Source organism: Shewanella sp. SM74 (assembly GCF_025653725.1).
In the GTDB taxonomy this organism is placed as follows: domain Bacteria; phylum Pseudomonadota; class Gammaproteobacteria; order Enterobacterales; family Shewanellaceae; genus Shewanella; species Shewanella oncorhynchi.
Genome location: NZ_JAKKRZ010000001.1, coordinates 403,699 through 461,369, shown reverse-complemented (window position 1 = coordinate 461,369; position 57,671 = coordinate 403,699). Strand labels below are relative to the sequence as shown.

The following is a 57,671-nucleotide window of genomic DNA, read 5'->3' as shown; positions in this document are numbered from 1 at the left end:
GTGTCGCGGTCTGGCTGTTGTTAATATTCCTCTTTAAAGAGTCTTTACCCAAGACGCAACGGGAACATCAAGCCGTTTTCAAATCCTATAAGCATGTCCTACGCCATAGAGCGTTTCGCGCTTATTTATTTTCATTGATCGCCACCTTTGCCGGTATTGCGGCGTTTGAAGCCATTGCTGGTGTACTCTATGGCCAATATCTCGGACTGACACCTTTTATGGTCAGTTGCTATTTTGTTGCGCCAATTCCTGGCTACTTACTGGGGGCACTCATCGCGGGCCGACAGAATAAGCCACAAAGAGTTGTTTACCAAGGTGTTGCGTTACTCGGTGCTGGCGCATTATTTATGTTGATCCCAGGTCTTTTTAATTTAGTGGTTGGCTGGAGTTTACTTATTGGATCGATTTTATTCTTCAGTGGCGCAGGCATGCTGTTCCCTACCCTAACATCTGCTGCGTTAGAGCCATTTCCACGTCAGGCGGGGATTGCGGGCGCATTACTGGGGGGATTACAAAATTTTGGCGCCGGACTTGCCGCATTAACTATGTCTTTAGTGCCTATGGGCGGCCAGTTGAGCATAGGTTTATTAAGTGCTGTGATGGTGGTTTTAGTGATCCTGTCTCTGTATTACGCCAAAGATCAAAATGATACTCACCAGAATTTAATGCCACAGATTTAATGGATATGATTTGAAACTACAATTCTTGGTTTAAGCTAAATCTATTACCATCAGTCAATAAAAAGCCCACATTGTTGTGGGCTTTTTAAATCGATAAGACACTGTAATAAATCAAAAATATCGATTAATTTATTGCTTCTATAGCTTTAATCGTTACAGAATGCGACGCAGTAAAAAATCAGCTTTAAGGCGACGAATTCTAGTCATGATCTTCTTCACTGGCGCAGGATAGCTCTGTAAGGTGTCCACTTGGCTGTAGTGATATAACCGCTGTGTGTGTTCCAGAATATGTGCCTGCTCGGCTTCAAACTGGGCTTTCCAGCAGCCAATTTCATCTTGGATCAACAAACCATTCTCAAGATCCAGCGCCCAAGCTCTTGGATTCAGGTTAGAGCCGGTGATCAAATGCTTATTACCGTCGGCACTGATGCCCTTGAGGTGATAACTGTTGATACCGTGTTTCCACAGATGGATATTCAGCTGGCCATTATCAATCGCCCACTGTTGGCGTTTAGCGAACTTACGCAATGATTGCTCATACATATAGGGCAAGGCACCTATGGTTGAGAAATCCTGCTCTGGCGGAATAAAAAAATCGTTAGCCGTCTTGTCGCCCACAACGATATCAATACGTTTGCCATTGCGTAAATGCTTAGCTAAAGCGCGCACTAAAATGTACGGCGGATTGAAATAAGGTGTGCAAATAAACAGCGAGTCTTTTGACTCTTCCACCAAGGCGACAACCACTTTATTGAGCAAGTTTTTCTTACGTCCTAGCCCAAGTAACGGCGTGATGCGATTGCCATCACGGGTCTCCTTAAACTGATACTCAGCGTCAGACAGTCTCAGCTTAAAGCTACGCATGTCCGTCTTTGGTGGTAGCACTTCTTGCTCAGCATCTTGCGTTAATGAACACACAGCTGGATCAGAAATGATATTTTTCTGGATCATCGCGCGCATACTGCGCGCTAATTCGGCAGACTCAATCAAGTGATAACGATCGAAACGGTACTTATCGTGTTGTTGCAAATAGATATTATTGAGACTAGCACCGCTATAAATCACGGCATCATCGATAATAAATCCCTTAAGATGCAACACCCCCATAAATTCACGGGATTTGACGGGTACACCTAAGATATCGATGGGATGTTCGGCTTCAGCCATAACTTTGCGATACATCAAATAGTTACCGCTATCACCTTTATGGCCAATCAAGCCACGTCTTGCACGGTGAAAATCGACTAACACTTTGATATCAAGCGTTGGATTTGCTGCTTTGGCATCCATGAGGGCTTGTAATATCTCACGACCCGCTTCGTCATCTTCTAAATACAGCGCCGCAATATAAATACTGTGCTTGGCGCTCGCAATACGAGCGAGTAATTCTGCCTTGAAACGGCATGGCGTGAGCAACCACGTTAAAGCCTCGGGTTGAACGGCTATTCCACCAAGCTTATCTAGCAAGGCATCCTCCTTTAAACATGCTGACCACCCCGATAGGAAGCACTGGGGTTCAGTGATAAAAACATCACAGCAATATGTGTTAACTCTGGATAGGCCTCTGTCACTGCCAACCTGATCGTTTGTTCTACTTTAAGATGTATATCAGGGTCCTTAGGGAACCAGAGTAACTCAACTTGGACAAAGCGTTGATCAATTTTTCCATTTCGAAAACTGATGCTTGGGATCCAATCTAATGTGAAACTCTCTGCATTACCTTTACATATATCCGCCAATGACTGCAGTAATGTTTGGCTGAACGCTGCAACGACCGCTTGTGGTAAGCCGCGCATACTAATATGTGGCATGGTTTAGTTGTTACCTAAGAACCTAAAATCGTAAGGGGTAGAAATTACCGACTTCACCTCGTCTCGGCAAGACTTTTCTCCCAAAAGTCTTGTTAAACCTAACGGTTTTGCTGGTAATTTGACCTCACGCGATTTTATTCCACTTCAGTGCACCGATTTGCCTAAAAATCTTCTTCATTTACCCTTGCTTGAAATCGCATTTTACAGCGGGTATTTTCGGCATTATTTGCCCATCCACACAATGTTTTGCCCCTAAATAGGGTGATTCTTAACGCTACAAATCAGTCCAAATTTCACTGAACTGCACCCAAAATGTCTGCCAAATCACAAAATAATCTTCAAACCCATTTCATTCCCCCCGAATCCAGTGATTTAGCGTAAACTAAACCGCCTATTTGCGATTAGACCACACGATACAAGATTAAAACTATGAACAAAAAAATTCTGCTGACGTTAACACTGACATTGCTGTTTGCTTGGGGTATTTTCCATTTTAAAACCCAGTTAGGGTTACTCATCCTGCCGTTGTTTATTGGGCTGGTATTGTTTGTTACCCTACGTTTATATCGCTTGATGGAAAAGGATGACGGCAGCAGTGAGGATTAACCGCACACAATACCAACCTAATCTTAATGATGTTTTGATAAAAATGGTCAATAGCTAACATGGAAACGTTACTGAAAACCACTCTATATGCCGGCCTGCTCCTAGCCGCAAGTCATAATATGGCCTATGCAGAGCAACATGATTCTAGGCCGATAAGTGCCCAAACCACTTCGCTTAGCCAAGCAATCAGCAAGATCAGCCCTCGACATTCACAAATCGCCTTACTGGCAATGGATATGTCGAACAATCAAGTGATCTATAGCCAACAAGCTGAGACCTTGTTTATTCCAGCCAGTACCCAAAAGCTGCTCACGGCAGTCAGTGCTATGGCTCAGCTTGGATCTGATTTTCGTTATGTCACACAATTATGGACAGATGCACCAATACGCAAAGGCCATATCGCAGGCAGTGCTTATCTGCGTTTTAGTGGCGATCCCACGCTGACTCAAGCCGATCTCAAGGCCATTTTTGCCAATCTCGTAAAACAAGGCATTAATCGCATTGACGGGCATCTGTATTTGCTCGGCGATAAGCAGGAACAATTGCAAGCTCCCGGTTGGGTATGGGATGACTTAGGTATTTGTTTTGCTGCGCCTGTATCTAGCTATATTATCAATCAAAACTGTGTCTATGGTCAGTTTAGCCCCAGCTCTACCAGCAAACCTTCACAGGTAAGTCTGCGCGCGGGGAGTTATGGAGTCAAAATCAGCAGCGATGCGGTGTTTGACCAAAAGGCGAGCCGCGAATTTTGCCAACTTGATATGGTCAGATTAGGTCAAAATAACTACCATTTACGCGGCTGTTACCCTGGCGGTGAGGCGATACCACTGGCGATTGCGGTCAGCGATCCGTTCAAATTTGCCCAAGATAACCTCACCTCTCTACTTAAAGGCGAGATGTCTCTTGCGGGTAAAGTACAACTCGGCACTAGCTTACCCCAAAAGGCAAAACTAATTGCCAGCCATAGCTCGGCGCCCTTACCTGAGCTGCTCGAGACTATGCTGCTCAAGTCAGATAATTTGATTGCCGATAGTCTTTTTAAGCAACTTGGTAAAAGTTACTTTAAAACCCAAGGCAGCTTTACCAATGGTGCCGCTGCCATGCAGCGAATTTTAACGAATTTAGGCATAGATTTGAGTAACGCCAATATTGTGGATGGTTCAGGATTGTCACGCTATAACTTGCTCAATGCCAAGCAGTTAGCCGCGGTGTTGGCGCTAATCCACCAAGATAGCCGCTTTAGTCCGTTAATCACGAGTCTGCCACAGGCGGGGATCAGCGGCACCTTAAGATATCGTATGGGCTACAACAAACCGCCGCTTAAACAGCAAATTTTCGCTAAAACAGGCTCGATGCAAGGCGTGTCTAACTTAGCGGGCTTTATCCGTTTGCCCCAGCATAACGATACCCTGTTTGTAATCCTTGAGAATGGCATGAGTTCTGAATTGAAAAATCAGCATAACCCCTCATTCAATGCCGAGTTTCTTAAACAATTGATTTCAGTACTGCAACCGTCATCAACCACTGCGACTGTGAATACTGCGGCTCACTAGAGTCATTAATTAATCACTACAGAGTAAAAAACTTGCACAAAAAAGCACTGAGTCATCAGTGCTTTTTAAGTTTTTATCTAAACGAATATACCGAAGCCTTGTTAAAACAACTCCGCAGGCATCGCCATAGTCGTCGCATCACCAGCTCTGACTTGAGCGATATGGTAATCCGCTTTTGGCAATAACTTATCAAAATAGAACTTAGCCAAATAGACTTTCTGCTCGGCGAAAGCTTTATCTTCATGATCCGCGACCTTATCGACCATAGCCAACCAGTAGAAACCATACAGGGTGTAACCAAAGGCATCTAAAAAGTCGACCGCACACGCATTAATAAGTGCAGGCTGAGCCACTTTGTGATCATTAACTGACTCGGCAACGATGACCAAGGCATCTAAACGTGCGCATACTGCCGACACTTTCACCGCATCAACGTGAGTAAATGCGCGCATTTGTGCCTTCAAGTCAGCCACAAATTCATTTAATGCGGCTAAGTTATCGCCAGTGACTTTACGACCGAGGAAATCGATGGCTTGAATGCCATTGGTGCCTTCATAAATCTGAGCGATACGGGTATCACGAACTAATTGCTCAATACCTGTTTCACGAATATAACCATGTCCACCAAAGACTTGTTGCGCCATGATAGTCGCATCTAGACCCCGATCGGTTAAAAATGCTTTCGCCACTGGCGTTAATAAACCCACATAACGCGCCGCTTTGGCCTTAACCTCATCTTGGGCATATTTTGCTAAATCCAGCTGTTGTCCTGTAAACACAGACAAAGCACGGCCCGCTTCTGTCATCGCACGAATGGTCAACAGCATACGGCGCACATCGCCGTGGACAATTATGGGATCAGAATCACTGCCCGTCGGTGAGCCGCCAGCGGCGATGCCTTGATTACGCTCTTTAGCGTAATCGGCCGCCATCTGGTACGCCGCCTGCGCACTGCCAAGTCCTTGAATACCAATCGCTAAACGCTCATAGTTCATCATAGTGAACATGCACACTAGGCCGCGATTAGGCTCGCCAATCAAGAAACCTTGGGCATTATCAAAGTTCATCACACAGGTCGCAGAACCTTTAAGGCCCATCTTATGCTCGATAGACCCCACTGATACACCATTGGCATTGGCTAAGCTGCCATCGGCATTCACCGATATCTTAGGTACCAGGAAGAGTGAAATCCCTTTACTATCCGGCAGCTTAGCAAGCACTAAATGGATAACGTTTTCAGTTAAATCATGATCGCCACCCGTGATAAAAATCTTGCTGCCCGTGATGGCATAACTGCCATCATCCTGCAGTAAAGCTCGAGTGCGAATATTACGCAGATCAGAACCCGCTTGCGGCTCCGTCATATCCATAGCACCCGCCCATTCGCCGGAATATAACTTAGGCAAATAAGCTTGTTTCAATTCTTCGCTGCCGTGGGCATTGATACATAAAGCCGCCCCCGCGGTTAACGAGCCATAAAGCGTAAACGCATTACAAGCACTGTAAGCCATTTCGTCGACTAAGATCCCCAGCATCTTCGGCATCCCCATGCCACCAAATTCAGGATCGCCACACAAACCAATCCAACCGCCCTGGGAATACTGCTCATAAACGGCTTTATAGCCATCAGGGGTAATCACTTGATTGTCTTGATGCAACACGCCCTGCTCATCGCCCGTCCGGTTCAGCGGATGGATCAACTCACAGCTGATCTTGGCTGCTTCTTCCAAAATAGCATTGGCCGTGTCGATATCGACCATTTCAGCAATCTCAGGCAATTGTGCCCAAGTGTTTGGGGCATCAAATACCTGTTCCAGTAGGAAACGCATATCCGTCAACGGGGCTTGGTAAGGATTCATTGGTAGACTCTTAAACGTAGGATTAAAACAGTTGTTTTAATTTATACCAGTTCACTGTAGAAAACAATCTCATTACAAATACAGCTGTGAATAATATAAAAGTATGCGAGTGTGCGAGCTAAATATAAATTTAACCCATAAAAAAACCCTTAAGCTTGAACTTAAGGGTCTCTATTTTATAAGCTTTACAACAGGATTGTCTTAGCGTTAGGTCACAGGCTTGTGGCAATTACCACATTAAATCATCAGGAATTGCGTAATCTGCATAGGGATCATCTTCAACGACCACAGCTTTAGATTCATCCTGTTGCCACAGATAACCACACCACTGCGGCACCAGCAGTTTCACTCGCTCGGCTAACTTATGTGGTACTAAGTAACTCTTATCTTCGTAACGCACTATGCCTAACTGCCCTTTAAGCAATTCTGCCTGCAGTTTTTCATCTATGTATAAAGAATAAATTTTATTATCAAGAGTATAGTTAAATTTCACTTCAGCATAAGCTGGGATCTTAATCGCAGACTTAGTGAACTCTGTGATTAAACCGCGCACCTGTCCACGCTCAGATGCCTCAGCAAAACGTTGCTCATTTAGCACTTTATCTTTTTGCGCCTGCAACCGTTTTTGCTCGGCCACTTCTTGCTTAAAAGCACTTGAGCCATCATCAACTCGTGATTTTTTGTCACGGCGTTTTTGAGTCTTAACGTCGCGAACCTTTTGTTTACTGGCAAGCCCTGCTTTGAGTAGCTGCTCTTGTAATGCATTAGCCATGGATCATTACCTGCTTAATTTCTATAAAATCAAAGTTCTCGATTTTGAATATCAATAATCTAAAACCAAACTACATTTTTGCGACCAGTTCGCCAAGCTCTGTCATCGCTATACTGGCGCCGCCAAGTGACCAACCGCCATCAACCGGCAGCACAACTCCCGTAATATAGGAAGCTAATTCAGAGCCTAAGAATAGCGCGGCATTGGCGATATCCTGACCTGCGCCGTTGCGTTTTAGCGGAACGGATTGGGCAACCTTTTGCTGTAATGCGGCGCTGGGTGCAAGGCGATTAAAGCCTTCAGTGTTAGCTATGGGGCCTGGCATAATCGAATTAATTCTCAGCCCCTCACAGCCCCACTCTAACGCTAAAGTTCGCGTCAGCATATCCACACCCGCTTTAGCCGCACACACATGAACTTGCATTGGCATAGCGATCGAAGCCTGCGGCGCCGAAATCTGGATAATATTGCCATTGGGGCGACGCAGCAAAGGATAAGCCTGCTTTAGCACTTGAAAACTGCCGAGCAAATCAATGTCCATCACCGACTTAAAACCATTGGCCGAAAGCTTTGCGGCGCTGGCAGGGAAATTCCCCGCCGCGCCGCTTACCAGCACATCGATAAAACCAAACTCAGAAGCGATTTTATCAAAACCGACTTCAAGGGCGCTAAGATCGCGCACATCAAAACTCACACCCAAATGAATACCGTCAGGATTGGCCTGTTGCAACTGCAATACCGCGGTATCGATTTTATCTTGACTGCGGCTCGCAACGGCCACATTTGCGCCAGCCTGTGCGAACGCAATGGCAATCGCGAGATTTATCCCACTGGTACCACCAACAACGACAACATTCTTACCTTGATAGTTAAACATCGTAGCATTAAACATGGGCGTTCTCCGTGAACAGTGAGATATGCACTCAGGGTGTGATTCATTATTCTATGCTGTCATTCAAGATACTATTTCAATTTTTATCCATCATATCAAGGATACCAACAAGCGATTCCAAGCCTTTTTTATTTAAACGACGGTCAAACGGCTTTCAAACCGCGCTTTAGACGGCTAGTGTGGCGTCTATGCCAATGATTGGTGAATCGCTTGCAATGCCGCTAACGGATCGGCGGCTTTGGTGATTGGGCGGCCAATCACTAGGTAATCAGAACCCGCTGCTATCGCTTGAGGTGGCGTCATCACGCGATGTTGATCGCCAGCATCACTGCCAACTGGGCGGATCCCAGGCGTCACGAGCTTGAAATCCTGACCTAACAGTGATTTCAAGGCTGTCGCTTCTTGGGCGGAACACACCACGCCATCGAGTCCCGCTTGCTGCGTGAGCTTCGCCAAACGTTGCACATGCTCAAACGCAGGCACATTGATGCCGAGTAATTTAAGATCGTCATCACTCATCGAGGTTAATACCGTGACCGCGATCAGCATAGGCGCTTTGTCGCCGTATGGCAGCAAGGCCTTTTTGGCCGCTTCCATCATGGCGAAGCCACCGCTGGCATGTACGTTCGTCATCCATACGCCCAGCTCAGCAGCAGCGGCCACGGCTTTGGCGACAGTATTGGGAATATCGTGAAATTTCAAATCAAGGAATAAATCAAAACCACGATCATGGATATCTTTCACCAGTTGCGGGCCAAACAAGGTAAACATTTCTTTGCCAACTTTAAGGCGGCACATGTTGGGATCGAGTTTTTCTATCAGTTGTAAAGCATGGTTTTTATTATCGTAATCAAGCGCTACGAGGATAGGTTTAGTCGTCATCATCTCTCCAACGGGGTTACACAAACTGTGTATTCTTCTAATAGATTATTCGCCGTCTAGGCCTCGGATCCGTTTAATGCTGCCCCAGTTTTTACAGGAAGGACAATGCCAGTAAAGCGCATGGGAAGGAAAACCACACTCCTTACAACGGTAACTCGGACGGAATTTAATTTGTTGTTCAACGAGCTGCTCTAGCATAGTTAAACTTTGCTTAGCTTGCCCTTCTTCGGCTTGGCGCAAATGCATCTGCATCAAGTGCTGAAAACCTTTCATGGTCGGATGGCGATATAACGCATCGAGCACTATGGTCTCTGCCGCTTTAATCTCATCAAGACTTATCATGTGCTGCGCTAAGGCGACCACCACAGAAGCTCCAGCGCCATCGGCCATGGCGCCCGCGAGTAATTCTTGAAAACCTTCTTTATCTTGCGTGTCGCGATAAACTTGTTTGGCCGTTGGAATCGCATCGGCAAAAAGCTCGATATCGGCTTTTTTCAGTTGCAGCAGCATTTGCTTACACTGGGCATAATCTTGAATATCGAGGAATTTTTTCGCTAGGGTCAATAATGCACGACCGCATTGGGGATCTTGCTTCAGCGCTTGCTGTAGCAGTTTAATTTTCTGCGCATCATCACTGGCTTCATCGGCTAACTGGCAATAGAAATGCGCCGTTAACGGCTTTAAAACTTGCTGACGTTTACGACTCAAACGCTTAGTGATATCAATGGCTTTTTGCCACTCTTTAATCACTTGATAGATAGCAATCAGCTGTGTTTCAGATTCTTCACTGTGATCGTCTTGGCTGACCAAGTTAATAAAGATTTCTTCAGCTCTGTCGTAAAAACCTGCTGCTAGATAATCTTTACCCAGCTCCATCATAGCGATGTCACGCTGCTCATTGGTTAATGTAGGCCGCGCGATTAAATTTTGATGGATACGAATAGAGCGGTCGACCTCGCCTCGCTTACGGAACAGCGAACCGAGTGACAGATGGGTATCTATGGTTTCATCGTCAACATCTAGCATACTGATAAACAAATCGACGGCTTTATCCGATTCGTTCGACAGTAAGAAATTGAGGCCAGTAAAATAATCCCGGCTCAATTGTTTACGTTGATTACTTTGATTCTGCCTTATGCTCCGTCGCCCCATATACCAACCATAGGCGGCAGCAATGGGAAGCAACAGAAAGAGGATCTCAAGCATATTAGGCGTCTACATCCTGAGGGATTTTAGCGATCACTTGATTTAGTTTCTTTTTAGTTGCCGCTAAACTTAATTTCAAGCGAACAATATAGTAGCTAGCAAATAACCAACTCAAAATAAAACCAGCAAAAAAGACAATCGCTAAGACAACAGGTAAACGATATTCACCCTGTGCGACAAAATAGCTGATGGTCACCACTTGTTCGTTACGCGCGCCAAAAATCAACGCCAGAATAAATAACAGTGCCACAAGCACAGTTGCTACAAATGATTTCACGCTGCACTCCCTAAACGCGTTTCAATTTAATGATTATCCAAGAAATTTACTAAGCTGACCAGCATTGCCTTGCAATAGATACAAAAAAGCCTCCTAACGGAGGCTTTTTACTATGCGGTCAATCACACATTAACGGCGTCAACACGCTCGCGCAGTTCTTTGCCTGGCTTAAAGTGCGGGACGTATTTACCTTCCAAATCGACTGATGAACCAGTCTTTGGATTACGGCCAGTCCGCGGTGCACGATAGTGAAGCGAGAAACTACCAAAGCCACGGATCTCAATACGATCACCGCTTTCTAATGTTGTTGCCATTTGCTCCAACATTTCTTTGATTGCGCCTTCAACCTCTTTCGCCGACAGCTGCGACTGCCTGGTGGCGAGTTTTTCGATAAGTTCAGATTTCGTCATCCTAGCTATCCCCTATTATCAAGCCAAACACAGTCGCCTAATGGGGAGAGATGTCTCCCCAAACAACAGGCGATTATTTACGAGCTGCTTTAAACGCTTCAGCCATTGCATTGCTAATAACAGCGTCATCTTGTTTGTTCAGAGTCGCCATTACTTCTTTCTCTTCAGCTTCGTCTTTCGCTTTGATTGACAGGCTGATAGAGCGGTTCTTACGGTCAACACCCATGAACTTAGCTTCGATTGCATCACCTACATTATAGACAGTAGATGCATCTTCGATACGCTCACGTGAAATGTCAGCTACACGGATGTAACCTTCAACAGTGTCAGCCAGTTCAACAGTCACACCTTTAGCATCAACAGCAGAAACAGTACCGTTTACGATAGTACCTTTCTTCTTGTCAGCCAAGTATGCGTTGAATGGATCATCTTCAGTTTGCTTAACACCTAAGCTGATGCGCTCACGCTCTGGATCTACAGACAGAACCACTGCATGGATTTCATCGCCTTTCTTGTATTCAGAAACTGCGTCTTCGCCAGTACCGTTCCAAGAAATGTCAGACAGGTGAACTAGACCATCGATACCGCCGTCAAGACCGATAAAGATACCGAAGTCAGTGATTGACTTGATCTTACCAGAAACCTTGTCGCCTTTGTTGTAACGAGTTGCGAAGTCATCCCATGGATTGGTCTTACATTGTTTCAGACCTAGAGAAATACGACGACGCTCTTCATCGATGTCCAGAACCAGAACTTCAACTTCATCACCTAAGTTAACCACTTTAGATGGGTGAATGTTCTTGTTAGTCCAATCCATTTCAGAAACGTGAACCAGACCTTCAACGCCTTCTTCGATTTCTACGAAGCAACCGTAGTCAGTTAGGTTAGTAACGCGACCAGTTAAACGTGTGTTTTCTGGGTAGCGTTTGCTGATTTCTAACCATGGATCTTCGCCAAGTTGTTTCAGACCTAGAGACACACGAGTGCGCTCACGATCGTACTTCAGTACTTTAACGTTGATTTCATCGCCAACATTGACGATTTCTGATGGATGTTTAACACGTTTCCACGCCATATCTGTGATATGTAGCAGACCGTCAACACCACCTAAATCTACGAATGCACCGTAGTCAGTCAGGTTCTTAACGATACCCTTAACTGCTTGACCTTCTTGCAGGTTTTCTAACAGTGCATCACGCTCAGCGCTGCTTTCTGATTCGATAACTGCACGACGAGAAACAACAACGTTGTTACGCTTCTGGTCTAGCTTGATAACTTTGAATTCTAATTCTTTGTACTCTAAGTGAGCGGTGTCGCGAACTGGGCGCACGTCAACTAGAGAACCTGGTAAGAAGGCACGGATACCGTTTAATTCAACAGTGAAACCGCCTTTAACTTTACCATTGATGATACCGATTACAGTTTCAGCATCTTCATAAGCTTTTTCCAGAACGATCCAAGCTTCATGACGTTTCGCTTTTTCGCGAGACAGTTGAGTCTCACCGAAGCCGTCTTCAACAGAGTCAAGAGCTACGTCAACTTCATCGCCAACTTGAATTTCTAAAACGCCTTGAGCATTTTTGAATTGTTCAGCTGGGATTGGGCTTTCAGACTTCAGACCCGCGTCAACCAGTACCATACCGTTTTTGATTGATACAACAGTACCACGAACGATAGAGCCTGGACGGAATTCCAGAGTTTGAAGGGATTGTTCAAATAGATCAGCAAAAGATTCAGTCATGTTTAGGTTACTTTCTTTATTAAACCACTGTCCGTCCTAGACGTGGAGTCAGTCAAATTATCCGTATCATCCTTAATACGAATACCTATCCGGTGGACTAACTTAGTTAGTGCCGGATAATTTTTGGTTGATAAAGTTAAGCGCAAGCGCTAGCACTTCATCAATACCCTTACCGCTAGTATCGATAATGAGCGCGTCATCGGCGGGGACTAAAGGAGCCACCGGACGATTCATATCGCGGTCATCACGTTCGATAATTTCACTTAAAAGGCGCTCGATATTAACATCGAAGCCCTTGTCCTGCAACTGATTATAGCGTCTTTGGGCACGCTCTTCAGCTGAGGCGGTTAAATATAATTTTGCCGGCGCACTTGGGAAAACCACTGTTCCCATGTCACGACCATCGGCAATTAATCCTGGCGCCGTTTTAAAGGCCCGTTGGCGACGTAATAAGGCTTCTCTCACCCGTGGAAAGGCAGCGACTTTTGAAGCGGCATTCGAGCACTCTTGGGTGCGAATGTCGTTGGTGACGTCTTCACCTTCCAATATCACTTGAACCGGATCTTTATCATTGCCTGTTAGAAACTTCACATCCAGATGTGCCGCTAACAACGTGATAGACTCTTCATTTTCCAGTTCAACGTTATGATGAATTGCTGCAAGCGCAAGAACTCGGTAAATGGCACCACTATCAAGTAGTTGCCAACCTAGATGCTGAGCCAATAATTGACTAATTGTACCTTTGCCAGCACCACTTGGGCCGTCGATTGTGACTACAGGAGCCCGTTCAGACATACATTCCTCCGCAAAAAATAACCATCATCCGTGAGTTCATCAAGTGAGCCCCCGAAAATGAGCGCGCCGCATTGTACAACAAAAGACAAACAAAATCCGTGGATTTTTTATGAAGAATAGAAGCCGCACAAATACGGCTTACAATTCTTGACATCGATGGTTGTAACAATGACGAAACAAACAGACTTAGCCTTGCAGGCTCGCAAACTGCTTAAAGTAGTCAGGGAATGTTTTAGAAGTACAATCTGGATCATTGATGGTGATACCGCAATCGGCAAATGCCAGCATAGAAAAGCACATGGCCATGCGGTGATCATTGTAGGTATCAATTTCAGCGGTGTTAATCACGGCTGGCGGGGTGATTTTAATGTAGTCATTGCCCTCTTCAACCTCGGCGCCCACTTTTCGCAGTTCAGTTGCCATAGCCGCTAACCGGTCGGTTTCTTTAATACGCCAGTTATAGATATTGCGAATAACCGTCGTGCCTTTAGCAAATAATGCGGCCGTTGCAATGGTCATGGCCGCATCGGGAATATGGTTCATATCTAAGTCGACGGCCGTTAATTGGGAGCCGCGGGCAATAATATAGTCATCGCCCCACTCGATATCTGCGCCCATTTTTTCGAGCACATCGGCAAATTTTACATCGCCTTGGATACTCAAACGACCCACACCCGTGACTTTGACTTCGCCGCCCTTAATCGCCCCAGCCGCGAGGAAATATGATGCCGATGACGCATCGCCTTCTACCAGTACTTTACCTGGTGATATATAACGCTGGCCTGCAACAATCTCAAAACGCGCGTAGTCATGGTTAATGACGTTAACGCCGAACTGCGCCATCAAAGCGATAGTAATATCGATATAAGGCTTAGAGACTAACTCACCTTTGACATGGATATTGACGCTGCCCTTAGCAAGCGGCGCCACCATCAACAAAGCCGTTAAAAACTGGCTCGATAAATCGCCTGCAATTTCAACATCACCGCCATTAAGGCCAGTGGCATTAATCGTCAGTGGCGGGAAACCGTCATTTTTAAGATAAACAATATTGGCACCGAGTTGCCTTAAGGCATCGACTAAATCGCCAATCGGACGCTCTTCCATACGTGGTTCGCCCGTGAGGGTAAATTCACCTTGGCCTAAGGTTAAGGCGGCGCATAAGGGGCGCATTGCGGTACCCGCATTGCCTAAAAACAATTCCTGCGCGGATGCTGAGGAAATCACACCACCTAAACCATCGAGTTCACACACAGTATTGTTTTGCGATAAACGGTAGTTAACCCCTAACTGCTTGAGGGAGGCCAGCATGTGGCGGATATCATCTGAATCGAGCAGATTGGTGAGCGTGGTCGTACCTTGGGCTAAGGTGGCCAATAATAAGGCTCGATTTGAAATACTTTTTGAGCCCGGAATATTGATTTCACCGTGGACTTGCACAACAGGTTCAAGACGTAATTGCTTCATGAATAAATCTTCTTTCTCTATAGGGCGTCATCATCACGATCACGCGGACTGAATACGCAAAATGGCAACTTCACGCTACAGCGCGTCAAGTTAAGATTACAAATAAAAGGAGATTGGGGCCTTGTTGGTGCTTCGTCATTATAAAATTACCGATTGTCGCTAAGGATTCAACCGTTTTTTCGAGAAAAATGGCATTTTGGTCAGATTATTTGCTGAGATCAGTGTAAAAATAACAAAAACGCAAAATTTAAGCGGTTAATTTATGATTTAACCGTATTTTTGGCAGGCTTTTTTGCCAAGATAACTGGCGTGTAATCACAGTTTTCACTTTAATTACTTTACCTTTCCGCGCTATTCTACCCTTTAAACGATAAATAACGCATATCTGATACGAACAATCACGTTTGCACTATAACCAGAAAGGTAGATGGAGCTATGTTTAACTCACTCATCGCAATGCCAGCGGACCCCATCCTTGGCTTGTTAACTCAGTACCGCGAAGACTCTCACCCACAAAAAGTGGATTTAGGTGTGGGCGTTTATAAAGATCCTACCGGCGTTACCCCTATTCTAAGCTGCGTGAAAAAAGCGGAAAAATTCCGTCTCGATACCGAAACCACCAAAGTGTATATCGGCCCAACAGGCTCACCACAATTCAACACCTTGATGACGGAATTAGCCTTTGGTGTTGGCCACAGTGCCATTATCGCTAACCGTATCCGCACAGTTTCAACACCCGGTGGTACAGGCGCGCTGCGCGTGGCGGGTGACTTTATCAAACGCTGCAACCCGAATGCCGTGTTATGGGTAAGCGATCCAACTTGGGCAAACCATATCGGTTTATTCGAAGCGGCTGGCATTACTGTTAAAACCTATCCTTACTATGACTACGATAGAAAATCATTGAAATTTGATGAGATGCTTGCTGCATTATCGCAAGTAAGTACTGATGATGTGGTGTTATTCCACGCCTGTTGCCATAACCCAAGCGGAATGGATTTAACCACAGAGCAATGGGATAAAGTGGTTGCCCTTACAAAAGAGCAAGGCTTTACGCCACTGATTGACATGGCCTACCAAGGCTTTGGTGATGGCGTTGATATTGATGCCTACGGCGTGCGTCATATGGCGGCAGCGGTCGATAATATGATCCTGTGCAGCTCATGCTCGAAAAACTTCGGTTTGTACCGTGAGCGTATTGGTTCCTGCTCTGTGATTGCCAAAGATGCCAATACCGCCAATATCGCGCAATCGGTACTGCTTTATGTGGTTCGCTGCCTTTACTCTATGCCACCTGCCCATGGCGCAGCGATTGTTGAGACGATTTTAGGATCAAAAGAATTAACCCAAGAATGGCTTGATGAGCTGAAAGTGATGCGCGATCGCATCAACGGCAACCGCGCCATTTTAGTGGATAAACTTAAAGCCAACGGCGTAAACCGTGACTTTAGCTTTATCGCCCGCCAAAAAGGTATGTTCTCTTTCCTTGGGGTGGCTCCAGAGCAAGTGGCGCGCCTACAAAAAGAATTCAGCATCTATATGGTAGGTTCAAGCCGCATCAGTATTGCTGGGATCAGTGAAGATAACGTTGATTACTTAGCCCAATCGATTGCTAAAGTGCTTTAAGCCGCTGAGTTTATCTGCACCGCTCACTCTGCTGTATTCACTCAATAAAGGAATACAGCAGAGTTCACTTACCGCCTCAAGTGTTAAATTTTTTAATCATCCCACCCGATAAGTTTTGACAGTTTATTATCCTCTGTTGCATATCCCCGAATATGACAAGCAAGGTCACGTCTCACTGTTCAAGCATTTATTTTCAATCGTAAAACCACATTCTAGTGATTTTGGCATCGCGGCGTTATCGCAATAAGCCACAAATTGTGACCTCGGTCGGCGGATTTCCATTTCATTAATCAGGACTGCGGCTATTTTCACTTTTTAAAGCCAACGCCACTGAGTAGATTAGTGGTTATCATAGAACTTGTGGATGTTCAGCCATGTTATTACAAGATAAATTAGTGCAAATCGTTACTAGCCCTCAGCTTTCACCCAAGCAAAAATCCAACTATTTAGCATTAGAAGCGGAAGCCAGTTTGCCCTATATGTCGATATCGCCCGAGGTAAAAGCGGCGATAAATGACGGTACTCTCTGCGACATGTTTGAAGGCCACGCGCCTTTTAAACCACGCTATGTGTTGCCAGATTATGCCCGCTACCTTCAACAAGGCTCTGAATACTTAGAGTTATCTGCGGCAAAAAACTTTGACGAAGCCATCAATGCCTTAACGATTCTGTATCATCACGTGCCATCGGTGACCAATATCCCCGTGTATTTAGGTCAGCTGGATGACATTTTGATGCCTTTCGTTGAAGGAATGGATTCAGAAGTCCTTTATCGTAAATTAAAACTGTTCTGGATCATGCTCGACAGAACCCTGCCCGATGCCTTTATGCATGTGAATATTGGCCCTACAGATAACATCGTTTGCCGCACCCTACTGCGCATTGATGCCGAGTTAAAACAAGTTGCACCCAATTTGACTTTTATGTACGACCCCGTCGTCACGCCGGATGAATTGTTGTTGCTTGCGACCACCAATATTTGTCAGTGCAGTAAGCCGCATATCGCGAATTACCCACTGCATGCCAGTGCGTTTGATGAGCGCGGTTTTGGTATTGTCAGTTGCTACAACGCGTTGCCGCTAGCGGGCGGCGCCAATACCTTAGTTCGACTGAATCTTAAAGAAGTTGCGTTAAAGGCCAATTCTATAAACGATTTTTTTGATACTGTATTGCCAAATTACTGCTCACTCACCTTCGAGCTCATTGACGCGCGCTCGGCATTTTTGCATCAAGAATCACACTTCTTTGACAGCTTTTTAGTTAAAGAGCAATTGATTGATGAATCGCGCTTTGCACCCATGTTTGGTATTTACGGCATGGCAGAAGCCGTGAATATTCTGCAGGCATTAACGGCCAGTGGAAAAGTTAAGTCAGCTAAACACGCTAGATATGGTCATGAAACGGATGCAAATCAGCTGGGCTATCGTATTTCTGCTGCGCTCGATGCCATAGTGAAATCCACACCCGTCACACATGGTTACCATGGGCGGGCACTACTGCATTCACAGGGCGGTATTAGTATCGACAATGATGTGACTCCTGGCGTTCGCATCCCCTATGGCACTGAACCGAATCCCATCGCCCATATTCAAGCCCTAGCACAACATCATCAGTATTATACGGCGGGGATTAGCGATATTTTGACCATAGATGAAACCGTGAAATCCAATCCTCAAGCTATGTTCCAACTGTGTAAAGCCGCGCTTGAGTTAGGTTTTAGGGAGTTTACCGCCAATGTCGCCTCTAACGATTTAATGCGCGTGACTGGCTATATGGTAAAACGCTCAGATATTGAAGCGTTTAAACAGTGCGGCTCGCGTCTCAATACCACAGGCTTAGCCGCAGAAGCTGCGGTTAATACGGGAATATTGCAACGACAAGCACGCGTTATCGCCCATGAGCACTCCCCCCTGTGTTGTTAAATGAACCGGCCATAAATAAACAGGCAATAGTCAGTCAGCTATTGCCCTTTTCATGCGTCGACGGGCCTGGCAGCAGGCTCGTATTATTCCTGCAGGGCTGCAACTATCAATGCAAAAACTGCCATAACCCACATACCATAGGCTTATGTGATGCTTGTGGCGATTGTGTCGCCACCTGCCCTGAAAATGCGCTGACATTGATAAATCTCAATAATAAGCTTCACATTCACTGGGATAATGAGCGTTGTAGCCAATGCGATACTTGTCTTGCCGTATGCCCGAAACAAGCGAGCCCTAAGATCACTCGTTACACCGTTGAGGAGATACTGACGATTCTCCATAGTCAGCGTCACTTTATTAATGGTATTACGGTTAGCGGCGGCGAAGCGAGTCTGCAACTGCCGTTTATTATTGCCTTGTTTCAAGCGATTAAGGCGACAGAGTCGTTATCACACCTGACTTGTATGCTCGACACCAATGGCAGTTTAAGTCTAACGGGATGGCATAAACTGCTGCCCTTTTTAGATGGCGCTATGGTGGATCTCAAAGCGTGGCAGCAAGATACCCATAGGTACATTACTGGTCGTGATAACCATGCCGTGTTCAAATCAATCCAGTTATTGGCTAAACAGCAAAAACTGTATGAGGTGAGATTGCTGCACATTCCGAGCATCACGGATTACGAGGACGAAATAGACGCACTAGCGACCTATTTACTTCTGCTAGGCCCAGATACACGAGTTAAGTTAAATGCCTTTCACCATCATGGTGTTGTCGATGAAGCACTCAATTGGCCAAGCTGTAAACAAGCCGATATTGAACGCTTAGCCGCAACGCTTGCAAAGCGAGGCGTAACCAATCTCGTGTTACCTTCCATATACCTTTAACGACTGCAAAGCAAAATTTGCTCATAAAGCCAGCGTAGTGCGGGATCTTTCATGCTTTGACTATGCCAAACTAGGCTGTAAGCCACTTTGCCATATTCTATGGGTAAAGATTTAATCGTTAAGCCTTGAGCTTGGCTGGCGATGGATGCCCAGCGGCGCGAGCAGGTAAAAAGCAACTCACTGTGATGGCACATTAACGCCGCACTGCCAAAGTCTGGGACCGAAATGGGGACGGCACGTTTTTTAGATTGCTGGGCGAGCAAAATATCAAAAAAAGGCGTGCTCAGATCTGTGTCTGTAATGCCAATATGGCTAAAACTAAGGTAATCATCGAAGCCGATATGCGGCTGTTTAGCCAAGGGATGGGATGAATTCATCAGGCAGATCATTTCATCGCTAAACAAGGTTTCCCACACCAGATCGTCTTGAAGAGGATTAGGTTGACTCAGATCATGGGGTAACAGCACAAAGTCTAATGTACCTTTAAGCAATCCATCAAAACCAATATTGTCTTTGCTGTAAATATCGAGGCGGATATTAGGAGCCAAGCTCAGAATATGGGCGCTGAGCTTAGCGGCCAGCAGTTCAAAGGTACTTTCGCGCATCGCAAGCGAAAAACGCCCCTCAAAATGAGCAGGGTTAAACGCATCCTGACTCATGATCTGATTCATATCATTGATCATTTGCTGCACGCTTGGGCCTAATCGTCTTGCCAATGGGGTTGCGACCAGTGAGTTACCATTACGATAGAACAGTTCATCGTTCAAACTGTCCCTGAGCTGGCTTAAGGTTTTACTGACGGATGAGGGGCTTAAACATAAACGTTCGGCGCTGGCGGTTACGCTCAAGGTATCGAGCATCACATGCAAAGTGATCAAATGCTTCATACTAATCCGCGAAAGCTTGGCCAAATCCATCGGTGACATCCTATTGATTTATCGTGTACACGCATTTAAAGATACGTTCTTTTAATCATGATAAACAATAGCATACAACTAACCCAGCATCTTACTCAGTAATGCGCGTCAGCTCACAGGCTTTCTCACAGCGAGTGTTCTTGAAGGCATCTGGTCTCAACGTCATCTTGCTTAACGCCATTGTCGATAAATTAAAGCTAACAAAAAAGCGAATGCATTTGAGCATTCGCTTTTGGGATGGCTAACTGATGATCAACATTCAATAAGCATAACGTTGATATTCAGGCAGAAAAGCCTAGACGCTAAGCGTCGCAAGCTAATGAGTGACTCAATACAGCTAAGCCTAGCTATGCTTGTTTGCAAACTCATTCATAAACTTGACCAAAGCAACTACACCATCGAGTGGCATTGCATTATAGAGGCTAGCACGCATACCCCCTACGATACGATGGCCCTTTAAGGCAACGAGTCCAGCTATTTGGGCTTGCTTTAGGAACTCACTATCGAGCGCTTCGTTGACTAATTGGAAAGTCACGTTCATTTGTGAGCGGTTCGCTGCAACAACCCCATTACGGTAGAAAGCATTACCATCAATGCATTGATATAACATCTGCGCTTTTTGTTGATTAATTTTTGCAATACTCGCAATGCCGCCAATGGACTTAAGCCAAGCAAAGACTTCAGCGGCGAGATACCAAGCAAAGGTTGGCGGTGTGTTGAACATAGAGTCATGCTCAACGGCTAAACGATAGTCCATGATGGACGACTGCGGTAAACTCGGCAGTTTTAACATGTCATCGCGCACTATCACTATCGACAGACCCGATGGACCTATGTTCTTTTGTGCGCCAGCGTAAATCAAACCGTAGCGGCTGACGTCGATTTCACGTGACATAATGGTTGACGATAAATCGGCAACAATTGGCCAAGGTGAGTCTAATTCATCAAAAATTTCGATACCATCTACTGTCTCATTAGGGCAGTAGTGAACATAGCGATAATCGGCATCGATTTTATGTAAATCAGGCAAGACAACCGCATTGAGTCCATTGTGTTTTTCAACAATATTCAAGCTATCAATCTGCGCTTCACCCACGAGCTTTTGTGCTTCGGCTAATGCGGCAGATGACCATTGACCACTGACTAAATACAGGGCTCGGCCATGATTACCTAAAAAATTATTCACAACAGCGGAGAACTGTCCACGACCACCGCCGTGCATAAATAGCACATGGTAATTTGTGGGGATCTGCATCAGTTCACGTAAATCGGACTCGGCTTGTTGTGTAAGCGCGATGAACTCTTTACTTCGGTGGCTGATTTCCATCACGGAAACGCCTTGGCCATTCCAATCAAGTAATTCCTGTTGTGCTTTTTTCATTACCGCTGCGGGTAACATTGCAGGTCCAGCACAGAAATTATAAATCGCGCTCACTGACACTCTCCTTAATCCCAACCATGATGTAGGTATTGATAAATACGAAACCATTCTATAACGAACAATGCTATCAACATCAATGCCATTAAAAAAACGAGCGTCCAATTGGACGCTCGTTAATATGACACTTAATTACTCTTCGTCTTGCTCATCATCGGCAAGCTCATCTTCATCTTCGTCCAACTCTTCCTCGTCATCCAGCGCTTCTTCAAGAACCTCGTCGGCTAATTCGCCTTCGATAATGACAGGAATAATGGGCAAACCATTTTCATCCAGCTCGACTTCATCTTCTTCAGTTTGGATTTCGTCGATACGTTGTAGGCCGACCACTTTCTCGTCGCCCGCAGTACGGATAATCGTTACACCTTGAGTGTTACGGCCAATGATAGACACGCCGCTCGCAGGTGTACGCACTAAGGTACCTTTATCACTGATGAGCATCAGTTCGTCGTTAAGACCGACTTGAACAGCCCCAACAACAGCGCCGTTACGTTCGCTCACCTTGATTGAAACTACACCTTTAGTCGCACGGCTCTTCGCAGGATATTCAGACAGTTGCGTCCGTTTACCGTAACCGTTTTCAGTCACAGTCAGAATCGCGCCATCGCCTTTGGGTACGATAAGCGACACGACTTTCTGACCTTCTTCTAAACGAATACCACGAACGCCTGTTGCAGTACGGCCCATAGGACGTAAGGACAAGACTTCTTCGCCGGTTTCAGGATCGGTTTTCACTTCGCCTGTTTCAGAATCACGTACTTTCTCACCAAAGCGAACCACTTTACCTTCGTTCGAGAACAACATGATTTCGTTATCACCGTTAGTGATATCGACACCGATCAGTTGATCACCGTCTTTGAGGTTAACGGCGATAATGCCGTTTGCACGTGGGTTGCTATAAGCAGTCAGTGCGGTTTTCTTCACTGTACCGTGTGAGGTCGCCATGATGATGTACTTGTCAGCCGCGTATTCACGTACTGGCAGAATCGCAGTAATGCGCTCGCCATCGGATAACGGCAGCAAGTTAACAATTGGACGACCGCGTGCCGTACGGCTCGCTAATGGCAATTGATACACTTTGAGCCAGTACATCTTACCAAAATCAGAGAAGCACAAAATGGTGTCATGGGTATTGGCAACTAACAGCTTCTCAACGAAATCTTCATCTTTCACTTTCGTCGCGGCTTTACCTTTACCACCACGGCGCTGGGCTTGGTAATCGGTCAAGGGTTGATACTTGGCATAACCTAAGTGCGACAGTGTTACTACAACGTCTTCTTCGTTGATCAAGTCTTCAAGACTCATATCAACTTCGTTGGCATTGATCACTGTACGGCGCGCATCACCATATTCTTCAAGGATTTGAACTAATTCTTCCTTGATCACTTCCATCAAACGCTCAGGACTGCGCAAAATAAACAGCAGACCCGCGATAAATTCGAGCAGTTCTTCGTATTCGGCGATGATCTTATCGTGCTCAAGACCGGTCAAACGGTGTAAACGCAGTTCCAGAATGGCCTGAGCTTGTTGCTCAGTCAGGAAGTATTGACCGTCACGAATACCGTATTGTGGCTCTAACCACTCTGGACGCGCGGCGTCATCGCCCGCTTTTTCCAGCATGCCTTGAACGTGGCCTAATTCCCAACCTTGCTCAACCAATTTCACTTTGGCATCCGCAGGCGTGGGTGAGGCTTTGATCAGTGCAATAATCGGGTCAATGTTAGCCAGTGCAACCGCCAGCGCTTCCAAAATATGGGCACGCTCACGGGCTTTACGCAGTTCAAATACGGTACGACGCGTCACCACTTCACGACGATGCAGAATAAAGCATTCGAGCATTTCTTTAAGGTTAAACAGTTTAGGCTGACCATTGGTCAAGGCAACCATGTTAATCCCGAAAGAACACTGCATTTGCGTTTGAGCATAAAGGTTATTGAGTACAACCTCGCCCACTTCACCGCGCTTAATTTCGATAACGATACGCATACCGTCTTTATCAGACTCGTCGCGTAGACCGCTGATCCCTTCAAGCTTTTTATCTTTAACCAGCTCGGCAATCTTCTCGATTAAACGGGCTTTGTTCACTTGATACGGGATTTCAGTGACGATAATGCGCTCACGGCCATTATCTTCGGTTTCCACATCTGCCAGAGCACGCATGATCGCGCGGCCACGGCCAGTTTTATAGGCATCAATAATGCCTTTACGGCCATTGATAATCGCTGCAGTGGGGAAATCCGGACCTGGAATGTATTCCATCAACTGTTCAATCGACAGTGAAGGCTCTTCAATCAATGCCAAACAGCCTTTCACTACTTCCGTTAGGTTGTGTGGTGGGATGTTGGTTGCCATACCCACGGCAATACCCGATGAACCGTTAATTAACAGGTTAGGTACGCGTGTAGGTAATACAGCTGGGATCTGTTCTGTGCCGTCGTAGTTAGGGACGAAATCCACTGTCTCTTTTTCAAGATCGGCCAGTAATTGGTGCGCTAACTTATCCATACGGATTTCGGTATAACGCATTGCCGCCGCTGAGTCACCGTCGACCGAACCGAAGTTACCTTGGCCGTCTACTAAGGTGTAACGCAGTGAGAATGGCTGGGCCATACGGACGATAGTGTCATAAACAGCAGAATCACCATGGGGGTGATATTTACCGATGACGTCACCAACCACACGGGCAGATTTTTTGTAAGGCTTGTTCCAATCGTTCTTCAATTCACTCATGGCAAACAGAACGCGGCGATGAACCGGCTTTAAGCCGTCGCGCACGTCTGGTAATGCACGTCCCACGATAACGCTCATGGCGTAATCAAGGTACGAATTCTTTAGTTCGTCTTCGATATTAATTGGCGAAATAGATGATGCCAGATCAGTCATAAACTGCTCGTTCCCCTGAAAAATAGCCGACAACGTATAATCCGTATCATTGCCTAGCCCAAAAACGTGATTTGGCATTCTAACACAGTTATTTAATGTCGCCAGACCTATCATTATCGAATTGAGAGTCTGGTGGCTTAATAGATGAAAACACTGTCAATTTGGTCGTTTGTGCGATAAACAAGCGTTGAAATTCACGGCTTACGATGAGGAAAAATCGTCAAAGGGATAAAGTAAAAGGTCGATACGGAGCACAACAATTAACATAAAAGCAGATAACTGCTGAAAATTCACTCAACCACAAGGGCTTAGCTCAGTCGAGCACTTTGTTTATCAAACATAGTCGTTATAATAGCCGCACAATACAGCTTCTTCAGGTAATAGCATGCATCAGAATACCAATGTAGACCCACAGGAAATCGCAAAGTTTGAACGTATGGCCGAAACTTGGTGGGATCTCAACGGCGAATTTAAGCCGCTGCATCTATTAAACCCGCTGCGCTTAAACTATATCGATCAAACCGCTGGCGGTATTTTCGGCAAGAAAGTGCTCGATGTCGGCTGTGGTGGCGGCATTTTGTCTGAAAGCATGGCCCGCATCGGCGCCGAGGTTGATGGCTTAGATATGGGTGATGAGCCCTTAGAAGTCGCGCGCCTACATGCCCTCGAAACGGGCGTGAGCATTAATTATGTAAAAAATACTGCCGAGGCCCACAGCCAAGATCATCAAGCCTATTACGATGTGGTGACCTGCATGGAAATGCTCGAACATGTACCCGATCCACAATCTGTGATTAAAGCATGCTGTGACATGGTCAAACCCGGTGGTCATGTGTTTTTCTCCACCATCAACCGCAACATTAAATCCTACGTGCACACCATTTTAGGTGCGGAATATTTGCTAAAAATGCTGCCAGTTGGCACCCACGAGCATAAAAAATTCATTAAGCCTTCGGAGCTGATTGAGCTAGTAGATAATACCGATCTTATCTGTACCGATGCCTTAGGGATAAGCTACAACCCATTGACGGGCATTTTTAAGTACACGCCTAAAGTTGATGTGAATTACATGATAGCGACGCGTAAGGTTGATTAATATGAGTCTGGCACAGATCAAAGGCGTACTGTTCGATCTCGATGGCACCTTAGCCGATACCGCGCCGGATCTGGTGCAGGCCCTCAATTTAAGTCTTCAAGACGTCGGCATCGCCGCGCAGCCGTTAGCGGCCATGCGCTACGCCGCATCCCACGGCAGTTTTGCCTTAGTCGATGCCGCGATCCCTGATGCGGCAGAAGATCTTCGATCTCAAGTACAGCAAGGACTGCTCGCCCACTATCAGCGTATAAATGGCGATCACTGTGCGCTATTCACAGGCATAGCATCATTACTCGATTGGCTCGAGTTAACTCAGCTGCCGTTTGGGGTGATCACCAACAAGCCTGCCCGCTTTACCCGTCCCTTATTGCGAAAACTGAATTTACACTTGCGTATGCCCGTTATCATCAGCGGCGATTCTACAAAACACCCAAAACCCCACACTGCACCAATGCTGTTAGGCGCACAACAGCTGAACTGTGCTCCAGAGCACATTTTGTATCTTGGGGATGCCGAGCGAGATCTGCTCGCGGCCGAGGCTGCTGGCATGTTAGGCGGCGTGGCCCTATGGGGTTATCTGGGCGTGAACGACAAGCCGTTGCAATGGCCTGCGCACGCGCATTTTGCGAGCCCAACTGAGCTACATCAAGCACTAATCGAAGCATTGGCTTAACAACATCAACCAAAAACAGCGCCTACAATGCTCACGAATAAGGCATCCAATACGTAACTTCACTGACGGACATCAGTGTGTCAGCATACTATTTATGACCCACGGAAAAAGTCAGGCGGATAAAAGATCGGCACTCGTGAGCGATCGCGATCTAAAGAAAAGGATCGCCTAAAAATCCCCCATGAGTGTGACACGCTAACCTGAAATTGAGCTTCAAGGTTAGTCGTTACTAACGCAAAAGTTTATCCTCACGTTATCCACAAGATGTCCCCTGAATTCAGACTTGCAAATAGGGGCAAACCTCACTATCTTGTATCCCATATAATTTAAAACACCATATCTTGTGTATAGGTAACAATCAGACACACTAGAAGCTCGCCGCTTAATTGACTCGTTTTTAACCAGTCAGCTGTATTTAAGGGACGATTATTGATTGTTTTACAAGGATACGTACGGTGATTTTGCTCACCTAAATACATATAAGAACCAAGGCCTATCTCCAAATGAATAGCACTATGACAGTCACAAAACGCTGTGGCGATCGTGAGAATATCGATCTCGAAAAAATACACCGCGTAATTACTTGGGCAGCCAAGGGATTAAAAAACGTTTCTGTTTCGGAAGTTGAACTTCGCTCGCACCTACAGTTTTTCGATGGCATCCCAACCGAAGCTATCCATGAAACCATTATCAAGGCTGCGGCAGATTTAATTTCTCCAGAATCACCGGACTATCAGTTCCTCGCTGCCCGTTTAGCGGTGTTTCATTTGCGTAAGAAGGCCTTCGGTCAGTTTGAGCCGCCCGCATTGTATGCTCACGTGACTAAATTGGTTGAGCTGGGTAAATACGACCAACACATTTTAAGAGATTACACCCGCGAAGAGCTGGATGTGATGGATACCTATATCGACCATTGGCGCGATATGGACTTCTCTTACGCAGCGGTAAAACAGCTTGAAGGCAAATATTTAGTTCAAAACCGTGTGACCCACGAAATCTATGAGAGCGCGCAGTTCCTTTACATTTTGGTCGCGGCTTGCTTGTTTGCCCGTTATCCAAAAGAGACGCGCCTGAAATACGTTAAAGATTTCTATGACGCGGTATCAACTTTTAAACTGTCGCTGCCAACGCCAATTATGGCCGGTGTGCGCACCCCAACGCGTCAGTTTAGCTCTTGCGTACTGATCGAATGTGGTGACAGCTTAGATTCTATCAACGCGACCGCTTCGTCTATCGTGAAATACGTCAGCCAACGTGCGGGTATCGGTATTAACGCCGGTCGTATTCGCGCCTTAGGTAGCCCAATCCGTGGTGGTGAAGCCTTCCACACAGGTTGTTTACCTTTCTATAAGTATTTCCAAACCGCAGTGAAGTCGTGCTCTCAAGGCGGCGTGCGTGGCGGTGCTGCGACCCTGTTCTACCCTATTTGGCACTTAGAAGTCGAATCTCTGCTGGTATTGAAAAATAACCGCGGCGTCGAAGACAACCGTATCCGTCATTTAGACTACGGTGTGCAGTTGAACAAAGTCATGTATCAACGTCTGATCAAAGGCGAGAACATCAGTTTATTTAGCCCATCTGACGTACCTGGCTTGTACGATGCTTTCTTTGAAGATCAAAACGAATTCGAACGTTTATATGTGCAATATGAGCAAGACAGCAACATTCGTAAGAAAACGATAAAAGCCGTTGAGCTGTTTTCACTGATGATGCAAGAGCGTGCTTCAACGGGCCGTATCTACATTCAGAACGTGGATCACTGCAACACTCACAGCCCGTTCGATTCAAAAGTCGCGCCGATCAGACAGTCTAACCTGTGTCTTGAAATCGCCCTGCCGACTAAACCATTGAACAACATCGATGATCCTGAAGGTGAAATCGCGCTTTGTACGCTGTCAGCACTTAACTTAGGTTCTATCAAAGAGTTATCTGATATTGAGCCATTAGCCGACCTCGCCGTACGCGCACTGGATAATCTATTGGATTATCAAGATTACCCTATCAAGGCCGCGCAAATCGCCTCGATGAATCGCCGTACTTTAGGTATAGGCGTGATCAACTTCGCTAACTATTTAGCGAAAAATGGCATGAAGTATTCTGATGGTAGCGCGAACGCTTTAACCCACAGAACCTTCGAAGCGATTCAGTACTATTTACTGAAAGCCTCAATGAACTTGGCCAAAGAGCAAGGTGCGTGTCCGTTATTCCACGAGACCACTTACTCTCAAGGTATTTTGCCAATCGATACCTACAAACGTGACCTAGATAAAATTTGTGCTGAACCATTGCACTTAGACTGGGAATCACTGCGTAGCGATATCAAGCAATATGGCCTGCGTAACTCAACGCTGTCGGCATTAATGCCATCAGAAACCTCGTCGCAAATCTCCAATGCGACCAATGGTATTGAGCCACCACGTGGACTTATCAGCGTGAAATCGAGCAAAGACGGTCAGCTAAAACAAGTGGTACCTGATTTCGATACACTGAAAGATAGCTATGAATTGCTGTGGAAAATGCCAAGCAACGACGGTTACTTACAGCTGGTGGGTATTATGCAGAAATTCGTTGACCAAGCGATTTCGGCTAACACTAACTACGATCCTTCACGTTTTGAAGGCCGTAAAGTACCCATGCAAACCCTGCTGAAAGATTTGCTCAATGCTTACAAGTTAGGTGTTAAAACGCTTTACTACCATAACACTCGCGATGGTGCGTCGGATTCACACGATGACATCACCAATTTAGAGAAAGAAGATGACGGTTGCGCCGGCGGCGCATGTAAAATCTAGTCTTTAACTTTAACGTTAACGGTTTTATAGGGGTCCCTATTTAGTGGATCCCTATCCATTGGAAAAATAGCACCATGGCCTACTCTACCTTCTGTCAAACACCCAACGATGCCACCCGTGAACCTATGTTTTTAGGTCAATCGGTCAACGTGGCTCGTTACGATCAACAAAAATATGAAGTGTTCGAAAAACTGATAGAAAAGCAGTTATCTTTCTTTTGGCGCCCAGAAGAAGTAGACGTCAGTCGCGATAAGATTGACTACGGTGCATTGCCTGATCATGAAAAACACATCTTTATTTCGAATCTGAAATACCAAACCCTACTCGACTCGATTCAAGGTCGCTCGCCCAATGTGGCCTTTTTGCCGCTGGTGTCACTGCCTGAATTAGAAACTTGGATTGAGACTTGGTCTTTCTCTGAGACGATTCACTCGCGCTCATACACCCACATCATTCGTAATATCGTTAACGATCCTTCAGTGATCTTCGACGATATCGTCGTGAACAAAGAAATCTTAAGCCGTGCGACCGATATCGCCGCTTATTACGATCATTTGATCCAACTGACTCAGATATTCCATTTACTCGGTGCAGGAACCCATGTCATCGATGGCAAAGAAGTCATAGTCAATACCCGTACCCTGAAAAAAGCCTTGTACCTGTGCATGATGTCAGTCAACGCCCTAGAAGCCATTCGTTTCTATGTTAGCTTTGCCTGCTCATTTGCCTTTGCTGAACGTAAGCTCATGGAAGGTAACGCGAAAATTATTCGCTTAATCGCCCGTGATGAAGCCTTACACTTAAACAGCACTCAGCATATTTTAAGCATCATGCAAGGCGGTAAAGACGATCCAGAAATGGGTGAAATTGCTGCAGAATGCCAACAGGAAGCTTTCGATTTATTCTTCAAAGCCGCAGAGCAAGAAAAAGAATGGGCCAAATACCTGTTCAAAGACGGCTCTATGATAGGTTTGAATGAACAGATCCTGTGCCAATACGTTGAGTTTATTACTAATCAACGCATGAAGTCGGTGAATCTACCGCAACCATACCCAGAAATAACCAATCCATTACCTTGGATGAAAAACTGGTTAGAAAGCGATGCAGTGCAAGTTGCACCACAGGAAGTTGAAGTCTCTTCATACCTTGTCGGCCAAATCGACTCCGCGGTTGATGGTGATGAGTTCCTCGACTTCGATCTATAAGACACTTAAAAGTGACGTTACAAAATGGCATTAAAACAGTGACATCAAAAAAACGGCCACAAAACCTGTTTGCGAAAGCGCCAATCGTGCGCCTTCAAGGCCAGCCTGTGTTGCTCTTTACCGAGCAACAAGGCACCTTGCTGCAAGCGCTCGAAGCTAAAAAAGTTAAAATCTTCTCAGAATGTCGCAACGGTTTCTGCGGCGCCTGCAAAACACGCGTCATCAGCGGAAAAGTCAGCTACTTAAACGAACCCTTAGCCGAACTTAAACATGATGAATGTTTGCCCTGTTGCTGTGTGCCAACCGAAGATTTAGAGCTGGACTTGTCACCTGAAGGTGCAGCTGTGGTCAGCTATGCGTGTCAATCTCATCAGAATAAAGCCAGTTTGGCTAAGCCAAAGCAAACACAAAATGTAGCAAGTGACACACGCACGCAGAAACAGGCAGTGTTTGAAGACTCATAACGGTGAGACTCGATTGTTCAATAAGCTGCTTTAAACAAGATGTGGCGTTAAAACCCAAAATCGCTTTAAAACAAAAATGAGCTTTTAAACAAAGAGTAGCTTTAAGACAAACAGCCCCTTTCAATACTGCCTTATTCAATCCGCGCCATTAGATACCAAACGTTTTAAAACCCACTATTTTCCCTTCTCTCTATTTTCAATGCATTCACACAAATAAACTAAAACAAAAAAGCCTGAACACAAGTTCAGGCTTTCAGGATCTAACATTGAATACTTAACGCTTAAAACGTAAGGCTTATCGACTTTCTATAAACGCATTGCCAGTTCAGCGCCTTGGCGGATTGCACGCTTAGCATCAAGCTCTGCCGCGACATCTACGCCACCAATCAGATGCACAGGCAGGCCCGTTGCTTTCATCTCATCTACTAACGTGCGATTCGATTCTTGCCCAGCACACAAAACGACATTATCAACGGCCAGCACTTCAGCGGTTTCACCCACGCGAATATGCAGTCCTGCATCATCAAACTTGTCGTAACTCACGCCCGTTTTCATCTTCACATCATGTTGCTTAAGCACAAGACGGTGGATCCAGCCTGTTGTTTTGCCTAAGCCTTTGCCCATCTTCGACGTTTTACGTTGCAGTAAAAACACCTTACGATGATCAGTATTGTCGGAATGAGGTTCAGTTAGGCCGCCCGCATGCTGGTAAGTTTTATCTATGCCCCACTGTTGTAGCCATTTATCGGGGTTCAAGGTGCTCGACTGGCGCTCACACAAAAAGTGCGCCATATCGAACCCTATACCGCCGGCGCCAATCAAGGCCACCGTATTACCGACAGTCACTTCACCCGAGAGCACTTTTTGATAATCGACCACCCGTGGGTCGTCAAAACCGGGTAAGACTAAACCACGCGGCACAACGCCTGAGGCGATTACCACTTCATCAAACTTTTCGGTCGCCAGCACACTGGCATCGAGGCGAGTATTTAATCTCAGCTCCACCTTATGCAACTTAATTTGGTTAATGAAATAACGAATAGTCTCGTTAAACTCTTCTTTCCCTGGGATTTTACGGGCGAGATTAAACTGACCACCCACCTCAGATTTCGCTTCAAACAAGACAACGTCATGGCCACGCATGGCGGCATAAACAGAAAACGCCATGCCCGCAGGACCTGCACCCATCACCGCAATACGCTTTTTATTGGCTGTGAGTAAGAAGTTGATTTCAGTCTCATAACAGGCGCGAGGATTCACTAAGCAGGTTGCGCGCTTGAGGGAAAAAGTATGATCAAGACAAGCTTGGTTACAGCCAATGCAGGTGTTGATAAGCTCCGGCGTGTTCGCCGCAGCTTTATTCACAAACTCAGGATCAGCAAGGAAAGGCCGCGCCATCGACACCATGTCAGCTTGACCAGAGGCGATAATCTGCTCACCAATCTCAGGGGTGTTAATGCGGTTAGTCGCAATTAAGGGAACGGAAACAGATTGTTTGAGCTTTTCCGTCACCCACGCAAAGGCGCCACGGGGCACGCTTGTCGCAATGGTCGGTACTCGCGCTTCATGCCAACCAATGCCCGTATTTAGAATGGACACGCCAGCTTGCTCTAACCACTGCGCCAGTTGCACCACTTCATCCCAAGTCGAACCGTTATCCACCAGATCGAGCATAGATAAACGGAAGATAATAATGAAGTCTTTACCGACTTTTGCCCGTATCGCGTTAACAATCTCAATCGGGAATTGCGCCCGTTTTTCAAACGCACCGCCCCATTCATCGGTGCGAGTGTTGGTGCGCGCACTGACAAACTGATTAATCAAATATCCTTCAGAGCCCATCACCTCTACACCATCGTAACCCGCTTTCTTGGCAAGGGCGGCCGAACTGGCGTAATCCTTAATGGTCGAGCGCACTTGGCGACTAGACATAGCAGACGGCGTAAAGGGTGTAATGGGTGACTTAATCTTACTTGGTGCTTGGGAAAAAGGATGATAGCCATAACGTCCTGCATGCAAAATTTGCATACAGATCTTACCGCCAGCCTCATGCACCGCCTGCGTTACCACGCGATGCTTACCCACTTGCCAAGGAAAACTCAGCTGACAGGCATGGGGCGTAAGGCGACCACGAAGATTGGGGGAAATACCACCCGTCACAATCAAACCTACACCACCCAGAGCGCGTTCTTTATAAAACGCTGCCAGTTTCTCAAATCCGCCCTTTTCTTCTTCCAAACCTGTATGCATTGAGCCCATAAGCACACGGTTTTTGAGCTGGGTAAATCCCAGATCTAAGGGTTCTAATAAATGGGGAAACGACATTCAAACATCCTTTTAAAACAAGTGATTTAAATCAGCATACCTTGTGTCAAATCTAAGCTCAACCGTTGGATCGAGGCCATCAGTCAAAATCCTTTACAATTGTGTTTAGCCTGTAGCGCCATTTTCAGTTAGCATTGGCAGATTGGACTTATAAAGGAGTGGCAGATGTCCGCTAACCCATCGTTTTTCAAGAGAATATGTTTGTTTATTTGGCACACCCTGAACGGGACGCGTAAACTCATCCTCAATCTAATCTTTTTTGGACTCTTAGCCGCGATCATTATCTCCATTGGCAGTAGCGAAGATATCCAAGTTGAAGATAATTCGGCACTGGTGCTTAATTTAGCCGGCTCTATTGTCGATCAGAAACAACAAGTCGATCCCTTAGAAGCCGCATTCAAACAAGGCCAAAATGCCAACGCCGATGGTGAAATCCTACTCGCCGATGTGCTTTATGTCATTGACAATGCAGCGCAAGATCAACGTATTAGCGTACTAGTGCTCGATCTGGTCGATCTTAAACGTGCTGGGATCAGCAAACTACAATCTATCGGAAATGCACTCAATCGCTTTAAAGAGAGCGGTAAAAAAGTCATCGCCATCGGCAACTACTACGAGCAAAATCAATATTTCCTCGCCAGTTTTGCCGACACCATTTACCTCAATCCCCAAGGCGGTGTCTCGCTTGATGGCCTGAGTATGTACAACCAATATTTCAAATCGGCCTTAGAAAAACTCAAAGTCAAAGCGCATATTTTCCGCGTGGGGACCTTTAAATCTGCGGTTGAACCCTACATACGTGACAATATGTCAGATGCTGCGCGGGAAGCCAGTAGTGCACTGTTAGCCGATGTATGGCAAAGCTACACACAAACGGTTGCTGGCAATCGCAATATCGAACCGAATTCTCTGGTGCCCGACGCAACCACTTATTTGGCAGAGCTTGATAAAGCCAATGGCGATTCAGCCACAATGGCAATCAACATGAAATGGGTTGATAACCTAGCGACCACAGAAGATTTTCGTAAAACCATGCTAGAAACCGTAGGAAAAGCCAGCAGTGGTGACAGTTTCAAACAAGTCAGTTTTTATGATTACTTAACCTTAGTGACGCCATTACCCAGCTTTGTAGAGCAAGACAGTGTTGGTATTATTGTGGCAAGTGGCACAATTTTGAACGGCACTCAACCTGCGGGCCAAATTGGCGGTGAAAGCACCGCCGAGCTGCTACGTAAGGCACGTTTTGATAAACACATTAAAGCCTTAGTATTACGCGTTGATAGCCCTGGCGGTAGCGCCTTTGCCTCTGAGCAAATTCGTCAAGAACTACTGGCACTTAAAGCAGCGGGTAAACCCGTGGTTGTGAGTATGGGCAGTTTAGCAGCATCCGGTGGTTACTGGATTTCAGCCAGTGCCGACTATATCTTCGCAACGCCAACGACGCTCACGGGTTCGATTGGGATCTTTGGTATGATTACTACCTTTGAAGATTCATTGGCCAGTATAGGCGTGCATACCGATGGCGTATCGACCTCAGAATGGGCAGGATTATCAGTTACCCGCACACTTTCCCCCCAGATTGAAGCGATTATCCAACGTCATATTGAACGCGGCTATTCGGACTTTATCTCCCTGGTCGCTAAAGAACGTAAGATGACCATAGAACAAGTCGATAAGATTGCTCAAGGCCGCGTTTGGAGCGGTAAAAAGGCTCTTGAACTTGGCTTAGTCGATGAACTGGGTGATGTAGATGAAGCCATAGCTAAAGCCGCTAAACTCGCGGATATGACGCTATTTGATACCCGCGTCATCGAACAAGAGCTGACACCCGAACAAAAATTCATGCAGCAGATGTTTGCCTCAGTATCGAGTTACCTGCCCGCCTCACTAAGTCAGTCATCGATGTTAGAGCAAATGCTACAACAGTGGACTAGCAGTTTGAAAACGTTAACCTCTTTTGATGATCCAAATAACGTCTACATCTACTGTGATAGTTGCAATATGATGAACTAAATCTGCTAGCGTCTAGGTTGCTGCTCGCAACGTCAAGATGATGACAAAGACAAAGCCCGGATCTCCGGGCTTTTTTATTGGGTTTATGTCAGTAAAATCGTATAATTCGGCCACTTGAAGCTAAAGAAAACGACAAGAATGACTAAACGCTCCATTTATGTTGCCTATACTGGCGGCACCATCGGTATGCAAAAGACCGATAACGGCTTTGTCCCCGTCGCGGGATTCCTGACTCAGTGCGTGCAATCTATGCCTGAGTTTTACCATGAAGAAATGCCGACATTTGTGATCCACGAATACTGCCCGCTTATCGACTCTTCCAATATGGCACCAACCGATTGGCAGATGATCGCCGACGATATACAAGCCAATTACGATAAGTACGATGGCTTTGTAATCCTTCACGGCACAGATACCATGGCGTACACGGCTTCGGCACTGTCGTTTATGCTGCAAGGCTTATCAAAACCTGTGATAGTGACGGGCTCGCAAATTCCCCTCGCACAGTTGCGCTCAGACGGCCAAACTAATTTATTGAACTCACTCTATATTGCGGCGAATTATCCAGTCGCTGAAGTGTGTTTATTCTTCAATAACAAACTCTTTAGAGGTAATCGCTCGACTAAGGCCCACGCCGACGGCTTCGATGCTTTCGCCTCACCCAACTTCCCGCTACTGCTTGAGGCTGGGATCAAAATCAATCTGCGCGCAGGCAAGATCACCGTCGCCAACGATACCCCATTGGAAGTGGCGCATATCAGTCCGCAGCCTGTGGGTGTGGTGACCTTGTATCCAGGGATCTCAACACAGATTTTTGAGAACATTCTGCAGCAGCCAGTTAAAGCCCTCATACTACTGACATTTGGTGTGGGTAACGCGCCGCAGGATGCCGCCTTACTCAAAACCTTAAGGCAAGCAGATGAACGTGGCATAGTGCTGGTGAATCTAACCCAATGTTTCCAAGGTAAGGTGAATATGGGCGGCTACGCCACAGGCAATGCATTAGCCAAAGCAGGCGTGATCAGTGGCGCCGATATGACTATAGAAGCAGCCTTAGCAAAACTGCATTATTTGCTATCTAAAAATTTGCAACCAGCTGAGATAAAAGCGGCCATGTTACAAAATCTAGTCGGTGAACTGAGCATAGATTAAAGATAGTGTCTTTTAATCTGTTTGTTGCCCTCAAACGCTAGCAACAAAAAAAGCCCATATTTGATGGGCTTTTTTGATTTAAACTCAGACTAGATTTCAGCTCAGACTAAACAGCACTAAATGAATATTTATTTTAAGACTTTTGCGGACCAAGATTTGCATTGAAGTTATTTGATATCAAATCAATGTTAGTCTTGATATCACTAACAAAAGATAAAATGCCAATCCCCTTGCCAACCTCAGACTTACGCCTAATACCTATAATAAAACACCCCTTACATGCCAATCAGTGCGGCCAGTCAGAAATTATAAATCCTGCGCTTTAAAGCCGGCAATTGGCTCACCACGGAATTGCTTTTTCAGCTCGGCCTTAGACAGCTCATTAATTTTACCGTCAGATGCAATAGTGAAATGCTCTGTTTGCTCAAGCTTACGTGCTTGATACAACATCACCACCTGCAGAGTCGATTCACGCTGAGTCTCACTCAACACAGTACCATCCTCCCACTTACCCAGCTCTGCAGCACTGCGAAGCCTTTCATAGACTTCAACGGGCATTTGGTCGATCACTTGATTGATATCCGTCATACACTTTTCCGCTTATGTAACACGATTCTGACTCGTGTTACGAGATAACCTACAAAACCAAACACAAAGCATATTCCGGCGATATTCGCACGCATACCTTCAGCGGGTTCCCCACCCCAAAACCAAATCACCACACCAGCAATGAACAAGGTCATAGCAACGAAACTCTGATTCATTAAGCTGCTGGACTTTTGAATATGGCTAATGCGCGATAAGGACTCATTGTCGCCATCGGTTTTTGCTTGGCAATGGGGGCATGAAGGCGCTTTGCTCGACATACGTTTACGACACACCGGACATTCAATTAATGCCATATCAGCCTCGCCCTAACGTAACTTATCAACAACGGCGAGCATGGCAATCAGCGATGCTTCACCTAAATAAATACTGCGTTCTGGTGACCAACCCACAAAAGGATCGGCCAGATTGTTATTGTCTTTAAATGGCATCTCAAGGGTATTTGATAAACACTTGAAGGTCTGGGCAACCCAATTAGACGCTACGGTCAAATTCGCTTGGCCGGGCTCATCTTTATCATACCCATACTGAGTTTGAAAATCGGCACTGGCTAAGGTCAATGCTTGACTAAAGTCCGCTTGCAGCTGCGCCAGTTTATCATTGTAAGCGGGGACGCCTTCACAACCCGCTAGAAACACATAAGGTAAGCCTTCATCACCATGCACATCATAAAACAGGTCAACACCCGTTTGCTGCATCTTGTTGACGACGTGATATACCTCAGGGCTTTTTTCTAAACTCGGTGTTTGCCACTCGCGGTTTAGATTAATCCCAATCGCGTTAGTGCGCAGATGACCTCTGACACTGCCATCGGGATTCATGTTGGGCACTATATAAAAATTGGCCTTATCAAGCAGTGCTTTTGCCGTGGGACAGTCATTATCGAGTAAACGATTCACTAGACCTTCAACTAACCATTCAGCCATCGTTTCACCCGGATGTTGTCTGGCGGTGATCCAAATATTGCGTTTAGAAGGATCGCCATTCCCTACTTTCATCAGAGTAATATCGCGGCCATCTAAGGTCAGACCTAAATGCTCTAAATTGACATCTGGGTGTAACTGGGCGCCGCTGAGTAAATCTAAATGACGCTCATAGCTGTAGGGTGCAAAGTAAGCGATTTGAATGGCATCGCAATCTAACTCTATGCTAATGCTCAGTTTACCGTCTTGATATTGAGTCGGAATACGGAACCAATGCTGGCGATCATAACTGGCCACCGCCTGATAATCTTCCCATCCCTTGGTATAAGAAGCGGTTCCCGCATTGATAATATTCAAGGTGTAATGGTTACCCACTTCACCTTCAAATCGAAAATTGAACCATTGATAAAACTCACCACCCGCATCAGGGCGGATAGCAAGTTGAATATCGTCTTTATTATCAAGATTGACGACTTGGATATTTCCGCCATCAAAGTTGGCACTGATCCGCATAATGATTCCTAATAGGTTGTTAAAACTAAGGGCAATTTAATGGCGTGCGATAGATATCACACGGCACATTTTATTATATGGCCGATAGAATAAACCAAAACATCCCAAGGGGAAAACGAAAGCCATTAAATTCAGTCAAGACACTTGCAATCGACCTTTAATTAACCAGTTAACACGCCTAAAATCCACAAGAAATGAGCCTTTCGCTATAAATTCATGAAGATATTAGACCATAAAACTATAACCTTGGCCTCGTACTGTATTTATCAAATTACGCGGCAAGCTGATATTGGCTAGCTTACGGCGAGTGTTACTAATGTGCATGTCCAGATTACGGTCAAATCGGCCCAAATCTTTCTGTAGCACTGAGCGCTGCAACTCTTGCTTAGTGATGACTTGGCCTTTTCTTTCAAAAAGATATTTAAATAATTTAAACTCGGTTTGGGTCAAATCGACATAGCGGGTGCCAATAGTGATCCTATAACTCATTTCATCGAAGTTAATCACTTTAGCCGCCACAGTCGCCATTTGCGGCGAGTGAGAGTGACCGGCACAGAGACGCCGCTCTAAAGCTCGTAAGCGGACAAAAATCTCTTTTATGCTAAACGGCTTACTCAGAAAATCATCTGCTCCCAATTCATAACCAGTGATGCGATCATCTTCATTATCACGTGCTGAGATCATCAGTACCGGCGTTGAACATTCACGCGCTTTTAGCAACTCAAATCCATTCATCTGTGGCATCACTAAATCAAGCACTATGATGTCTGGAGCAAAACTTTCAATGCATGCCAGACCCTCGATGCCATTAACCGCACACTTAACCTCATGCCCTTGCGTACATAGGGCATCAGCTAACCAAACGCTAAACAATGGATCATCATCGACCAAGAGTATTTTACTCATCCTTAAAGCCCAAACGAGAATCTATATCATTTATATTACCATGCGAATCGGGACGACTCTAGCGCTATTACATTAGTTAAGAAGTGTGATGTTGAAAACTGTGAACAAAATACGATATTAACAACCAATCAACGGATGATTAGCGACTCTAAATTCATCTCGTAAACTCCCAATAAAAAAGCGCCCTAAGGCGCTTTTTAGAAACTAAGAGTCTGAACTTAGCTTAGAATTTAACAGTTACACCACCGTAAATCACGCGGCCGACTGTGTCATATACTTGTGGAACTGTACCACCATCGCTACCGTTAGAAACAGTAACTGGTTTTTCATCAGTGAAATTCTTAACGCCTAAACTGACAGTCGTCATATCATTAATATGATAAGTACCAGAAATGTTATGGTACAAAATTGAGTCTACATCAGTACCTTGAGCTAGATCTGTCATTCCGCCGATATAACGATTGAAGTACATAACACTCCAATCATCTTGACCTGCTGACAAGCTAAAGTTGTTACGAACTCGAGCATAAGCACCAAAGTTACCATCAATAGTACCAGTATAGCTTTCACCATCCTGCTCGAAGTTAACTAAGTAAGTTGTGTCATTGTTTAGTTTCCAATCTAAACCAATAAGCTCAAAGCTGTAGGCTAAGTTGAAATCTACACCACTCGTGTCTTGTGTACCCACGTTAGTTAAAGCATTCGTTAAATTATCTAAATCGCCATTAGCGCCGATATTGAAAATTTCACAAGATGCTGCACCTGTTGCATCGCCATCTACTTGGAATCTATGACATGCATCTAGACCTGCTTGAGTGTCCATACGCGCAATCGCGTTATCAACTTTGAAACTCCAGTAATCCAAAGTCACAGACATACCATCAAGATAGCTTGGCGAATACACTAAACCAGCCGTATAAGACTCTGATTCTTCAGGCTTTAAATCTGGATCTGATGTACGATTTACTAAAATTTGTGGATCTTGAGCATTGCCCCATGGATCATCTAAATAATCAAACGAACCTGAGTTACCACCATACAATTCAGCAACACTTGGAGCACGGAAACCAGTAGCCGCTACACCACGAACCATTAACTCATCCGTTGCTGCATAAGTTAAGCCAATCTTCCAAGTGGTTGCTTTACCAAAAGTAGAGTAATCATCTAAACGTAGCGCAAATTCACCCGTTAATTTCTCAGTGAAAGGCACACTTACTTCTTGGAAAATAGAAATAACGTTATAATTACCATCTGTAGGGTCTTGTTGAGCAGCAGTACTTTCACCAGCAACAACTACAGGATCAGGATTATAAAAACCACTTTCACGACGGTATTCTGCACCAATCGCAAAACCAACGGCACCTGCTTTTAAATCAAACAATTCGCCATTTAAACCAGCAGAAAGTGTTTGTTGCTCATTACCACCATTTGCTTGCTCTGAATAACCGATTTCGTTAATCATTTGCTGTGTTAATGGGGTGCCACTAAACCATGCATTAGGATTTGCATAGATCGAATCAAGCATATCTGATGCATTAATAGAATTATCTACTGCAGTTTTAGCTTGGTTTTTACCATAGGTGTAGGTTACATCCCAGTTCATACCAGTATGAACATCTAAGGTGCCCGCTAAACCACCTGATAAACGCCAAGTATCAGTATCCTGAGTATAAATACGAGGACCTACATCGTTAGTCCGGCGACGATAGTTAACTAAACCCTTATCATCGGCTTTAATACCTGCTGCGATCATGCCGCTATCAAGCGTTACACATGGAGCTCCGGCTGGAACGCCCGCCGCGCCACAAACATTTAGCATAATGTCAGCAGGTTGAGCAGCCATTTGCTGGTTAGATCGACGGTTGGTATAAATAGCATCTGCTGTTAATACAACATCGTTACCTAGCTCTTGAGTCATGTTTGCAAATAAACTACGACGTTCACTTGGTGTTTGATAGTAACTATCTTGGGTAAAATCATAACCGTATGAACGGTCTACCCAGTTGCCATTGGCATCTTTAATCTTGCCGCCTAAAGTACCTTCAGGGATAAATGAACTTGCACCAGGTTCAGTCCAATCACGGTCACCTTGGATCACGCCACGACGGTCAGAAAAAGCAGCACCAAAGGTGTAATTACCACCATCGGTATTGAAACCGTATAGTGCACTTACGTCGCCATTTTTACCGTCACCCTTGTCAGTGCCACTACCGTTAAAATCGAGCTGGAAACCTTCAAAGTCTTTCTTAGTGATAATATTCACTACACCAGCAATCGCATCAGAACCGTAAACAGCTGAAGCGCCGTCTTTCAGAATTTCAACACGTGCAATCATAGCGACTGGAATAGAGTTCAAATCCACAGAGCTGTTAGCACCGGAACCAGAGTTCACCATGCGGCGACCGTTTAATAACACAAGCGTACGTTGTGAACCCATGCCACGTAAATCAACTTGTGCAACACCGTCAGCACCGTTGTTTGTTGTTGAACCAATTGCCGCACCCGCCATCGAAGTCTGTACTTGCAGCATTTGGTCAACAGAAGTAAAACCTTCCGCTTTAATCGCAGCAGCATCAATAACGGTCACAGGAGATGCTGTTTCCATATCTTGGCGTTGAATGCGTGAACCTGTCACTTCAATACGTTCAACTTTTGCTTTTTCTTCAGCAGCAAATGCGCTTGACGTAACAAATGCACCAGTAGTGATAGATGCAACGATAGCTAAGTTAATAGCTGACGCTACTTTAGTTCTTTTGATCATGTATGAATGCTCCCTAGATCTTACTATTATTTTTATGCTTACAGCTTGTACAGCTATTGCTGTACTAGTGTTGCACCTGATACTGAGGATTCACTTTAACTCCGTCAATGCTCAAAATTTTAACTAATAAAAACATATTGTTAATTATTTTGATTTATCTAGTTAATTAATTTGGCCATTATTTTTCAATACCCTTATAAATCACACCAATTCAGAGTTAATCACCAACTGTCTGATATTAAGCAGACTTTAAGACTGTTAATAAGAAACATAAATGCAACATTCCGCAAATTGAAAAATGTGACCAAGATCACACTTTTAGGTATTTACCAAAGCAACCTAAAAGAACATCGTATTGATTAACTATTGTTAAATCTGCATATCTAGCAATATCCACCGATAGCTAAAGCGCTAAAATACCGATAAACATAGATAAATTGCATTAAAACAGAGATACACTATGTATCAATTGTGCTAATTATGCATTTTAACAACACCTAAAATTATGGTTTAACAATTAAGGTACAAATGATTCTGCACGCCTTTGAAATGACTATTTGTTACTGATCTTGCTTATTAATTTTGAATATAAGTATTAGCTTCCAATCCCTCTCCCCCCCCCCTATTTCTTATTCTTAAATAAATGGCTTACACCTCATACGACCACATTCAAGGGCAAATTTTCTCCATAAAAAAAGCGACCACTTAGGTCGCCTCTTAGAGTCTGTATCATCAAAATGATGATTACTCGGGTTTGATCAACTCAAAATGTTGATATGCCCGTGCGGTTGCAATACGGCCGCGGGGCGTGCGTTGGATAAAGCCTTGCTGGATCAAAAAGGGCTCTAGCACATCTTCAATAGTTTCGCGCTCTTCGCCTATGGCTGCGGCTAAGTTATCGAGTCCAACTGGGCCACCCATAAACTTATCGATAATGGCGAGTAGTAACTTGCGGTCCATATAATCGAAACCTTCATTATCAACATCCAGCAAGTCAAGTGCATGGTCGGCAACAAACTTAGTGACAGCGCCATCATGCTTCACCTGCGCGTAATCCCGCACGCGGCGAAGCAGTCGGTTAGCTATCCGCGGTGTACCACGTGAACGGCGTGCGATTTCAAATGCACCTTCAGCATCAATATCCAGTTCCATCACCTGCGCCGAACGCGTGACTATGGTGCTTAAATCTTTGATGTTATAGAATTCAAGCCGTAGCGGGATCCCAAAACGCGCCCGAAGTGGTGAAGTCAAAGCTCCTGCCCGTGTTGTCGCACCCACTAGAGTAAACGGCGGTAAATCAAGCTTGATAGAGCGCGCTGCCGGCCCTTCACCTATCATGATATCCAGCTGATAATCTTCCATCGCTGGATACAAAATCTCCTCCACCACAGGGCTTAATCGGTGGATTTCATCGATGAATAACACATCACCGGATTCGAGATTGGTCAAAAGTGCGGCGAGATCGCCCGCTTTTTCCAGCACAGGCCCCGAGGTGGATTTAATGTTCACCCCCATCTCGTTCGCAACAATCATGGCTAAGGTGGTTTTACCCAATCCCGGCGGACCGTAAATCAACATATGATCTAAGGCTTCATTACGATTCTTTGCCGCTTGAATAAACACCTTAAGCTGTGCCCGAGTGTCATCTTGACCCGTGTATTCATCGAGCATTTTAGGGCGCATTGCCCTGTCGATGGATTCATCTTGAGCTTGGATCTGCGGCTGGATGAGCCTGTCTGCCTCAATCATTGTTATTCCTTATCGCAGCTTTCATCTTAATTATCATCATTGTTCAATTAAAGCATCGATTTAAGGGCGGCTTTGATCAGGGTTTCTGAATCCATGCCCTCTTTGTAGGCTGCAGAAACCGATTTGCTCGCCTGCGGTGGTTTATAACCCAGCGAAATTAAAGCTGAAATAGCATCTTCTTCGGCGCTATTGACTGTCGGTGCGGGTGAGTAATTGGATTGCAGCACGAACTCACGCTCTGAGCCTGCTGAGGCTTCCATCAAGCTCTTGAGCTTATCGCGCATTTCTACCAGTAACCGCTCGGCGGTCTTCTTGCCAACACCGGGTAATTTCACTAAGGTCACTATATCATCGCGCTCAACGCAACCCACAAATTCTGCGGCTGTCATGCCTGATAAAATGGTCAAAGCAAGCTTGGGACCGACACCATTGGTCTTGATCAGTAAGCGAAATAACGCCCTTTCCTGCTTAGTGATAAAACCATAGAGAAGCTGTGCATCTTCACGCACCACAAAGTGGGTGTAGACCATAGTTTCATGATTAACTTCAGGCAGCTCATAAAAGCTAGTAAGCGGCATCTGCAACTCGTAACCAACACCGTTAACATCGATCAAAATTTCTGGTGCTTGTTTCTCAACGAGCACGCCCCGTAAACGACCTATCATCTGTACCGTCCGTATGTTCTTGCCGTTGCCCGGCCACTCAATGCAATTAAACTCTGGCTGGTGTGATAATGACACACAGCAACTCCGAGTGCATCTGCGGCGTCAGCTTGTGGGGCTGCGGGTAATTTAAGTAGTTGTTGGATCATGTGTTGTACTTGGGCTTTCTGTGCTCGCCCCGTACCCACGACTGCGCTCTTAATTTGAGTCGCACTGTATTCGGCCACAGGTAAATTGGCGACTGTGGCAGCAACAATGGCCGCGCCGCGTGCTTGGCCTAACTTGAGCGCAGAATCGGCATTTTTTGCCATAAATACGCGCTCAATCGCAAATTCGTCCGGTTGATACTGACGAATAATCTCAGTGATCCCATCAAAAATTTGCTTTAGCCTACCAGGAAGCTCTTCAGACGAAGTGCGAATACAGCCACTGCCGAGGTAAATCTGATGCCGTCCCTGACATTGGATCACGCCGTAGCCTGTGATCCGTGAACCTGGGTCAACACCTAAAATAATTGCCATTCAATACCTTATTTGGGATCTACATTTGCGTCCCTGTTCCTACGTTAGCGTTTGCGAGCTGAAATGGGCATCAATTGACGCCCCAATTCAGCTCACAGTCAATCTAGCCTAGGCTTGCCATCACATCATCGGAGATTTCCGCATTATGATACACCTCTTGCACATCATCGTGATCTTCAAGGGTGTCGATAAGGCGCATAAATTTTTCGGCGGTTTCTAGATCAAGCTCAGCTTTCGTCGAGGCTATCATCGCGATTTCGGCATTATCCGCCACAAAATGGGCGTTATCGAGCGCCTCTTTCACCGTATAGAAATCAACGGGATCAGTAAACACATCCACAGCACCATCATCATAGCTGACAATATCTTCCGCGCCCGCTTCAAGCGCCACTTCCATCAATGCATCTTCATCGGTTCCCGGCGCATAGGATAACACCCCACGCTTAGTGAACAGATAAGAAACCGACCCATCCGTGCCTAAGTTACCGCCCGATTTACTAAACGCATTACGTACACCACTCACAGTACGATTACGATTGTCCGTCATGGTTTCAACCATCACAGCGGTGCCGCCTGGGCCATAACCTTCATAGAGAATGGTTTCGAGTTGCTGGCCTTCTAATTCACCGGCGCCGCGTTTAATCGCACGCTCAACCGTGTCTCGGGTCATATTACCACCGAGGGCTTTATCGATGGCGACACGTAATCGTGGATTGGAGTCGGGATCTGAGCCACCTTCACGGGCTGCAACGGTTAACTCGCGAATGAATTTAGTAAAGAGTTTACCGCGTTTAGCATCTTGAGCCGCTTTACGGTGCTTAATGTTGGCCCATTTACTGTGACCTGCCATGGGAAGTCTCCTCTACTTAGGTATCATCTAGGTGCCATCGCAAAGCTTATCAAGAGCCGAAGGTGGAATGAGACTAAATAACGGCTATTTACTTAAAGGATTGAACTAACAGATATTGATAAGCGGTGGAATGACGGTTCACTAAAACAAACCGAGGCTCATGCCTCGGTTTTCGGTACGACTAAAAATAACTGATAAGGGTTAACCCAAATCGACTTACACAAAAACGAGTTACATAATGTCGATTTGAATAAGGTCGATTGACAACAGTCGCCTTACAAAGCTCTCTTACAAAAGATCAGTCTTCCGTTTTAACGGCTTTCTCAACCACGGCAATACCCAGTTCAGCTAACTGCTGCGGATTGGCAAAACCAGGCGCGTTAGTCAGCGGACAAGCGGCAGTGGTGGTTTTCGGGAACGCCATCACGTCGCGGATTGAGCTTGCGCCCGTCATCAGCATAATGATGCGGTCTAAACCAAACGCTAAACCAGCATGTGGCGGAGTACCGTAACGCAGCGCTTCTAACAGGAAGCCGAATTTCTCTTTAGCTTCATCGTCAGTAATACCCAGAATACGGAATACCGCAGACTGCATTTCTTGGTTGTGGATACGCACCGAACCACCGCCTAATTCGCAGCCGTTTAATACCATATCGTAAGCATCAGAAACGCGATTTGCTGGGTTAGCTTCAAGTTCAGCTGCCGTTACACCACGCGGTGCGGTGAACGGATGGTGAACCGCGTGGAAGTTGCCGTTGATTTTCTCAAACATTGGGAAGTCAACTACCCACAGTGGACGCCATTCACCTTGTAATAAGCTGAAATCTTCACCCGCTTTAAGACGCAGTGCGCCCATAGATTCGGCAACCACAGTCGCCTGATCTGCACCAAACAGGATAATGTCACCAGTTTGCGCGCCAGTGCGGCTCACGATTTCATTCACTATGCTTTCGTTTAAGAATTTCAGCACCGGTGATTGAATGCCTTCTAAGCCAAGGCTTAGGTCATTAATCTTCATCCACGCTAAGCCTTTAGCACCATAGATGCCAACAAATTTAGTGTAATCATCGATTTGCTTACGAGACAGTGCAGCGCCGCCCGGAATACGCAGTGCAGCAACACGGCCTTCTTCATCGTTCGCAGGACCAGAGAATACCGCAAATTCGACTTCTTTGAGTAAATCGGCAATGTCCACCAGCTCTAATGGGTTACGTAAATCTGGCTTATCTGAACCAAAACGACGCATCGCTTCGTTGTAAGTCATGCGCGGGAACTCGCCGAGATCGACGTTCAGCATTTCAAGGAACAGACCACGCATCATCTCTTCGGTTTTCGCCATCACTTGCTCTGAGCTCATGAAAGACGTTTCGATATCGATTTGGGTAAATTCTGGCTGACGATCGGCACGTAAATCTTCATCACGGAAGCATTTTACGATTTGATAGTAGCGATCAAAGCCTGACATCATCAGTAACTGCTTAAACAGCTGTGGCGATTGCGGCAAGGCAAAGAATTGACCTTTATAAGTGCGGCTTGGCACTAAATAGTCACGGGCACCCTCTGGGGTTGCCTTGGTCAGGATCGGTGTTTCTATGTCTAAGAAACCGTTTGAGTCGAGGAAACGACGCACAGAACTGGTCACTTTAGCGCGGAAAATTAATCGCTGCGCCATTTCTGGGCGACGTAAATCTAAGTAACGATACTTAAGACGTTGCTCTTCGCTGTTGTTCTGGTAGTTATCCATGCTCAATGGCAGTGGATCGGCAGCATTGATAATCGTCAAGGCTTGACCTAAGACTTCAATCTCACCCGTCTTCATTTGACCATTGACTTGGCTATCAGGACGGGCACGAACTAAGCCTTTGACCTGAACGCAAAATTCAGCGCGCAGCGTGCTAGCGACATTGAACACCTCAGGTAAGTCTGGATCATAGACCACTTGGATGAGACCTTCTCTGTCTCTTAAATCTAAAAAGACAACGCCACCCAAATCACGGCTACGATTAACCCAACCTACCAAGGTAACTTCTTGTCCAACGTGAGACTTATTGACGTCTCCACAATAATGACTGCGCATCTAACTCTATCCTTTATCCGGAAACCGGTGCTTTGGAAATAATCAAAACGAGATAAAAGCGGCATTATAGTAAAATAATGCCGATTACCAAAGTACTTCACACTTAGGCGGTGAAGTATCAAACAGTTTTACGCCCTTGACTAGAGGCGAACGCACTATCTGAGCATGAGCGTTCAAAAAAACATCAAGCTGAGCGATAACAACGCCCGCCGCTACTTTTTGCTTGATACATCAGCTGATCGGCTTTTTTTAATAAACCTATCGCGGTGTCACCATCGCGGGGGTAAATCACCACGCCAATACTAACCGCTATGCTGACACTGACGCCTTGAATAAGCAAAGGGCTCGACAGTGCCTGTAGAATATTATCAGCAACTTGGGTAACGGCATCGAGATCTTGCACACGATTTAGCAGGATAACAAACTCATCGCCGCCAAATCGCGCAACGGTATCTGACCCACGGATAACCTTGGTTAACTTTTGGGCGACCAGTACCAGTAATTCATCGCCAATGGGATGACCGTGTTGGTCATTGATTTGTTTAAAACCATCGAGATCGATGAATAACAAAGCGAAATGTGCCTGTTCTCTGCGATGAGATAGCAAAGCTTGGGTTAGTCTGTCATCAAGTAAGGCACGATTGGGCAACTGAGTTAAAGCATCATGATTAGCCACATGCAGCAAACGTTTTTCTGCCACCAATCGCTGGGTGATCTCACGATTTAAACGACGATTCACTAACAGCACAGCCACCATCACTAAACACAAGATTATCACGCCAAACACGATATAACGCAGCCATTGCAGATATTTAGCACTCTCTGTCGCCACAGAAAATGACACCCAGCGCGTATATATTTTTTGCTGATGTTGAGCATCAACCAAAGCCAAAGCTTTGTTAATCAACGGCACCAGCGGCGCAAATTGAGGATAAACACCAATATGACTGTGTTGATCGGCGAGATCACTGAGCAGCGACATTTTCAGTGTCGGATAGTGGCTGGTTTTAAGCTCAGAAGCTAAAGTCACCACTTTATCGATAAACACATCCGCATTGCCATTCGTCACGGCCGCTAATCCGGCCTGCGTATTTGGCACCATGACTAACTTGAGCGAAGGCTCCAGACTCATCAATTGCGCCACCAAATGATATCCCTCAACCACAGCCACCCTTTGACCTGCGAGCTGAGCAATATTAAAAACCGAGACTTGTTCCAGTTGCGACACTAAGGCCCACGGCGATGGCCAATAGGCTTCACTAAACGCTAAACGCTGCTGGCGCTCCGCCGTTTGCGCGACACTGCCGGCTAAACTCACCTCGCCCTTTTGCAACGCCTCGATTAACGAATGCCAATCATCAAAGGCAACGGGCGTGAGCTTAAGTTTGAGTTGTTCCTTGAGCAATTTGACGATATCGCTATTGATCCCCGCAAACTCACCCTGTTCATCCATAAACTCCATCGGTGGCCATTGTTTTAGATAACCGACTTTGAGCTCGCCTACGCTTTCCACATAGGCCTGCTCAGCGGGGCTTAAGCTGACATGACGCTCAGCTTGGGTAAAAACATGATCTTTAGGATTGAGCATCCATTTATGTTCAATCTCGGCAAATTCTTGATTGCTAATACTGTTAAACCCATTGGCTATCCTCTGTGTAAGGCCAGCATCATCGCTACGGGTCAGCACATAAATGTTGGTGCTAAATTCGAGATCAGGATACTGGCTAAAGTCAGACCAGCCTTTATTGAGCAATAAATAATGGGATGTCCATGCACCCGCGGCGATAAAACCGACAACTTCTCCAGACCTCGCCCCCGCCACCATGGCATCCATACTGTCGTAATAACGCAGTGACACTTGGGGTAATGCTTTACGCAAATCCACCAAATAAGGCGCTGTCGGCACCACACCAATACGCTTACCTTTTAAGCAGTCTAAATCGGTTAACTGTTGCTGATAGAGAAAGAGTCGACTCTTCACTGTATATAAATGCCAAGCCTGAGTAAGGCCCGTTTTAACATCATCACTTTCAGGATAACCTATATGGGCATCGGCGAGACCACGACGAACATCGTCCACGCTGGAGTTCATATCACCAGAAATAAAATCAACGGCAATACCCGTTTTCTCAGACCACAGTTGCCACATGTCCACATACAAACCATGGGGTAAACCATCGACCCCTAAGTCCACAAAAGGCTCGGCGCCCAGTTGCATCGAAATAACAATCCCAGCTTGTTGACGTTGATAGCCAAGCCAACGTCGCTCCGTTTGCTGAATAAAGTGCACATCGAGCGCAGTGAAACCTTTATTGATCTTATCGACTAATGCAAGATTGCCCTTTTGAACTGCGGGTACAAACTGCATCGCCTTAATTTGAAGGCGGGCAGTATTGGGAAAGTTTGCGGCAATCTCTTGGGATGAGTCGGGATCTTTCAAATAGCCTTCTAACCCCGCAAAGACTACGATCTCGCCCGCGGCGACCCCTGCCAATAATTTCTCACGACTTTCGTAGCGTTTAAACACAAGCTGCGGTTCGATACGGTGTAATTCCGCTTCATGGGATGAAGCCGCTACCACACCAATTTGAAAGGGGATCAGTTCTTTGATGGATTTTTTGCCCTGCAGGGATTTATGCAAATACAAAAAAGTGCCCACATCCGCAATGGGCACTGCAAAATCAAATTCTTGCTCTCGCTCTGGGGTTTTCCCCATGCCGATATGCACTTGCGCCTTACCTTGCCGCAGTTGATCAAGGGACTCGTGCCAGTGACGCGCCACAAAAACCACTTGGGTATGGCTGTGTTTAGCCCACTCTTTCCATAAATCAACCAGTAATCCAGTCGGCTCGCCATCGTTGTCGACATATTGATAGGGAAAGCTATCCTCACCCATAACGATGATTAATGGCTCAGAGGACAACGGACTTGCCTGCCCCGTTATACTCAAAAAACAGCTGCACAAGATCACAATTAAGTGGATCACAAACTTCAAGTTGAGCCCTTAGTACTTGATGTACATGTAACGATTTTGTTATCTATTAAGTATTAGACAAAAATTTATCGCAAATTACTAGCATGAGACTTGCTGCTAATCGCTCTGATTCGTTAAAATGCACAGTTGAATTCCCATGAAAAATCTCAGATGAACGTTTCTCAAGACACTATCTACGCTCAAGCGAGCGAGCATATTAGCGATTTCCAGTTTGATAACCGTGTAGCAGGCGTATTCAGTGACATGATCCGCCGCTCAGTGCCTGGATATGCGCAAATTATCAATACCATAGGCGATTTTGCAGATCGTTTCGTCATGCCAAATACTCAAATTTACGATTTGGGTTGCTCACTCGGTGCCGCGACCTTAAGTATTCGTCGCCAAATCCAAGGCCGCCAATGTCGCATTATTGCTGTAGATAACAGTGAATCTATGGTCGCACGCTGCCAAGAGAACCTGAATGCCTATGTCAGCGATACGGATGTCGATCTGGTTTGCGGTGATATTCGCGATATCGATATTCAAAATGCGTCATTGGTGGTACTCAACTTTACCTTGCAATTTTTACCGCCAGAAGACAGAGAAACCCTGATAGCGAAGATTTATCAAGGTCTGAATCCCGGCGGGATGTTAGTACTATCAGAAAAAATTCGCTTCGAAGATGCCCCGATCCAAACCCTATTGGAAGAGCAACATTTAGACTTTAAACGCGCTAATGGTTACAGTGAACTTGAGATCAGCCAAAAACGCAGTGCGCTGGAAAATGTCATGAAGCCCGACACCTTAACCACGCATCAACAACGACTCACCAGCCAAGGCTTTAGTCACTTTAGTCTCTGGTTCCAATGCTTTAACTTTGCTTCTATGGTGGCCATCAAGTGATCAGCTTTAGCTCGTTTTACCAACAAATCGCCGATTCGAATCTACAGCACTGGCTCGAAACCCTGCCGAGCATTTTAGGCAAGTGGCAACGAGATCATAAACACGGCAACCTGCCAAAGTGGGAAAAAGTGCTCAACAAGCTGCACTATCCAGCACCCGACCAAGTGGATTTTGTTGATAGCGTGACCGTCGGTAGCGGCGAGCAACTTAGCCCAGGCGAAAAAGAGAAGCTTGAAAACCTGCTGCGTTTGTTTATGCCATGGCGTAAAGGCCCCTTCCACATTCATGGCATCCACATCGATACCGAATGGCGCAGTGACTGGAAATGGGACCGCGTTAAGCAACATATTTCGCCGCTGAAAAACCGCACTGTGCTCGATGTCGGTTGCGGCAGTGGTTATCACATGTGGCGCATGTTGGGCTCAGGTGCCAAACGTGTCGTCGGTATCGACCCTTCACCGTTGTTTTTATGTCAGTTTGAAGCCGTCAAACGTTTAGCGGGCACACATCACCCTGTACACCTGTTACCATTGGGTATTGAAGAGCTGCCACCGCTCGATGCATTTGACACGGTTTTCTCCATGGGTGTTTTGTATCACAGACGTTCGCCTATCGATCACTTGTTACAGCTGCGTGATCAATTGCGCACCGGTGGTGAGCTCGTGCTAGAAACCTTGGTGATAGATGGCGACGAAAATGCCGTACTCGTGCCTCAAGATAGATATGGCAAAATGAATAATGTATGGTTCATTCCGTCCGTTGCCGCGCTCATGCTATGGTTAAAAAAGTGTGATTTCACTGATATCCGTTGTGTCGATACCGATGTCACAGCCCTTGCCGAGCAACGCCGTACCGACTGGATGCCCAACGAATCACTGGTTGAATACCTAGATCCTAACGACATCACCAAAACGGTTGAAGGTTATCCTGCGCCCAAACGCGCCACGATTATCGCGGTGAAAAATCAGCCTAATCAGGATTTAAACTAACCTTTTCAGTCTGAAGTAAGCGAATATCAGTCATTGCGTCCTCAAGGTTTGAGTTGGTAATGGCTGATATCAAAAGCCGAAAGATCACCATTCATCTAGTTAATCTGGAATATGTAAGTGTTCAGCAGCTTAGTGTAACTCCTTCCTTGAATAGCAATACATTTGCGACTCCCCCCCTTATCGTTGACATCCAGAACAGAACAGGGTTTCATGCATAACAATGACTTGAAGCTAACTCAATTGGATACTAAGTCAAAGTTAACTCATTCCATCACAGATGCAGAACACATAACCCATGTTAAAACCCACTTTACTGGTTAGCCTGTTTGGCTTGAGCCTTTATGTTACGAATGCCGCCTATGCGGCGCCAAGCCCTGTTCCCCTTTTAGTTGAACAATGCCTGCGTTTGCCAAGTATTGATCTTGCGACTGTGTTCGCCAATGCGCGTTTAACTGCGTCTGAATTAGCCTTGGCCCAGCGCGCGCTTATTTTTGAGCAACAGATGTTAGGGCTTAATAATATCAACGACAGACTCAACTATTACCGTGGGTTTAACTTACCAAGTGAGGAACGCGAGGGTCTACTGCAATGCCAGCTACACCTCGCCGACACCCTGTCGCAACTTCTCAGCCAAACTGAATTGAGCCAACTAGCCTACGCCTTAGCCCAAGGCAATGCAGAACAAATACTACTGAGCCAACAGCTTAAACAATTGCTACAACAACATTGGAGCGCCGAGGAGAAAGCGAAATTACATACTGCACAAGCCAGCATAGGCCAAGGGTTAGGCAGTCAACAATTTAGTCTTGCCTTCAATGGCAGCCAATGCCAACCTGAAGTGACTCAGCAGCAACATCTGCATAAAAAAGAGGATAAAAGTGACGAGCCGAAGCCCGACAGTTCAAAGCAGAGCGACTTTTCTGGCACTATCGCCAGTTACTTACTGACGCAGGAAAACGCCGTATGTCGCCAAAATGTATGGCAGGCCTACCAAGCCAGAGCCAGTGAAACCAATCAAACGGCGTTAGAGCGAATTGCTGAGCAGCGCCAACAAGCCGCCACTGCTGCAGGCTTTACCGATTACAGCGCATTAGTGCTTAGTTCGCAGCAGTTATCGTCCCCTGAATTAGTCAAAGCTTTTCTTGATAGCCAAACCCAAGATCTGCAAGTGGCTCCCTGGGATATTGGGCGAACCCTGTCACAACAAGCATCAGCCAAGGTGCCGACATGGCAAACCTCTGACGTCTTGAGTCGCAGCTTTACTTATCTGCAAGTGTTTGGTTTGCAGTTTGAGACCATAGAAACCGCTAAGGTCGATAAAATACCTGCCGATCCCAATCGGCCACATATCGTCAGGGTCTACCACCAGCAAAGATTGTTAGGTGAAATCTATGTGGCGTATAACCCAAATCCACAGCAAGGTAGTCAACAGCAGACATTGCGTCAAAGTGTACTCGGCCAGCAATTTGGACAACAAGCTTTAGATCTCAAGCCACAGCTGAGTAACTACAAAGACATTGAGCAATTAACCGAGTCTATCGCAGAGGCTGTCACTTCTCTTGCTAAAGCGAGCCATTTCTACCTCAACAATGCCATGGGACAGAGTCAAGATAGCTATTTTGTGGCGAGTCTTTGGTTAGCAGAAGTACTGCGCCATCAACTCTTTCCGCAGTTTGAGCACACCTATTTACAGGAGCGTGAAACACTGGCTAAAGCTTATTCGAAGCAGCTTAAAGTCTTTCGCGCTAAGGTTGCAGTCAACTTTTACCAAAACTCAAGTGCACAAGTCTACCCCGATCTCGGTGCGGAGTTTAATGCTAGCTTTGGTCAAGACTGGCCACAAACACAGGATTATCCTTATAGCTTCAATGCTATCGCCAACGAAGGACCGCTCTACTACCAATCACTCTGGCAAGCATCGCTAGCCCAGCTGATAGCTCAATCCACATTCAACTGCCAAGACAAACTAAAATTATTCAATGTATTAGTCATCAATGAAGACGCTTTAAGCTTCAGTGACCAATTAAAAGCGGTCATTGGCGCCCCCGTTGATAGTTCTGCGCTGATCCAAAGGATCTCAAATAGCGCCGCTTCAGAACATGCTGACAGCTCCAACACCCAAGCTTTCGACGCAATAGGTTCTTGTGCGTTTTAAGTGTGAATGCTTAGGATGTGTTTGTGACTCGCTCGGGCGCAAACACTGAAAATCGTCATGATTAGCCTCTCTATCCCCTCAATAACTTAGCGCGACATAGTTAGCTGTATGTCGTGAAAACGACTGACTCTATGATATTTAATTGAAAAAGTCGTAAGAAGTGGCCACTATAAGCCCCAATCTATCGTTTTTTTGAGATTATAATGACTCGAGCTAAATCTACCTTAGAACAATGGCGTATTTTGCAAGCGGTGGTCGATTTTGGCGGCTACGCCCAAGCGGCCGAAAAACTCAACAAGAGTCAATCGTCGCTCAACCATGCGGTTGCCAAATTACAGCATCAGTTAGGTATCGAGCTACTCGAAGTCAAAGGCCGTAAAGCCTATCTCACCCCGCAGGGCGAAGTGCTGCTGCGCCGTTCACGGCATGTCACCCAAGCCGTCAACGAGTTAGAACAACTTGCGAGTAATCTCGAACAAGGGTGGGAGCCGACACTCACGATTGCCCGTGAAATTATATATCCGATGGAAAGCTTAGTGTGTGCCCTCAATGCGTTTCTACCCCACAGTCGTGGCACTCGAATCATCATGCTGGACTCTGTGATCACCGGCACTCAAGAGCTCATTCTGCAGAGTAAAGTCGATATTGCTATCTGTGCAGGGGTGCCGCCTAAAGGGTATATATCCGAACCCTTATGTGAACAAGAACTCTACCTCGTCTGTCATCCAAATCACCCACTCGCTGACTTAGGCACAATTGAAGACGATAAACTACTGGCACAATATTTACAGTTAGTGATTAAAGATACTGGAGTGCAATCCAACATTGATATCGGCTGGCTCAAAGCTGAGCAGCGCTGGACAGTCTCTAACTTCCATGAAGCTAAAGTCATTTTAAATCAAGGTATTGGTTTCTGTTGGATCCCCTCTTTCTTAATCCAAGAAGAATTGGCTTCGGGTAATCTAGTACGTTTACATCTTGAGGGCAGCCAAAAACGTCGTATCATGTTGAGCTTAGTGATCCCTAAAAGAGATCAACAAGGGCCTGCATCAAAACTGCTTGCTTCCTTGATTTTAAAACAGCATGGAATTGAAACGACGAATAGTCATTAACAGCAAGATACCAAACGAGTTATCAATTCGAGTGAGCAAAACGATAAGTACTAACTGCTGATTAAATGGTTAGTTCTTAGTGGTACTGAGAGGTTGTTTCGAAAAAGATGATGAACAGCGAATCATGGAAATAGTTAAAGCTTAAAACCTAATCTTACACACTAAAGTCGACATAGCGTGCTTGTTGATAACCCAAGTATTGCGGCTGAATAAATCCCGTCTCCTGTAAGAGATCATCCTCCACATATAACTCGCTCTGCAAAGACACATTTGTATTCGCGCTAGCACTGATATTTGAAGACTGCTCATTTACATCGTTTGCGGACAAAACATCCGTAGATTGCAAATTGCTAGGCAGCTCATTTGAAGATGCAAGATACGAAGGCTGAATATTCGCTTGCGACGTCATATCGACACGAGCAGAAGGTCCTGCACTGGCTTGTGCAACCGCAGCATAATAACGGCTTGCAGCACTATCAGATCTTGAGATAAAACCCGTCGCTAAATCCGCTGAAGTTGAAGCATATCCAAATGCTAAAGTTGCGGTCGGTGGCTCAATCGTTTCCACTGTGGTCGATGTAGTGACTGAGTCACTGATATCAGAAGAGGTTTTCGAACCCGTATCAATGACTCTCGTGTTGACCGTTTGCGCCTCGATCGCTTGTTTTAGCTTATCAAGCGCAGTAGAGGCGGGGGTGAATACAGCCTCTTGGGGCTGAGCAATATTACCGGACTCATCAACGTCTCCCGTCACTACAGGTGTATGTTTTTCTAACGGTGGCAACTCTTTGATTTGTGCATCTGCGTCTATTAATGTTTGAGCCGTTTGCAAGTCAACAATTTGTTTTTGTCGCTCCTCTGCCAGCATCACCTTAGCTTCATTCATTTTTTGCAAGGCTTCCGCGGCAACACGGATATCCGCTGATGACGGGTCAACAGGAGCCATTGCTGCGGCATAAACTTGCTTCATTTTGTTTATCGTTGCAAGCGGGTCGCCTCCCACTGGAGAGACATCAATCTGCACTTCGCCATCGGTGGCGTAACGTTGGCCATCAGCACCCTTTTCATACTTAAAACTCGGGCTCTGAGCGTATTGTCCTCCGACGGTTGCGTGGGCATGCTCATGGGCTTTAACCTCTGAATCTCGAGTTTTAAGTTCATCGACTTGCTGTTGCTGTTGAGCCTGCACTTTTTCTTGGGCTTGTATCTCTTGTTCTTGAGCCTGTTGAACCAGTGATTGTTGCTTTGCCTCTTCCGCTGCTGCTATTTGCTGTTTCCGCGATTCTTCTTCCTGTACTTGCTTTTCAAGCTGATTATCATTTGGGGCAAAGACAGCAGCTAAGACTTGTTGACTATCATCTGGGTTAGACGCTGTCGCAGGAGCATCTACAGGACTAGCTTGAGCCTGAGCTTCACCGAAAACTTGAGTAAATAGTTCTAACACAGTCGGTCGAGCAACATCATTGCTAGCGGATTGATCTGTGGCTTGCGTAGAGTTTGACTGACCAACAGGCCCTGCACTCGTTGCTACACTCTTATTTACAGAACTGTTAATTGCAGAATCGGACGTAGTGGGATCAACTAACGCAGCTCCAGTAAAGACAGTTTGTGGCCCAAACACTGCCG

At 45.8% G+C, this 57,671-nt stretch carries 44 protein-coding genes and 1 pseudogene (2 of these 45 only partly in view); 17 read left to right on the top strand and 28 right to left on the bottom strand.

All coding sequences use genetic code 11. The annotated features are described in order from the left end of the window. Window positions 1–680: the 3' portion of a multidrug efflux MFS transporter EmrD gene (gene emrD / locus L5M49_RS02005; RefSeq protein WP_263186411.1), read on the top strand. The gene continues 553 nt to the left of window position 1, outside the view; 680 of the gene's 1,233 nt are visible here — the last part of the coding sequence; its start codon lies beyond the left edge, outside the window; it ends in the stop codon at window positions 678–680. A gap of 153 nt (window positions 681–833) precedes the next feature. Here the strand turns inward: emrD and pssA are convergent, their stop codons facing one another. Both pssA and L5M49_RS01995 read right to left on the bottom strand, forming a co-directional pair. Continuing rightward, window positions 834–2,147: a CDP-diacylglycerol--serine O-phosphatidyltransferase gene (gene pssA, locus L5M49_RS02000; RefSeq protein ID WP_263265342.1), complete on the bottom strand. Its 1,314-nt coding sequence runs from the start codon at window positions 2,145–2,147 to the stop codon at window positions 834–836. 11 nt (window positions 2,148–2,158) lie between these two features. Then, window positions 2,159–2,491 carry a DUF1904 domain-containing protein gene (locus tag L5M49_RS01995; protein ID WP_028759882.1) on the bottom strand — a complete coding sequence of 111 codons (333 nt, stop codon included), beginning with the start codon at window positions 2,489–2,491 and terminating at the stop codon, window positions 2,159–2,161. 429 nt (window positions 2,492–2,920) lie between these two features. Here L5M49_RS01995 and L5M49_RS01990 point away from each other — a divergent pair, with 429 nt between their 5' ends. Beyond that, window positions 2,921–3,097 carry a hypothetical protein gene (locus L5M49_RS01990; protein ID WP_263265341.1) on the top strand — a complete coding sequence of 59 codons (177 nt, stop codon included), beginning with the start codon at window positions 2,921–2,923 and terminating at the stop codon, window positions 3,095–3,097. Between the two features lie 59 nt (window positions 3,098–3,156). Next, window positions 3,157–4,650 (top strand): D-alanyl-D-alanine carboxypeptidase/D-alanyl-D-alanine-endopeptidase, encoded by a 1,494-nt coding sequence (gene dacB, locus L5M49_RS01985; RefSeq protein WP_263265340.1) that lies wholly within the window; start codon window positions 3,157–3,159, stop codon window positions 4,648–4,650. A 101-nt stretch (window positions 4,651–4,751) separates the two neighbouring features. Here the strand turns inward: dacB and L5M49_RS01980 are convergent, their stop codons facing one another. From L5M49_RS01980 to aroA, 10 genes and pseudogenes are all read right to left on the bottom strand, one after another. After that, the gene (locus tag L5M49_RS01980; protein ID WP_263265339.1) at window positions 4,752–6,509 is read right to left on the bottom strand and encodes an acyl-CoA dehydrogenase family protein; all 1,758 of its coding nucleotides are present in this window, start codon (window positions 6,507–6,509) and stop codon (window positions 4,752–4,754) included. A 229-nt stretch (window positions 6,510–6,738) separates the two neighbouring features. After that, window positions 6,739–7,281, bottom strand: a complete 543-nt coding sequence (locus tag L5M49_RS01975) for a DUF2058 domain-containing protein (RefSeq protein ID WP_006086757.1) — start codon at window positions 7,279–7,281, stop codon at window positions 6,739–6,741. Between the two features lie 70 nt (window positions 7,282–7,351). Then, entirely contained in the window at window positions 7,352–8,173 is an 822-nt protein-coding gene (locus tag L5M49_RS01970; RefSeq protein ID WP_263265338.1) for an SDR family oxidoreductase, read from the bottom strand. A 186-nt stretch (window positions 8,174–8,359) separates the two neighbouring features. Continuing rightward, on the bottom strand, window positions 8,360–9,055 hold the full coding sequence (gene pyrF, locus L5M49_RS01965) for an orotidine-5'-phosphate decarboxylase (protein ID WP_105252549.1): 696 nt from the start codon (window positions 9,053–9,055) through the stop codon (window positions 8,360–8,362). 45 nt (window positions 9,056–9,100) lie between these two features. Further along, window positions 9,101–10,261, bottom strand: a complete 1,161-nt coding sequence (gene lapB, locus L5M49_RS01960; protein WP_105252550.1) for a lipopolysaccharide assembly protein LapB — start codon at window positions 10,259–10,261, stop codon at window positions 9,101–9,103. A gap of 1 nt (window position 10,262) precedes the next feature. After that, complete coding sequence (locus tag L5M49_RS01955) at window positions 10,263–10,538, bottom strand: LapA family protein (protein ID WP_028759876.1); 276 nt, start codon at window positions 10,536–10,538, stop codon at window positions 10,263–10,265. 122 nt (window positions 10,539–10,660) lie between these two features. Next, window positions 10,661–10,948: an integration host factor subunit beta gene (gene ihfB / locus L5M49_RS01950; protein ID WP_006081718.1), complete on the bottom strand. Its 288-nt coding sequence runs from the start codon at window positions 10,946–10,948 to the stop codon at window positions 10,661–10,663. A 73-nt stretch (window positions 10,949–11,021) separates the two neighbouring features. Further along, window positions 11,022–12,692, bottom strand: a pseudogene (gene rpsA, locus L5M49_RS01945) (30S ribosomal protein S1); the annotation flags it as partial. A 99-nt stretch (window positions 12,693–12,791) separates the two neighbouring features. Further along, window positions 12,792–13,484 (bottom strand): (d)CMP kinase, encoded by a 693-nt coding sequence (cmk, locus tag L5M49_RS01940; protein ID WP_028759874.1) that lies wholly within the window; start codon window positions 13,482–13,484, stop codon window positions 12,792–12,794. A gap of 186 nt (window positions 13,485–13,670) precedes the next feature. Continuing rightward, the gene (gene aroA, locus L5M49_RS01935) at window positions 13,671–14,951 is read right to left on the bottom strand and encodes a 3-phosphoshikimate 1-carboxyvinyltransferase (protein ID WP_105252551.1); all 1,281 of its coding nucleotides are present in this window, start codon (window positions 14,949–14,951) and stop codon (window positions 13,671–13,673) included. 435 nt (window positions 14,952–15,386) lie between these two features. On the opposite strand from aroA, the gene L5M49_RS01930 reads away from it, so the two are divergent. From L5M49_RS01930 to L5M49_RS01920, 3 genes are all read left to right on the top strand, one after another. Then, window positions 15,387–16,577 carry an amino acid aminotransferase gene (locus L5M49_RS01930; RefSeq protein WP_219234128.1) on the top strand — a complete coding sequence of 397 codons (1,191 nt, stop codon included), beginning with the start codon at window positions 15,387–15,389 and terminating at the stop codon, window positions 16,575–16,577. A 374-nt stretch (window positions 16,578–16,951) separates the two neighbouring features. Further along, the gene (locus L5M49_RS01925; protein ID WP_263265337.1) at window positions 16,952–18,499 is read left to right on the top strand and encodes a YjjI family glycine radical enzyme; all 1,548 of its coding nucleotides are present in this window, start codon (window positions 16,952–16,954) and stop codon (window positions 18,497–18,499) included. Window positions 18,500–18,525: 26 nt separating this feature from the next. After that, window positions 18,526–19,386: a YjjW family glycine radical enzyme activase gene (locus L5M49_RS01920; protein ID WP_263255707.1), complete on the top strand. Its 861-nt coding sequence runs from the start codon at window positions 18,526–18,528 to the stop codon at window positions 19,384–19,386. Here L5M49_RS01920 and L5M49_RS01915 read toward each other — a convergent pair. From L5M49_RS01915 to gyrA, 3 genes are all read right to left on the bottom strand, one after another. After that, the gene (locus tag L5M49_RS01915; protein ID WP_263255702.1) at window positions 19,383–20,303 is read right to left on the bottom strand and encodes a LysR family transcriptional regulator; all 921 of its coding nucleotides are present in this window, start codon (window positions 20,301–20,303) and stop codon (window positions 19,383–19,385) included. The genes L5M49_RS01920 and L5M49_RS01915 overlap by 4 nt on opposite strands. Window positions 20,304–20,646: 343 nt before the next feature. Next, window positions 20,647–21,738: a 3-phosphoserine/phosphohydroxythreonine transaminase gene (gene serC / locus L5M49_RS01910; RefSeq protein WP_131524063.1), complete on the bottom strand. Its 1,092-nt coding sequence runs from the start codon at window positions 21,736–21,738 to the stop codon at window positions 20,647–20,649. Window positions 21,739–21,873: 135 nt separating this feature from the next. Next, window positions 21,874–24,624, bottom strand: coding sequence for a DNA gyrase subunit A (gyrA, locus tag L5M49_RS01905; protein WP_263255703.1), 2,751 nt, complete (start codon window positions 24,622–24,624; stop codon window positions 21,874–21,876). A gap of 385 nt (window positions 24,625–25,009) precedes the next feature. Between gyrA and ubiG the strand changes: the two genes are divergently transcribed. The 5 genes from ubiG to yfaE all read left to right on the top strand — a co-directional run bounded on the left by ubiG (window position 25,010) and on the right by yfaE (window position 30,854). Further along, window positions 25,010–25,720, top strand: coding sequence for a bifunctional 2-polyprenyl-6-hydroxyphenol methylase/3-demethylubiquinol 3-O-methyltransferase UbiG (gene ubiG, locus L5M49_RS01900; protein WP_219250836.1), 711 nt, complete (start codon window positions 25,010–25,012; stop codon window positions 25,718–25,720). Between the two features lies 1 nt (window position 25,721). Further along, window positions 25,722–26,393, top strand: a complete 672-nt coding sequence (locus L5M49_RS01895; protein ID WP_219250837.1) for an HAD family hydrolase — start codon at window positions 25,722–25,724, stop codon at window positions 26,391–26,393. A 503-nt stretch (window positions 26,394–26,896) separates the two neighbouring features. Further along, window positions 26,897–29,185 (top strand): class 1a ribonucleoside-diphosphate reductase subunit alpha, encoded by a 2,289-nt coding sequence (nrdA, locus tag L5M49_RS01890; protein ID WP_113940388.1) that lies wholly within the window; start codon window positions 26,897–26,899, stop codon window positions 29,183–29,185. A gap of 74 nt (window positions 29,186–29,259) precedes the next feature. Continuing rightward, a complete protein-coding gene (nrdB, locus tag L5M49_RS01885) occupies window positions 29,260–30,390 on the top strand; it encodes a class Ia ribonucleoside-diphosphate reductase subunit beta (RefSeq protein ID WP_028759863.1) in 1,131 nt (376 codons plus the stop codon). A 38-nt stretch (window positions 30,391–30,428) separates the two neighbouring features. Beyond that, window positions 30,429–30,854, top strand: coding sequence for a class I ribonucleotide reductase maintenance protein YfaE (yfaE, locus tag L5M49_RS01880; protein ID WP_263255073.1), 426 nt, complete (start codon window positions 30,429–30,431; stop codon window positions 30,852–30,854). A gap of 306 nt (window positions 30,855–31,160) precedes the next feature. Here yfaE and L5M49_RS01875 read toward each other — a convergent pair whose 3' ends face one another. Beyond that, window positions 31,161–33,179, bottom strand: a complete 2,019-nt coding sequence (locus L5M49_RS01875; RefSeq protein ID WP_263255065.1) for an NADPH-dependent 2,4-dienoyl-CoA reductase — start codon at window positions 33,177–33,179, stop codon at window positions 31,161–31,163. A gap of 165 nt (window positions 33,180–33,344) precedes the next feature. On the opposite strand from L5M49_RS01875, the gene sppA reads away from it, so the two are divergent. Then, on the top strand, window positions 33,345–35,192 hold the full coding sequence (sppA, locus tag L5M49_RS01870) for a signal peptide peptidase SppA (RefSeq protein WP_263138842.1): 1,848 nt from the start codon (window positions 33,345–33,347) through the stop codon (window positions 35,190–35,192). A 138-nt stretch (window positions 35,193–35,330) separates the two neighbouring features. After that, window positions 35,331–36,344, top strand: a complete 1,014-nt coding sequence (gene ansA, locus L5M49_RS01865; RefSeq protein ID WP_006086774.1) for an asparaginase — start codon at window positions 35,331–35,333, stop codon at window positions 36,342–36,344. 306 nt (window positions 36,345–36,650) lie between these two features. Here ansA and L5M49_RS01860 read toward each other — a convergent pair whose 3' ends face one another. The 11 genes from L5M49_RS01860 to L5M49_RS01810 form a co-directional block, all read right to left on the bottom strand. Further along, on the bottom strand, window positions 36,651–36,932 hold the full coding sequence (locus L5M49_RS01860) for a YeaC family protein (protein WP_113940384.1): 282 nt from the start codon (window positions 36,930–36,932) through the stop codon (window positions 36,651–36,653). Further along, complete coding sequence (locus tag L5M49_RS01855; protein WP_219234123.1) at window positions 36,929–37,246, bottom strand: zinc ribbon domain-containing protein; 318 nt, start codon at window positions 37,244–37,246, stop codon at window positions 36,929–36,931. Before L5M49_RS01855 ends, L5M49_RS01860 begins: the two co-directional genes overlap by 4 nt. Before the next feature lie 12 nt (window positions 37,247–37,258). Further along, the gene (locus L5M49_RS01850) at window positions 37,259–38,386 is read right to left on the bottom strand and encodes a M14-type cytosolic carboxypeptidase (RefSeq protein ID WP_105252564.1); all 1,128 of its coding nucleotides are present in this window, start codon (window positions 38,384–38,386) and stop codon (window positions 37,259–37,261) included. 225 nt (window positions 38,387–38,611) lie between these two features. Continuing rightward, window positions 38,612–39,292 (bottom strand): response regulator transcription factor, encoded by a 681-nt coding sequence (locus L5M49_RS01845; RefSeq protein WP_028759856.1) that lies wholly within the window; start codon window positions 39,290–39,292, stop codon window positions 38,612–38,614. Between the two features lie 223 nt (window positions 39,293–39,515). Beyond that, a complete protein-coding gene (locus L5M49_RS01840) occupies window positions 39,516–42,053 on the bottom strand; it encodes a TonB-dependent receptor plug domain-containing protein (RefSeq protein ID WP_263265336.1) in 2,538 nt (845 codons plus the stop codon). Window positions 42,054–42,797: 744 nt separating this feature from the next. Continuing rightward, window positions 42,798–43,802, bottom strand: coding sequence for a Holliday junction branch migration DNA helicase RuvB (ruvB, locus tag L5M49_RS01835; protein WP_028759854.1), 1,005 nt, complete (start codon window positions 43,800–43,802; stop codon window positions 42,798–42,800). 47 nt (window positions 43,803–43,849) lie between these two features. Continuing rightward, a complete protein-coding gene (gene ruvA / locus L5M49_RS01830) occupies window positions 43,850–44,467 on the bottom strand; it encodes a Holliday junction branch migration protein RuvA (RefSeq protein ID WP_028759853.1) in 618 nt (205 codons plus the stop codon). After that, complete coding sequence (ruvC, locus tag L5M49_RS01825; RefSeq protein WP_006081743.1) at window positions 44,464–44,985, bottom strand: crossover junction endodeoxyribonuclease RuvC; 522 nt, start codon at window positions 44,983–44,985, stop codon at window positions 44,464–44,466. The genes ruvA and ruvC overlap by 4 nt, the downstream gene beginning before the upstream one ends. A gap of 103 nt (window positions 44,986–45,088) precedes the next feature. Further along, window positions 45,089–45,835 carry a YebC/PmpR family DNA-binding transcriptional regulator gene (locus L5M49_RS01820; RefSeq protein ID WP_173496875.1) on the bottom strand — a complete coding sequence of 249 codons (747 nt, stop codon included), beginning with the start codon at window positions 45,833–45,835 and terminating at the stop codon, window positions 45,089–45,091. Between the two features lie 298 nt (window positions 45,836–46,133). After that, window positions 46,134–47,912 carry an aspartate--tRNA ligase gene (gene aspS / locus L5M49_RS01815; protein WP_263167326.1) on the bottom strand — a complete coding sequence of 593 codons (1,779 nt, stop codon included), beginning with the start codon at window positions 47,910–47,912 and terminating at the stop codon, window positions 46,134–46,136. A 184-nt stretch (window positions 47,913–48,096) separates the two neighbouring features. After that, complete coding sequence (locus L5M49_RS01810; RefSeq protein ID WP_263161333.1) at window positions 48,097–50,907, bottom strand: transporter substrate-binding domain-containing protein; 2,811 nt, start codon at window positions 50,905–50,907, stop codon at window positions 48,097–48,099. Between the two features lie 150 nt (window positions 50,908–51,057). Here L5M49_RS01810 and cmoA point away from each other — a divergent pair, with 150 nt between their 5' ends. The 4 genes from cmoA to L5M49_RS01790 all read left to right on the top strand — a co-directional run bounded on the left by cmoA (window position 51,058) and on the right by L5M49_RS01790 (window position 56,045). Beyond that, window positions 51,058–51,789: a carboxy-S-adenosyl-L-methionine synthase CmoA gene (gene cmoA, locus L5M49_RS01805; RefSeq protein WP_263161336.1), complete on the top strand. Its 732-nt coding sequence runs from the start codon at window positions 51,058–51,060 to the stop codon at window positions 51,787–51,789. Continuing rightward, window positions 51,786–52,778: a tRNA 5-methoxyuridine(34)/uridine 5-oxyacetic acid(34) synthase CmoB gene (gene cmoB, locus L5M49_RS01800; protein ID WP_263161339.1), complete on the top strand. Its 993-nt coding sequence runs from the start codon at window positions 51,786–51,788 to the stop codon at window positions 52,776–52,778. The genes cmoA and cmoB overlap by 4 nt, the downstream gene beginning before the upstream one ends. A gap of 295 nt (window positions 52,779–53,073) precedes the next feature. After that, entirely contained in the window at window positions 53,074–54,933 is a 1,860-nt protein-coding gene (locus L5M49_RS01795) for a M3 family metallopeptidase (protein WP_263161343.1), read from the top strand. 203 nt (window positions 54,934–55,136) lie between these two features. Continuing rightward, the gene (locus L5M49_RS01790; protein WP_263161346.1) at window positions 55,137–56,045 is read left to right on the top strand and encodes a LysR family transcriptional regulator; all 909 of its coding nucleotides are present in this window, start codon (window positions 55,137–55,139) and stop codon (window positions 56,043–56,045) included. Window positions 56,046–56,199: 154 nt separating this feature from the next. Here the strand turns inward: L5M49_RS01790 and L5M49_RS01785 are convergent, their stop codons facing one another. Beyond that, on the bottom strand, window positions 56,200–57,671 hold the 3' portion of the coding sequence (locus L5M49_RS01785; protein WP_263265335.1) for a putative metalloprotease CJM1_0395 family protein. The gene runs 742 nt beyond the window's last position; only the last 1,472 of its 2,214 coding nucleotides appear in the window; its start codon lies beyond the right edge, outside the window — the gene reads right to left on this strand; it ends in the stop codon at window positions 56,200–56,202.

Coding starts and splice junctions, on each gene's coding strand:
- L5M49_RS01995 (WP_028759882.1), bottom strand. CDS start 2,491: ATGCCACATATTAGTATGCGCGGCTTACCACAAGCGGTCGTTGCAGCG.
- L5M49_RS01990 (WP_263265341.1), top strand. CDS start 2,921: ATGAACAAAAAAATTCTGCTGACGTTAACACTGACATTGCTGTTTGCT.
- dacB (WP_263265340.1), top strand. CDS start 3,157: ATGGAAACGTTACTGAAAACCACTCTATATGCCGGCCTGCTCCTAGCC.
- L5M49_RS01980 (WP_263265339.1), bottom strand. CDS start 6,509: ATGAATCCTTACCAAGCCCCGTTGACGGATATGCGTTTCCTACTGGAA.
- L5M49_RS01975 (WP_006086757.1), bottom strand. CDS start 7,281: ATGGCTAATGCATTACAAGAGCAGCTACTCAAAGCAGGGCTTGCCAGT.
- L5M49_RS01970 (WP_263265338.1), bottom strand. CDS start 8,173: ATGTTTAATGCTACGATGTTTAACTATCAAGGTAAGAATGTTGTCGTT.
- pyrF (WP_105252549.1), bottom strand. CDS start 9,055: ATGACGACTAAACCTATCCTCGTAGCGCTTGATTACGATAATAAAAAC.
- lapB (WP_105252550.1), bottom strand. CDS start 10,261: ATGCTTGAGATCCTCTTTCTGTTGCTTCCCATTGCTGCCGCCTATGGT.
- ihfB (WP_006081718.1), bottom strand. CDS start 10,948: ATGACGAAATCTGAACTTATCGAAAAACTCGCCACCAGGCAGTCGCAG.
- cmk (WP_028759874.1), bottom strand. CDS start 13,484: ATGTCTGAACGGGCTCCTGTAGTCACAATCGACGGCCCAAGTGGTGCT.
- aroA (WP_105252551.1), bottom strand. CDS start 14,951: ATGAAGCAATTACGTCTTGAACCTGTTGTGCAAGTCCACGGTGAAATC.
- L5M49_RS01930 (WP_219234128.1), top strand. CDS start 15,387: ATGTTTAACTCACTCATCGCAATGCCAGCGGACCCCATCCTTGGCTTG.
- L5M49_RS01925 (WP_263265337.1), top strand. CDS start 16,952: ATGTTATTACAAGATAAATTAGTGCAAATCGTTACTAGCCCTCAGCTT.
- L5M49_RS01915 (WP_263255702.1), bottom strand. CDS start 20,303: ATGGATTTGGCCAAGCTTTCGCGGATTAGTATGAAGCATTTGATCACT.
- gyrA (WP_263255703.1), bottom strand. CDS start 24,624: ATGACTGATCTGGCATCATCTATTTCGCCAATTAATATCGAAGACGAA.
- ubiG (WP_219250836.1), top strand. CDS start 25,010: ATGCATCAGAATACCAATGTAGACCCACAGGAAATCGCAAAGTTTGAA.
- L5M49_RS01895 (WP_219250837.1), top strand. CDS start 25,722: ATGAGTCTGGCACAGATCAAAGGCGTACTGTTCGATCTCGATGGCACC.
- nrdA (WP_113940388.1), top strand. CDS start 26,897: ATGAATAGCACTATGACAGTCACAAAACGCTGTGGCGATCGTGAGAAT.
- nrdB (WP_028759863.1), top strand. CDS start 29,260: ATGGCCTACTCTACCTTCTGTCAAACACCCAACGATGCCACCCGTGAA.
- L5M49_RS01875 (WP_263255065.1), bottom strand. CDS start 33,179: ATGTCGTTTCCCCATTTATTAGAACCCTTAGATCTGGGATTTACCCAG.
- sppA (WP_263138842.1), top strand. CDS start 33,345: ATGTCCGCTAACCCATCGTTTTTCAAGAGAATATGTTTGTTTATTTGG.
- ansA (WP_006086774.1), top strand. CDS start 35,331: ATGACTAAACGCTCCATTTATGTTGCCTATACTGGCGGCACCATCGGT.
- L5M49_RS01860 (WP_113940384.1), bottom strand. CDS start 36,932: ATGACGGATATCAATCAAGTGATCGACCAAATGCCCGTTGAAGTCTAT.
- L5M49_RS01855 (WP_219234123.1), bottom strand. CDS start 37,246: ATGGCATTAATTGAATGTCCGGTGTGTCGTAAACGTATGTCGAGCAAA.
- L5M49_RS01850 (WP_105252564.1), bottom strand. CDS start 38,386: ATGCGGATCAGTGCCAACTTTGATGGCGGAAATATCCAAGTCGTCAAT.
- L5M49_RS01845 (WP_028759856.1), bottom strand. CDS start 39,292: ATGAGTAAAATACTCTTGGTCGATGATGATCCATTGTTTAGCGTTTGG.
- L5M49_RS01840 (WP_263265336.1), bottom strand. CDS start 42,053: ATGATCAAAAGAACTAAAGTAGCGTCAGCTATTAACTTAGCTATCGTT.
- ruvB (WP_028759854.1), bottom strand. CDS start 43,802: ATGATTGAGGCAGACAGGCTCATCCAGCCGCAGATCCAAGCTCAAGAT.
- ruvA (WP_028759853.1), bottom strand. CDS start 44,467: ATGATAGGTCGTTTACGGGGCGTGCTCGTTGAGAAACAAGCACCAGAA.
- ruvC (WP_006081743.1), bottom strand. CDS start 44,985: ATGGCAATTATTTTAGGTGTTGACCCAGGTTCACGGATCACAGGCTAC.
- L5M49_RS01820 (WP_173496875.1), bottom strand. CDS start 45,835: ATGGCAGGTCACAGTAAATGGGCCAACATTAAGCACCGTAAAGCGGCT.
- aspS (WP_263167326.1), bottom strand. CDS start 47,912: ATGCGCAGTCATTATTGTGGAGACGTCAATAAGTCTCACGTTGGACAA.
- cmoA (WP_263161336.1), top strand. CDS start 51,058: ATGAACGTTTCTCAAGACACTATCTACGCTCAAGCGAGCGAGCATATT.
- L5M49_RS01795 (WP_263161343.1), top strand. CDS start 53,074: ATGTTAAAACCCACTTTACTGGTTAGCCTGTTTGGCTTGAGCCTTTAT.
- L5M49_RS01790 (WP_263161346.1), top strand. CDS start 55,137: ATGACTCGAGCTAAATCTACCTTAGAACAATGGCGTATTTTGCAAGCG.